The following is a 57,671-nucleotide window of genomic DNA, read 5'->3' as shown; positions in this document are numbered from 1 at the left end:
CCGAGAAGTACTCGAGGGTGAGGAAGCCGGGCTTCGTATAGAGGGGCGGCACGGTATGGACGATGCGTTCGTCCATGTGGAAGAAGATGTCGCCGGCATCCTCCAGCATGTGCGAGACAGGCCGCAGCACGCTGTGGATCGACTGGCCGCATGCGTGGCAGAACTCGCCCTGCAGCACGGCCTCGCAATTCGCGCACTGCAGCGCGGGCGACGGCTTGAGTTCGTTCATCCGTTCGTTTCCCCGGTCTTGGTCCCCTTCCCGGTGCGGATGATGGCACGGGCCCGGGTACAATGGGCGGCCCATACGTCTTGATTACCCGATGCCCCTCGACCGCGCCCGTGCGCGCCGCGAGATCGGGGCCACCACCCGGCTGGCCCTGCCGATCATCGCCGCGCAGCTTTCTTCCGTTGGCCCCAATGTGGTCGACGCCGTGCTGGCTGGCCACCAGGGCGCCCACACGCAGGCGTCGGTGGTCACCGGTGTGAACATCTGGGTGCTGGCCATCGTCACCGGCATCGGCACCATGATGTCGGTGCCGCCCACGGTCGCCCAGCTCGATGGCGCCAACCGGCGTGGCGAGGTGGGGCCGGTGTTCCACCAGGCCATGTACATCGCGCTGGTACTCGGCCTCGTCCTCGGCGTGGCTGTCTGGCACGCGTCGCCGCTCATGGCGGTGTTCAAGGTGGTGCCCACCATGCGCGCGGATGTCGAGGCGTTCCTGCACGCCATTGCCTTCGCCGCACCCGCGCTCACCGTGTATTTCACGCTGCGCGGCCTCTCCGATGGCCTCTCGCTGCCCAAGCCCGCGCTGTATTTCAGCCTGCTGGGCACGGCGCTGCTGGCGCCGCTGGGCTACGTGCTCATGTACGGCAAGCTGGGCTTCCCGGCCATGGGCGCGCGCGGCAGCGGCATCGCCACCGCCATCGTGCTCTGGGTCGAGATGCTGGGCTTCGCCACCTACGTGCTCACGCACCGTAACTACCGCGACCTCAACCTGCGCACGCGCATGGCGCCGCCCAACTGGGGGCAGATCCGCCAGCTGCTGCACGTGGGCCTGCCCATGGCGGTGACCCTGCTGATGGAAGCGGGCCTGTTCGTGGCCGTGGCGCTGCTCATCGGCCGCCTGGGCGAGACGGTATCCGCCGCCCACCATGTGGCGCTCAACGTGGCGCAGGTGGCCTTCATGGTGCCTCTCGGGGTCTCCATGGCCATCACGGTGCGCGTGGGCAACGCCGCGGGCCGCCGCGATGCCCTCGGCGTGCGTTACGCGGGGCTCTCGGGCCTGCTGCTGGTGCTTGTCACCCAGCTGTTCTCGTCCGGCATCATGATCCTGCTGCCCACGCCCATCGCGCAGCTTTATACGAACGATGCCGCCGTGGTGGCCACGGCGGCGCAGCTGATGTTGCTGGCGGGCGTGTTCCAGTTCGCCGATGGCATCCAGGTGGCGTCCAATGGCGCCTTGCGCGGCCTGAAGGATACCCGCGTGCCCATGGCGCTCACCCTTTTTGCCTACTGGGTGGTCGGCATGCCGGTGGGCTGGTACCTGGCCTTCCCGCATGGGCTGGGCGCCCGCGGCATGTGGATGGGCCTGGTGGCTGGCCTCAGCGTCGCGGCGGTGCTGCTGTTCGCCCGTTTCTGGCGCACCAGCGGCCGCGCCGACTGGCCCGCGGACGTCGGCAGCGCCCCCGTGCCATTCCACACGTGATGCCAACGGGCCGACGCGTTACCCTGCGCCCAAACCGGATGGAAACCCAACGATGACGGATTCGTTCAACAGCACGCCGCCGCCCCTGCCCGGACGCCCCTCGCCCGTGCCGGCGGTGCCGCCCCCCCGCCGCAACGGCTTCGGCCGGTTCATGCGCGGGCTGGGCCGTGGCCTGAACATCACCCGCCTGGTGATTATCAACGTGCTGTTCTTCGGCGTGCTGGCCCTCTTTTTCCTGGCGGTGTTCGTTGGCAGCCGCGGCAGCAAGATCGACGACAAGACCGTGCTGGTGATCGCGCCCGATGGCGCGCTGGTCGAGCAATACAGCGCCGACCCGCTGTCGCGTGCCGTGTCGCGCATGTCGGGCGATGGCGTGAAGCAGGTGCAGGTGCGTGACCTGGTCCGCGCCATCGATACCGCCGCGAAGGACGACCGCATCAGCCGCATCCTGCTGCGCACCGACAAGCTGCAGGCCGGTGGCTTTGCCGCGCTGCGCGAAGTGGGTTCGGCGCTCGATCGCTTCCGCGCCGCGGGCAAGCCGGTGATGGCATGGGGTGCGAACCTCGAGCAGGGCCAGTACTACCTGGCCGCGCACGCCGACAAGGTCTACATCGATCCGCAGGGCGGCGTCATTGCCACGGGCCTCGCCAATTACCGCCTCTTCTACAAGGATCTGCTCGACAAGCTCGGCGTGCAGGTGCACCTGTTCCGCGTGGGCCAGTTCAAGAGCGCCGCGGAGCCGTTCATCCTCGACCACGCCTCGCCCGAGTCGAAGGAAGCCGACGCCTACTGGCTCGGCGGCCTGTGGGGCACGTGGGTCAACGAGGTGGCCACGCTGCGCCATATCGACCCGGCCGCGCTGCGCGCCGATGTCGACGACCTCGCCGACCGCGTGCGCGACGCCAAGGGCAGCCTGGCCCAGCTGGCCGTCGACGAGAAACTGGTGGATGGCATCGCCACCGACCAGGACATCGTCCGCATGCTGCGCAAGGAGGGCGTGCCGGCGGGTGAAAAGAACAACGGCTTCCGCCACGTGGAGCTGGCCACCTATCTTTCCGATCGTGGCCTTGGCACCACCGACATGCTGCAGACCGGGCCGGGCGTCGCCGTGGTGGTGGCCGAAGGCGAGATCACCGGCGGCAAGCAGGCGCAGGGCACCATCGGCGGTGATTCCACCGCGGCGCTCATCCGCGCCGTGCGCCACGACCGCCGCACGCGCGCGCTGGTGCTGCGCGTGAACTCGCCCGGCGGCGAGGTGTACGCCGCCGAGCAGATCCGTCGCGAAGTGGAGCTGACGCGCGAAGCGGGCATCCCCGTCGTGGTGTCGATGGGTGACGTGGCCGCCAGCGGCGGCTACTGGATCTCGATGAACGCCAACCGCATCTACGCCGAGCCGAACACCATCACCGGCTCCATCGGCATCTTCGGCATGTTCTTCACCGTGCCCGACACGCTCTCGAAGATCGGCGTGACGAGCGATGGCGTGGGCACCAGCCCGCTTGCCGGCGCGTTCGACATGACCCGCCCGCTCGACCCGAAGGTGGGCGTGCTGATCCAGAGCATCATCGACAAGGGCTACCGCGATTTCGTCGGCGGCGTGGCGCGTGCCCGCGGCAAGGATTTCGCCGCCATCGACAGCATCGCCCAGGGCCGCGTGTGGACAGGCGAGCAGGCCATGCAGCGTGGCCTCGTCGATCGCCTCGGCAACTTGCAGGATGCCATCGCCGATGCCGCCCAACAGGCCAGCCTCGGCAAGGATTTCAACGTCCGTTACGCCGAGAAGCCGATGGGGGCGTTCGAGCGCTTCCTCACCAGCGTGGGCGATAGCAGCGAAGCCCGCGTCGCGCTGTCGTGGGGCATGCACCTGCCGTCGTGGGTGGCCGAGCTGCCGAAGCTGGCGCCGGAGTTCGCGCTGTTCCGCAGCGCGGAAGCCGGCAAGCCGCACGTGTACGCCTACTGCTTCTGCTCGCCCCGCTAAGGGGCTAGTGGTCCTGCGCGTCGACGGCCTTGCGCTGGTCGTCGGCCTGCTTGTCCACGGTCTTCTGAACGTCCTGTGCCTTCTTCTTCTGCGCTTCCATGTCGTCCCACGGCGTGGCGGCGCGGGCCTGGGGCGCGGGCGGCTGCTGGTCGGGCTGCGGCGGCTTCGAGCAGGCCGCGCAGGTGGCGATGAGGGCCAAGGGCAGGGCGTAGCGGATCATGGCGTGGGTTCCCCGGTGCATGGGCCCCGAGTCTCCCGCCATGGCGTGCTCAACGCAATCGTGCATCGTAGAAGCCGTCGACATGGGCCACCTCCATCTCCCAGTCGAACAGCGATGAAAGCCGGTCGCCGGCCAGCAGGCCGGCTTTCGGGCCTTCGGCATGCAGCGCGCCGTCGCGCAGCATCACGACATGGCCGATCTCGGGCACGATCTCCTCGACATGGTGGGTGACCAGCAGCAGGGTGGTGCCTTCGCGGGCGAGCTGGCGCAGCAGGTCGAGGAAGCGGCGCCGCGTGCCGGGGTCCAGGCCGGCGCAGGGCTCGTCGAGCAGCAGGGCGCGCGGCTGGTGCACCAGCGCACGGGCGATGAGCACGCGGCGCGCCTCGCCCGTCGATAGCGTGGAGACATCGCGCTCCGCGAGGTGCGCCGCGCCGACACGCGCCAGCGCCGCCACGGCACGGGTGCGCATGCCGCCATCCACCACGTGGTCGAGCCCCAGCGTCATCGACGCGAAGAACCCGGAGAGCACGGTGTCGATGGCGCGCTCGTGCGTGGCTTCGAATTCGCGCCGCAGGTCGGATGACACGACGCCGAGCAGCGAGCGCAGCTCCGCCACGTTCCAGCGCTCGCGGCCGAAGATGCGCACCACCGGTGTGCCATCGTCGTGCACCAGCGGATAGAGCCGCCGCTCCACCAGCTTCACCAGCGTGGACTTGCCCGAGCCGTTCGGGCCCAGGATGGCCGTGTGCTGGCCCTGGGCAATTTGCAGCGAGAGCTGGTCGAGTAACGCGCGGCCGTCGCGGAGGACGGTGGCGCGGTCGATGGCGAGGAGCGGGGTCGTGGCATCCATGCCCCCGAGCATACGGTACGATCGGCGGCATGGAGGATTACACGATGCATCCACGACTCGCCGCCTGGCGCCTCGACGGCCGTACCGCCCTCGTCACCGGCGCCAGCAAGGGCATCGGCTATGCCTGCGCCCGCGAGCTCGCCGCGCTCGGTGCCGACGTGCTCATGGTGGCGCGCGACGAGGCCGCCCTCGAAGCCGCCGCGCAGGAGCTGGCCGAGGAGTGCCCCGAGGTGGAGGTGCTGGCCATGGCGGCCGACCTCACCGACCACGAGGATCGCCAGGCCGTCTTCGACTGGGTCAACGACCTCGACATCGATCTTTCCATCCTCGTGAACAACGTGGGCGGCAACATCGTGAAAACGACGCTGGCCTACGAGCCGCACGAGCTGCGCGGCATCTTCGAGCTCAACGTGTTCTCGGCCTTCGAGATGTGCCGCCTCGCGTATCCGCACCTGGTGGAACACACGCATGCCGCCATCGTGAACGTCGGTTCCGTCTCCGGCATCATGCACGTACGCACCGGCTCGCCCTACGGCATGACCAAGGCCGCCATCCACCAGCTCACCCGCAACCTCGCCTGCGAATGGGGCGAGGACGGCATCCGCGTCAACGCCGTGGCGCCTTGGTACATCCGCACGCAGCGTACCGACCCGGCGCTGGCCGATGCCGAATACCTCGACGAGGTGCTCGACCACACGCCCATGGGACGCATCGGCGAGCCCGAGGAAGTGGCGGGCGCGGTGGCGTTCCTGTGCCTGCCGGCGTCCAGTTACGTCACCGGTGAAACGATCGGTGTCGACGGCGGGTTCCTGCGCTACGGGTTCTAGTTTCCTTCCAATCAACGATAAGGATTGTCATGCGAGCAACACGATGGGCCCTGACCCTGCTGGCCGGCTTCAGTGCCAACGCGGCACACGCGGCCTGCCCCGATAAGCCGACGCTTGATACCCTCACAAAGATGGGAAGTGTCTTCATCGGCGAAGAACACGGCACCAACGAAAGCCCGGCCTTCGTACGCTGCGTTGTCGAACACGACATCGCCAGCGGCATGCACCCCACGGTCGCGCTTGAGCAAAGTTCGACGTCGCGTGACCTCGCGTCCGATGATTGGCTCGGCACCGACGGCCGGCATTCGAAGGCCATGGCGGCGCTTGTCGTCTGGCTCCTGGCCCGGGAGAAGGCAGGGGCCGTGAAGCTGCATTGGCTGGACGACTACACGAAATCCGGTGATACGCGCGACCACGACATGGGCGAGAGCCTTGTGCCGCTGCTGGCCGAGGGGCCGGTCATCGCTTACGCGGGCAATGTCCACGCGCAGAAAAGCCAGCGCATGATGCAGGGGTATGACGTCAAGCCAGCCGGTGAGTACGCCGGCGCGGCCATGGTGCACGTGCTGCTGGCGCCGTCAGGGCCAGGCTCCGCGTGGAATTGCATAGGCACGTGCGGCGTCCATACCCAGAAGGGCGGTGTTTTCTCGGCAAAGCCAGGTACGCTGGTTCCGGCCGCCAGCCTGGGGCGTGACTTCTTGCTTGGCTATGACTACGTGTATTCCATCGCCTCGTTCACGGCATCCCCGCCGTCACGCCAGGCTACCCACACCCCTGCAACTGCCCCCGCAACGCCGCATCCTTAGCGTCGAGTGGCGCGCGTTCGCTCTTGAACGCGTTGCGGATGGCTTTTTCGTTGGCGCCCTGCTCGTCGCGAAGCGTCTGGCAGGTTTCGGCGGCTGACATGGGGCGGCACGTGTCGCGTACCCAGACGTAGTTGGCGTTGGCCACCGCCGCGGCGTTGCCTTTGCCGCGGTTGAGTTCAGGGAACGACGATACGGCGGCGTTGCGGCTGCCGTAGACGTTGGCGAGGCCGTTGTCGACCGCGCCCAGCACGCCGAGGGGCGCGGCATACGCGTCGGGGTGGCCGTTGCTACTCGTGTACGTCTTGCCGTCGGTTGCCCGCGTGCACAGGTACATCTGCGGCACCGGCCGCGGTGGCGTGGGCGCGGGTGGCTCCACGTCGGTGAACACACCATCGGGCGGGGGTGGCACCACGGGGCGGCTGGGCGCCGGTGCGGAATCATCCAACTGCAGCACCTCCTGGTGCTGCTGCTTCGCGCAGGGTGTCTGCTGATAGATGGTCTGGCCGTTGGCCGTGCACTTGTAAGCCTCGCCGGCCACCGCGCCGCCCAGGGGCAGCGTGGCGACCACCAAGGCCGCGAGGGCGCGACGCATCCTCAGAACTCGGCCACGTGCTCTTCGGAGGCGAAGCCCAGCGTCATCGCGCCTTCGCCCACGTTGACCATGCCGGTGATGCTCATGGGGGTCTCCAGCATTTCGACGCCCGCGTCGCCGCAGATGCGGGTGAGGGCGGTGTAGCCGGGCAGGTTGCGCATCTCGTCCAGCTCGCCGCCGTAGCTCAGCGACAGGCAGGGCACCAGCAGCCCGGCCTGCACGCGCTTGGCCGCGTATTCGAACAGCACCTGCGCGCCATGCTCGAAGCCGCGTACCTTGCCCACCGGGCCCGTTTCGCCGCGGTGGGCGCGGAGGATCGGCTTGATGTCGAGGGCGGTGCCGAGCATGGAGCTGAGGAAGCTGACGCTGCGGTCGCCCTTGCTACGGGCACGCGAGCGCAGGTAGTTCAGGTCGCGGGGCAGCATGTAGCCGTACGAGCAATCGGCGATGTGGGCGGCGCGCTCACGCACTTCCGCGGGCGACTTGCCGGCCTGGATCATGCGGACGGCCTCGGCCACGGCGGGCGCCGAGCCGGCGAAGATGTTGCGGGTATCCACCACGCGCATGAGGAACGGCCCGCTGATGCCCGCGGCCTCGCGGATGGGCCGGTAGTTCTTCAGGATGGCGAAGCTGGCCTTGATCACGTTGTCGTGGATGGGGCTGCGCGTGGCCATGATGGTGAGGCACACGACACAGTCGTAGTCCTTGACCATGCGGCCCAGGAAGAGGTTCTGCACGTCTTCCACGCTGGAGGGCTCCGTCTCGGCCGACTGGCTGCGGCTGCCCAGCTTCTGGTCGCGGAAGCGCAGGATCTCCGCCGGGTCGCGGTCGTCCTTGAACCGGTGGTTGTCCACCTTCACGGTGATAGGCATCACGGCGACGCCGTTCCGCTCCACGAAGTCTTGCGGTACATCCACCGCCGCATCAATCGCCACGCCAATCCGCATCGCACACCCCCGGTCCTGCCGGGGCCCAGGGCACCCATTGCGCCCTGCCCACCCCGCAGCGCCGGATGCTACACTTGCACGAATGAATTTGGCATCTTGCCGGCGTGGCGTCGCCGGTAACCGCCGCCGGCCAGGCCGTCGAGCCCCCTCCCCGGCGGCGCTTTCGCACCGGATTCCCGCATGAAAACCAAGAACGAGATCGTGTCCAACTGGCTGCCGCGCTACACCGGCACCCCACTGGACGGCTTTGGCGAGCACATCCTGCTCACCAATTTCGGGCATTACGTCGAGCGCTTCGCCGAGGAGAACGGCGTGGAAGTGCGCGGCCGCGACCGCCCCATGCCCAACGCCACGGCCGACGGCATCACCCTCATCAACTTCGGCATGGGCAGCCCCAACGCCGCGACGGTCATGGACCTGCTCAGCGGCATCGAGCCCAAGGCCGCCCTGTTCCTGGGCAAGTGCGGCGGCCTGAAGCGCAAGAACGCCATCGGCGACCTGATCCTGCCCATCGCGGCCATCCGCGGCGAGGGCACCTCGAACGACTACCTGCTGCCCGAGGTACCGGCCCTGCCGGCGTTCCAGCTCCAGCGCGCCGTGTCCACCATGATCCGCGACCTTGGCCACGACTACTGGACCGGCACGGTCTACACGACCAACCGCCGGGTTTGGGAACACGACGAGCAGTTCAAGGACTACCTGCGCCGCACGCGCAGCATGGCCATCGACATGGAGACGGCCACGATCTTCGCCGCCGGCTTTGCCAACCACATCCCCTGCGGCGCGCTGCTGTTGGTCTCCGACCAGCCGATGATTCCCGAGGGCGTGAAGACCGAAGCCAGCGATGCCACGGTCACGGCCAACTTCGTTGAGAAACATATCAAGGTCGGTGTCGAAGCCCTGAAGCTGGTCCGCCGCCATGGCCGTAGCGTGAAGCACCTCAGGTTCGAGGGCGAGAACGAGTAAGACTTTGCAGATTCGTTCCATTGGCGCCGCGGCCGTGGCGTCCTAACCAAGCATTACCGTGGAATGCGGCGTGGGTGCATCGGTTCATTCGCTAAGGCGAATGCATGTAACCAGCGGCTTGCGCCGCCCAAGGCTGGTGGCGTTTTGGCAGTCGGGGGCGGGCAGGCCCTTGGTGCCGCCAGTCGCGGACCTTCGGACCGGGCCGTAGCGCCTTTCTCGCAATAGCCGTTGCGCATGGCGGCCCTCCGCTCATGTCGGCCCCAAGGGCCTGCCCGCCCCCGAGGCCACGTGACCCGTGTCTTGGGGCACAAGCCGGTGCTCCGGTGCTGCTTGGCATCACGCTCGTATAGCCATGTAGCGCTGCAGTGGCGATCCAGCGGGGGTGAGGTAAGCGTAAGTAACGAGCCCCCGTGGCCGGCGTGCGTCACGGCACACCGCGCTGCGGCCATGCGTTGTCATCCCTTGCCAGGACGCAATCCTGGAACGTGCGCTGCAACAGCGGGAGATTGCGCCGTTGTATATGCAGCGCGCTGAGTCATACGCGACCGTGTGCGTTCAAAGACCCTCTCGTTTTGCCGCACGAAACCAGGCGCATGGACTCGGCGTCGGGTGGGCCCTTGGGGCCGACATGAGCGGAGGGCCGCGCAACGTGATGTCAAAGCGATAGCGGAGCTACGGCCCGGTCCGAAGGTCCGCGACTGGCGGCACCAAGGGCCTACCCGTCGCCGACTCGCGACATCGCACCAGCCTAAGGCGGCGCAAGCCGCTGGATTCACGCATTCGCATACGCGAATGAACCAAAAAAAGCCGCCCGTGGGAGCGGGCGGCGATCCGGGGAGATCTGCAAGGCGGCGCGGGTTGGGAGGGGTCCCGCGCGCCCTGTCTTCTTGTGGTGAACCGTTACAGCGAGAAGTCGTACTCGGCCGAGACCTGCACGTAACGCGGCGTCTGGAAGCTCGTCGGGATCTTGTACGTGCTGTCCGTCAGCGGCGCGCCGTTCGGGTCTTCGCCCACTTCGTTGATCGTCGTCGTGTGCTGCTTGTTGAACACGTTGAAGACGCTGGCCGAAAGCGTGACGCCCTTCGCCCACTGCGGCTTGTACGACGCGTTCAGGTCCATGTTCCAGTACGACGGCGTGCGGCCCACGGAGCCACGCTTCACGATCATGCCGCTGCAGTACAGGTAGGCACCCGAGCCATAGCCGCCGTTCACCTGGCTGTCGATCGGGTTCAGGCCGTAGCAGTTCTCCGGGCGGCCGGTCTGGAACACGCCATTGGCGCCCACCAGCCATTCGTCGTTGATCTGCCATGCGCCATAGATCTTGAACGTGTGCTTGCGATCGTTCGGCAGGTTGCCGTTCGAGCCGGCCATGATCTCCGGGTAATCGAACAGTTCCGTCGTGCCGGTATCGGCCTGGCCGTTGCTCGAGTCCACGCCGCCTTCCGAGTTGCCGCGCAGGTGCGACCACACGTACGACGCCTTGAGGTACCAGGTGTTGTCGAAGTTGCGCTCGGCCGTAAGCTGCAGGGCCTCGTAGGCGCGCTTGTACTTCGGCTCGCCCACGTCGGCGCCCGTCAGGTGGATGTTGTACAGCTGGCCCGTGGCGTCCACCGGGGTGGTGAGGGTCACGGCGCTGCCCGGGTTGAAGATGTAGCAGCCCGGCACGTTCGACGCTTCCGGCGTCAGGCTGGTGGTGTCGAGGTTCAGGCCGTACTGCGCGTTGGCCGCCTTGGCGATCGGGCGGAAATCGCACGAGTCGTCGATGCCGGTGAGGATTTTCCGGTAGATGGCCTTCACGCCCAGGGTCCAGTCGGCCACCTGCTGCTGCGCGCCGAGGATGAACTCACGCTGCTTGAATGGCTTGAGGTCCTTGGTCGCGACCGCCGACGGGTTCGGCACCTGGCCGGCCTCGCCGTTGGCATACGTGGTGCCGGTGCGCGCCGGGAACGCCGCCGCGTAGGCGTCGGGCAGGGCGCCAAGGCCCAGCGGTGCGCCGGTGAGCGGGTCGACGCCGGTGTAGCTGAAGTACTTGATCTGGTACAGCGACGCGGCGGCGCCGCGAAGTGCCACGTTGCCGTCGAGCGGCAGCGAGTAATCGCCCGCGCTGCCATAGATCTTCAGCGTGGAATCGCCGTGCACGTCCCACGAGAAGCCCAGGCGCGGCTGCCAGCTGTGCACCTGCTTCACGTACGTCTGGCCCAGGCTGTTCGTGTTCTCGAAGCCGTCGTTGCGCACGCCGATGCGGGCCATGAAGTTGTCGGTGACGTGCCAGTTATCCTGCAGGTAGTACGAGCGCTGCGTGATGCCGACGCGGGCACCCGTCGCGAAGATGGTCTGGCGGACCACGCTGTCGGCGGGGTCCAGGCCTGGGTCGTGGCCGAGGATCGATGCCGGGATGGAGCTGTACGTGTACAGCGCGCCACCCTCGTAGGCGGTGCCGGTATCGGTCTTGAAGTGGTCGCGTGCCCAGCCGCCCTTAATCTCGTGGTCACCGATGTGGTACTCGAGGTCGATGCGGCCGGCTTCGCGTTTGTCTTCACCATCCGGCGTGTTCAGCGAGCCGGCGAACGAGCAGTGCGGGTAACCGGCGGCGCCGTTCGTCACCGGCGTGCGCGAATCGGTGATGGAGGGGCAGCCCGGCGAATTGGCGGCGTCGAAGATGTTGCCATCGTAGGTCTCGACGATGCCGTTGGCGGCCGTGGCCGTGCTCACGCGCTTGTTGGTGCTCTTGCCGAACTGCGCGGTGAGGGTGAGGTCATCGGTGATGTAGTTGGTGTACTTCAGGATGTTGGTCATGCCGCCACCCTTGTTGTACACCTGGCCGAGGTAATCGTCGCGGTGCGGCTGGCCGTTGTCGTCGTACTCGTAGCCGTAGATGCTCTGCTGCTGCGTGGTGGTATCGCTGAACCCGGTGTACTCGAGGATATTGTTCTCGTTGATGTTCCAGTCGAGCTTCACCAGGTAGCGCGGATCCTTGATGGTGGTCTTGTTGTAGTCGCCGCCACCGGTGGTATCACCGTAGTGCTCATCCGCCGTGCGCGTGCCGCCGACGAGGGCGAACATGAACAGCTTGTCCTTGATCAGCGGGCCGCCCAGCCAGGCGTTCCAGCGCTGGCCGAAATCGTTGGCGTTGCCGGTGCCGTTGTTGCCGATCACGTAGTTGCTGTTGTGGCGGTTGTTCTGCAGCAGCGCGCCATTTTGCAGGTAGACGTTCGGCTGCTTGGCCTGCAGCTGGTAGGGGTTCCAGGTGAAGTCGACGCCACCCTGCCACGTGTTGGTGCCGCGCTTGGTGTTGACCGAGATCACGCCGCCGGTGGAGTTGCCGTACTCGGCGCCGTAGCCACCGTCCTGGATATCTTCCGAGTCGATCGCTTCGAAGGGCACCTGGGAGTACGTGAGGCTCTGGAAGAAGTTGGTAACGTTGAAGCCGTTCACGTAGTAGCTGTTCTCGGCCACCGACGCACCGCTGAACGATGCCAGGTTGCCGAAGGCGCTGTCGCCCTTGGTGGCGCCCGGCGCCAGCAGCGCCACGGCCGTCTGGTTGCGGGCCAGCGGCAGCTGCTTGATCTGCTCGGCGGTCATCACCGTGCTGGTCTGCGCGGATGCCACGTCGATGGGCGGCAGCGCGTTGGCGGTGACGGAGACAGCGGACAGATCCTCCGCGCTCTTGGCTTCACTGGCGGGCTGCGCCACGAGGTTCACGTTGAACCCCTGGCCGGCCACGACCTGCACATCGCGCGAGGTGCTGGTGCCGCCGCTCGTGGTCACTTTGTAGCTGCCCGGCAGCAGCGACACGATGTTGAACTTGCCATCGGCGCCCACCGTGGCCGAGCGGCTCACGCCGCTGCCCGCGTTGGTGGCGGTGACGGTGGTCCCCGGTTGCGCGGTACCAAAGATGCTACCGGCGGTGCTCTGGGCAAGAGCGGCGGTGCTGGCGAAGCCAAGACCGATCGCCACGGCAAGCGCAAGGGTGCGCCGGCGTGGCTGCCTGTTCGTGTGACGCGTGTTCATCAATTCTCCCCGGCCAAAGGCCAAACGATGCAAAACCGAATGGCATGTCGCATTAACGAAACTGCAACAAGCGGGGTGAAACTACGCTGCGCCGATAACCGTACTCAATGCGCGGTTCATGAACGCAAGGACGTAGACGGGTTGCGTGCGGCTGATTCGCAAGGGTCATGCATACGCGGTGCGACGTGGGGTCCAGTCGCACCGCGCTTCATCGTCGCGCGACGGGGAGAACTTGCGATTCTTGTTAGTCGTTAAATGAAACATGTTTCACGTGAGACGAATTCCTGCACCCGTGCCGTGGAAAGCTGCGTGGGAACCAGAGAGCCTGGCTAGGCATGCTTTTGTGTTCTTGTAAGGTAGTGATCATACGGACAAAACGATAGGCCTCTTGTCCGGCTCGCAACCGTCTCGTAGCGTCGTGGGATGGAACTGGTCATCACCGTGCTTGTCCTCCTTCTCGTCGTGGCGCTGTCGGGCGCGCTTGTCCGCATCCTGCCATTCCGGCCGCCGCTGCCCGTGGTGCAGATCGCGCTGGGCGCCTTGCTGGCAGGGACGATGGGGCTGCACGTGGAATTCGACCCCGAGATTTTCTTCCTGCTGTTTATTCCCCCCTTGCTCTTCGCCGATGGCTGGCGCTTTCCCCGTCGCGAAATGCTTTCGCTGCGCGGCCCGATCCTGGCGCTGGCCGTTGGCCTGGTGTTCTTCACGATCGTGGGCGTGGGTTACTTCGTGCACTGGATGATCCCCACCGTGCCGCTCGCAGTGGCGTTCGCACTCGCGGCGGTGCTCTCGCCCACCGATGCGGTGGCCACGTCGGCGGTTACCGGCGGTACGCGGATGCCGTCGCGCCTCATGCATATCCTTTCCGGCGAAGCCTTGCTCAACGATGCGTCGGGCCTCGTCGCGCTGCAGTTCGCCGTCGCGGCGGAACTGACGGGCAAGTTCTCGGTGCTGGGTGCCGCGCGCGATTTCATGGCCACGGCGCTAGGCGGCCTGGCCGCGGGCGCGCTGGTCGCGTATGCGTTTGGCATGCTGTTGCGCCGGCTGGTGCGCTGGGGCGGTGAAATGGAGCCTGCGACGCAGGTGGGCCTGCTGTTGCTTATCCCCTTCGCGGCCTACCTGCTCGCCGAGCACTTCCACGTTTCGGGCATCCTCGCCGCCGTGGCGGCCGGCATGATGATGAATACCGGTGGCGTGCTCCGCAACGGCTACGCCGCCACGCGTATGCAGAACTTCGCGGTGTGGTCCATGGTGGAGTTCACGTTCAACGGCCTGATCTTCCTCCTGCTCGGCATGCAGCTGCCGGGCATCCTCGACGGCGCGCGCACCGACCTGCAGCAGGCCGGCGGCGGCGAGCTGTGGTACCTCGCCGCCTACGTCGTCGCGATCACGCTGGCGCTGGTGCTGCTGCGTTTCGCGTGGGTATGGCTCTCGTGGCGTTTCATCCTGCTGCGTGCCGCACGCCGCGGTGCGCCTCGCCCGCCAATGGGGACTCGGCTGATCTGGACCACGGCGCTCGCTGGCGTGCGCGGCGCGGTGACCATGGCGGGCGTGCTGTCGATCCCGCTGGCGAAATCGGCCGGCGTGCCGTTCCCGGTGCGCGATTTGCTGATCTTCCTCGCCACAGGCGTCATCCTGTGCACGCTCCTCATTGGCGTGGTGGGCCTGCCGATGGCGGTGAAAGGCCTGAAGTTGCCCAGCGAAGACCCGGCGGTACGCGAGGAACGCATGGCGCGTTCACTTGCCGCGGAAGCGGCCTTGCGTGGCATCGCCGACGAACAGAAGCGCATGGAAGACGGCGGCGACGCGGAGTCGATCGCGCTGGCGTCGCGCGTCGCGGCGCGGGTCATGGCCGCGTACCAGCAACGCTTGCTCGCGGCGGGTGAAGAGGGCGACGGGGCGGGTGCCGCGCGCACCGAGGCGAAGCTGGAGCGTGACATGCGCCTTGCCGCGTTGCGCGCCGAGCGGCGCGAGCTGTTCGAGCTGCGCCGCAAGCACGCCATCAATGACGAGACCATGCGCACGGTGATGCGCGAGGTGGACCTCGCCGAAACCGCGATCACTGGCCTCGGCGCGGAGTGACGCTCAGGCGGCAGGAAGGCGGAAAAACGCCTCGGCGGTGAGCGTCGAGGCCTCGGTGACGGCCATGGGCAGCTCGCCCCGGTCGCGCGCCACTTCGTCGCGGATGTGGCCGAGGTACATGGGCTCGTTGCGGCGGTCCTTCGGCATCGGCCGCAGCGTGCGCGGCAAGAGGTAAGGCGCGTCGGTCTCGAGCATCAGCCGGTCGGCGGGGATGCGCTTCACCAGCTCGCGCAGGTGCGCGCCGCGGCGCTCGTCGCAGATCCACCCGGTGATGCCGATGTGGCAATCGAGGTCGAGGTAATCCTGCAGCGCCTCGCCGGTATCGGTGAAGCAGTGGACGACCGCCGCCGGCACGCGGTCGCGATAGCGGCGAAGCAGGGCGAGGAAGTCGTGGTGTGCGTCGCGCTGGTGCAGGAACAGCGGCATACCCAGGTCGGCCGCGATTTTGAGCTGACGCTCAAACACCTCGCGCTGGATCTCGCGCGGTGAGTAATTTCTGTTGTAGTCCAGGCCGGTTTCGCCGACGGCGCGCACTTCGGGCGCCTGGGCCAGGCGACGGAGCAGCGCATCGGTCTCGTCGTCGTAGTCCACGGCATGGTGCGGATGCACGCCCGCGGTCGCAAATAGCCGCCCACCACTGTTTTTTGCGAGCGCCAGCGCCTGCTCGCTGCCCTCGCGGGAGGCGCCCGTAACCACCATCCGGCCCACGCCATGGGCACTTGCCCGGGCAAGCACCTCATCGAGGTCGGCGCGGAAGGATTCGTGCGTGAGGTTGGCGCCGATGTCGATCAAGTCCATGATTTTTTTCGCTTTAGCGGAAAGTCTGAGGCGCGCGGTATTCGTGTGGTATTCCCGCGCAAAGCCATGAATTAGAACACGTATGGACGTCTGAACCCTACTTCCCGGGGGCGTGGCCGGCTAGGCCGTTCGGTCGAGGGCCTGTGTCGCGTCAACTTATTGACGTTCGCATTTTCCTACTGCTACGTTCCCGAGACACTTGGTGTTCAGGCGTCAAAAACATGACACCCAGTGCCGTACAGGGGACGCCTGGAAACGGTGTCAGAAGGGAATGGTGGCCCACCATGGGCTGCCTGCAAGCAGTACCACGGGCAAAGGGGTAGTGCAGATGGGAAATCGTATCGCCGCGGGCGCGCTTGTCGCCTCGCTCGCCCTGGCCGCCGTGCCAATGGCATTCGCCGCCGGCGCCACCGCGCCCACGGCCCGCTTCGATGTCAGCGCCTTGCGCGCGCCCGGCGGCTATGACCGCTTCATCGTGAAATACCGTGATGGCAGCCCCGAGCGCGCCAGCCGCGTGGCGGCCACGCAGGCCGTGGGCGTGGCGCTGTCGCGCGCCGCCGCCACCACCGCGTCGCTTCGCGCCGGCAAGGTGGCCGCGCCCGCGGCGGTCTATGGCCGCAAGCTGGGTACGGGCGCCGACCTGCTCCGCACGTCGCGCAAGCTCAGCAAGGCCGAGGCGGATGCACTCATCCGCCAGATCGCCACCAACCCCGCGGTCGTCCACGTCGAGGCCGACGTGATGATGCAGAAGGTGCGCGACATCGTGGCGCCATCGGCCCTCGCGGCCGCGCCCGCGCCGGTTGCCGTCGACGACCCGTACTACAGCTACCAGTGGCACCTGCGGCCCGCCGCGGGCCAGGCCGAGAAGATCGGCAGCGATGCCAGCAGCTACGCCAACAGGGGCGGCAGCAACGCGGCCACCGCGTGGAACCTTTCCGACGGCACGGGCATCACCGTGGCGGTGCTCGACACGGGCATCACCCAGCACCCGGATATCGACCTGTCGCTCGCCGACGCGGGTTACGATTTCATCTCCGACAAGTTCGTCTCCGGCCGCGGTACGGATGATCGTGCGCCGGGCGGCTGGGACCTGGGTGACTGGACCACCGAGCCCAAGTACCTCGTCGCCAACGGCGGCTGCATCGACCCGTCGAAGGGCGATGTGCAGGAGGATTCCAGCTGGCACGGCACGCATGTGTCGGGGAACATCGCCGAGCTGACCAACAACACCACCGGCATGGCTGGTATCGCTTACAAGGCGAAGGTGTTGCCCGTGCGCGTGCTCGGCCACTGCGGCGGTTACTCGTCCGATATCGCCGACGGCATCGTATGGGCCTCGGGCGGCCACGTCGAAGGCGTGCCCGATAACACGCACCCCGCGCAGGTCATCAACATGAGCCTGGGTGGCCCCGGCGCCTGCGCCGACGACACCACGACGGCGGATGCCATCACGGCGGCCATCGGCCGCGGCACCTCGGTGGTCGTCGCGGCCGGCAACGAAGACGACGACACCGCGAACTACTCGCCGTCGAGCTGCCCTGGCGTCATCGCCGTGGCGTCCAACGGCATCACCGGCAAGCGCGCCTTCTACTCGAACTACGGCAGCAAGGTGGCGTTGTCCGCGCCGGGCGGCGGTGTCTACGCCAACGACGCCGCCACGGGCACGCAAGTGCTGGCGGGCTTCTCGTGGTCGGCCATCAACGCCGGCACGCATGAGCCGACGACGCCTGATTACGGCGGCATGGCCGGCACCTCGCAGGCCACGCCGCATGTCACGGGCACCGTCGCGCTCATGCTGGCGGCCACCCGCGCAGCCAGCCTGCCCACGCCGACGCCCGCGCAGGTGCGCAGCATCCTCACGTCCACCGCCCATCGGTTCCCCTCGACGCCGGATGAACCGATCGGCGCCGGCATCGTCGATGCCTACGCCGCGGTGAACAAGGCGCTCGGCAACGACACCGATCCGGGCGAGCCGACCGTCACCACGCTTGCCAACGGCGTGCCGGTGAAGGCGTCGGGCGATGGCTCGGCGGTCGTCTACGCCATCGACGTGCCGTCGGGTGCACGCACGCTGGTGTTCACCACCGCGGGCGGCAAGGGCGACGTATCCATCGCGGTGAAGAACGGCACCGCCGGCAGCGAAAGCGTCTCCGCGAAGAAGGGCACCAACAACGAGACCGTGACGGTGGCACGTCCGGCGTCGGGCACCTGGTACATGACCGTGACCAGCCCGGCGGGCTACAGCGACGTGAGCGTGCAAGCGCGCTTCGTCTCGCCATGAGCACCACGGCCCGGGATTCGGGGGAACCCCGGGCCATGTGATTCCGCCTGCGAGGGGGTCTTCGCGGGCGTGGCGGTCGGGGAGGGGTCCCCGCCGCCGTATTAGGGAGGTATGGGCAATGTATTCACGCACACTGGCACAGGCCGTTGGCCTGGTGCTGACGGGAGCTTTCACCCTCGCGACGGCGGTACACGCCGCCGACGCCGCCAAGGCCGATGCGCCGCAAACCGTTGTGGTGCAAGGCGTACAGGTCGCCATCGACCCGTCGACGGGCCGCTTGCGCGAGCCGACGGCGGACGAGCGCGCCGCACTCGCCCGGGCGTTCGCCGCGCCGAACGTCACCGCGTCCAAGCTGGCCGTGGGCCAGCCGCGCACGGCGGCCGAAGCGAAGTCCACGTTCCGTAGCGTCTCGCTCGGCAATGGCGTCCGCGCCAAGGCCGTGCGCGTGCCGCAGGAGCTGATGAGCAGCGTGGTGGCCGAGCGCCTGCCGGACGGCAGCCTCAGCATCCACCACGACGACCACGGCGTGCAGGCATCGCCGGCCGCACCGGAGGTGGCGAAATGATCCGCCGCAGCCTTCTCTTCACCGCGCTTGCCGCCGCCGGCCTCTTCTGCGCCATGGGCGCCAGCGCCGCCGAGATCAAGATCGTCAACCAGGACGTGGGCACCGGCAAGGGCCTGGACGATCCGACGCCGGCTACGCCGGTGGGTGGCAACCCCGGCACCACCGTGGGCAAGCAGGCACTCAACGTTTACCAGTTCGCGGCTGATATCTGGGGCGCGGTGCTGCAGAGCAACGTCACCATCACCAACAACGCCACGTTCGAAAAGCTCTCGTGCGACGCCACGTCCGGCGTGCTCGGTTCGTCTGGCACCACCTACATCTTCTATTTCGATGACACCAGCACGCTGCCGCCGCGCGCGGTGCGCAACACCTGGTACCACTCGGCGCTGTTCGATGCCCTGAGCGGCGAAGACGGCGTGCCGGGCGAGGCCGATATCCAGAGCCAGTTCAACGGCGCGCTGGGTTCGACGGGCTGCCTCGAGGGCTCGAAGTGGTACTTCGGCCTCGACGGCAACACCCCGGCGGGCTCCATCAACTTCCTCAACGTGGTGCTCCACGAGATGGCGCACGGCCTGGGCTTCTCGGGTTTCAACAGCCTGACCTCGGGTTCGCCGTACGTCGGTGACGACGGCGTGGCGCGGCCGGACATTTACTCCACATTCGTCTTCAACGACACGAAGATGAAGAAGTGGTACGACCTGACCAACGCCGAGCGCATCACCGCGGCGCTCGACGACGGCAACCTCGTCTTCACGGGCGCCACGGTGAAGGCCGAGGCCCCGATCGCGCTGGGCAAGCCCGATGTGTTCCGCGTCACGGCCCCGGCCGCCGCCGCGGGTGATTACACCTATTCGCAGGGTGCGATCGGCCCCATCGCCACGCCCGCCAACTTCGCTGGCGCCGTGGTGCAGGCGGCCCCCGCCGATGCGTGCACGGCGATCACGAATGGCTCGGCGCTCAGCGGCAAGATCGCGCTCATCGACCGCGGCACCTGCAACTTCACCGACAAGGTGGCGTTCGCGCAGGCGGTCGGGGCCAAGGCCGTGCTCATCGCCAACAACCAGGCCGGCGCCATCACCCCGGGCGGCACGCCCACCACGCCGATCACGGTCCCCGTCATCGCGGTGACCCAGGTCGACGGCAACAAGCTGAAGGCCAACCTCGCCGGCCTCACCGGCTCGGTGGGCAAGGGCAACGGCCTGGCCGGCGCCGATGCGCAGGGCAACGTGCAGCTCTACGCACCCACGACGCTGGCGCAGGGTTCGTCGTTCTCGCACTACGACACCCGCCTGACGCCGAACGCGATCATGGAGTACGCCATCAACCAGGACCTCATGGGCCAGGTGGATGTTGACCTGACGCCGGCGCTGTTCAAGGACGAAGGCTGGGGCCTCAACACCACGGGCCAGAAGCTGCTCACCTGCGACACCACCATCCCGACCCTCGTGCCGGGTGGCGTCATCGTCGGTGCGAACGTCGTGTCGAACGCGAAGATCATCGCCGGTGACGCGGCCACGCTGGCGGCCTACCGCACCAGCGTGCGTGCTTACGCCTCGACGCTGGGTGGCTCGGGCCTCATCACGTCGGCGCAGGCCACCGCGCTGAACGCGTGCCTGAGCGATGCCGAGACGCAGAAGCAGTACACCGCGTGGCATGCCGCGTTCCCGGACGCGATCAGCCTGGGCAACAACGTGGGGCTCAGCAACCAGGCCGGCGCCGTGGGCAGCAAGAAGGTGTACTCGCTTGCGATCCCGGCGGGCGCGAAGGCACTGACGTTCCGCACCGCAGGTGGCTCGGGCGATGTCTCCATCGCCGTGCAGGCACCGGGTGCCACGACGTTCACCGCCGTGGCCAACCGCGCGGGCAATGCCGAGGTCTACACCAAGGCGAGCCCGGCGCAGGGCACCTGGTACTTCCAGGTCACCGGCGTGAAGGCCTACAGCGGAGTCACCGTGCAGGCGGTTTACCAGTAAGTGCGCAACCACCCGGGCCGCCTCGCGCGGCCCGGGTCCTATCAGACGGCAGGCACTGGAGGCAGCGCGCCGCGCGCCCCGTCGCCCGCCGCCATCGGCGGCACCCACGGGAGGAAGTTACGTGAACACGATCTACAGCAAGGTATGGAACAAGTCGCTCGGCATGCTCGTCGTCGCCTCGGAGCACGCACGGGCGAACGGCAAGGGCGGCGCCTCCCGACGCCTGCGCGCGGCCATGGCGGCCTTGCCGCTGGTGGCAGGCGCCGCGCTCGCGCTGGCGAGCCCGTCGGCACAAGCCGGCAACGTATGCAGCGGCTTCTCGTCGGGCCTCGCGCCCGTCGCCAAGGGCGCCGACGCCTTCGCTTGCGGCGCCAACGCCAAGGCCAATGGCGATAACAGCGTGGCGCTCGGCGCCGCCGCCATTTCCAAGGGCGCTTACAGCACCGCGGTGGGCCAGGATGCGCAGGCCAGCGGCGCATTTGCTTCCGCGTTCGGGCAAGGCACTCGCGCGACCGCCACCGACAGCGTCGCCGTGGGCCAGGGTGCCAACGCCGCCAACACCGGCAGCACGGCGATCGGCCGCGGTGCCCGCGCCATCGCCAACAACGCCGTGGCCATCGGCTCGGATTCGACGGCCACCCGAGCGAACACGGTCTCGGTCGGGCGCAGCGGCAGCGAACGCCAGGTGGTCAACGTCGCCGATGGCACGCAAGCCACCGACGCGGTGAACAAGCGCCAGCTCGACAAGGTCGATAGCCGCGTCACCACGGTGAACAACCGCGTGACGACGGTGGCCAACCGCGTCGATGCCCTGGATACCGCCACGGCTGACGCGCAGCACTATTTCAAGGCGAATGGCGCGGGCGATGGCAGCGACAACGCCACGGCCGCCGGGCAGTTCTCCACCGCGGCGGGCTCGGGTGCTTTCGCGGGTGGCACGGGCGATACGGCCGTCGGCAGTGGAGCGTTCGCTTCCGGTGGCCATGCGACGGCGACTGGCTACGGCGCGGTGGCCTCGGGACAGAACAGCGCCGCTTACGGTGCAGGTTCGCAGGCCAACGGCCCGGGCAGCATCGCCGTGGGCGGCGTCGCCGTCGATGAAAACGGTAATCCACTCATCACCAACGGTGGCGTGCCCGTCGACTTCGGTGCCACGAGTGCCGACGTGGGTGGCACCGCGGTCGGTGCGAGCGCGCAGGCATCGGGCTTCGCCGCGTCGTCGTTCGGCGTCGGTGCCTTCGCGGGCGGCGCGCAGTCCGTTGCCGTCGGCGCTGTCGCCAACGCCATCGGTGACTACTCCACCGCCATCGGCACCCAGAGTGCCGCGCTGGGCGTGAACAGCGTGGCCCTTGGTGCGGGTTCCATCGCCGACCGCGATAACAGCGTCTCCGTCGGCGATGTCGGCTTCGAGCGCCAGGTGACCAACGTGGCGGCGGGCACCGAAGACACTGACGCCGCGAATGTCGGCCAGGTGAACAGCGCGGTAAACAACGCCACGCGCTACTTCAAGGCCAACGGCGCGAACGATGGTTCCGACGACGCGGCCGCCATTGGCGATTTCGCCACGGCATCGGGCTCGGGCGCGTTCGCGGGCGCGACAGGGGCGACGGCGACCGGTAGCGTCGCGTTCGCGTCGGGCGTGAACAGCACGGCCACCGGCTATGGTGCCACGGCCACGGGCCAGAACAGCGCGGCCTACGGCGCCGGCTCGCAGGCCAACGGCCCGGGCAGCGTCGCGGTAGGCGGCGTCGCGGTGGATGAAGACGGCAACCCACTCATCACCAACGGCGGCGTGCCGGTCGACACCGGTGCCACCAGCGCGGATGTGGGCGGCACGGCGGTCGGTGCCAGCGCCAGTGCCAGCGGCTTCGCCGCATCGGCGGTGGGTGTCGGTGCCTACGCGAGCGGCGCGCAGTCGTCCGCCTTCGGCGCCGTCGCCAATGCGACGGGCGATTACGCCACCGCCGTGGGCACGCAGAGCGCAGCGAGCGGCGTGAGCAGCGTCGCCGTCGGTGAAAGCGCGACGGCCAGTGGCGACGAAAGCGTGGCGGTCGGCGGCAGTGCCGTCGGCCTGTTCGTGGCGCAGGCCACGGGCTATGCCGCCACCGCGCTCGGTGCCGGTGCATGGGCCACGGCGGATTACGCCACGGCCATCGGCTGGAATTCGTATGCCGCCGCCGATAGCAGCACGGCCCTCGGTGAGAGCGCCTCGGCGCAGGACCTGGGCGCCAGCGCCCTCGGCGCGGAAGCCATCGCGGTTGGCACGCAATCCACCGCGGTCGGCGCCATTTCCACCACCAACGGCGACTTCGCGTCGGCGATCGGCAGCGGTTCGTACGCGGGCGACACGAATGCCACCGCCGTGGGCGCACTGGCAAATGCCGAGGCGGCCGATAGCACCGCCGTCGGCCAGAACAGCGAGGCATCGGGCTTGCGTTCCACCGCGACGGGCGCATCGAGCGCCGCGTTCGGCGACGACAGCACGGCCAACGGCTACGGCAGCATCGCGGACGGCAGCGGCGCGACCAGCGTGGGTGCCAGCAGCGTCGCCGACAGCGACAACGCCACCGCGGTGGGCAGTGGCGCGAGCGCCCACGGCGTGGGCGCATCGGCGTTGAGTTCGGCCTCGAACGCCAGCGGCGACTCGGCCATCGCCTCGGGCTATGGCGCGACGGCGGCGGGCAAGAATGCATCCGCCTATGGTGGCGGCGCGCAGGCGACGGCGAACAGCGCCACGGCCATCGGCGGCCAGGCCGTCGATGAAAACGGTGACCCGCTGATCACCTACAACGCCACGGGTGAAGCGGTGGGGCCCGCCTCGGCATCGGGGCTCGCCGCGACGGCGGTGGGTGCCAGCGCACAGGCCGAGGGCCAGTTCGCCACGGCGCTGGGTACCGCGGCGTTCGCGCAGGGCGAGCAGTCCCTGGCAGGCGGCTTCCTCGCCGAGGCCTCTGGCAGCGGCGCGACCGCGCTGGGTGGCCAGGCCTATGCGGCGGGTGAGCTGGCGACGGCGACCGGCTACGGTGCGACGGCCTATAGCGATGGCGCGACCGCCATCGGCGGCGGAGCCAGCGCGGCGGGCGCAGGCAGTGTCGCGATCGGCAACTATGCGGAGACGGGCTTCGCGCTGTTCGGCATCGAAGCTTCCAACGCGGTGGCGCTCGGCGCGAACAGCTGGGTGCTTGGCAACGACGGTACCGCGCTGGGTGGCGGCGCATGGGCGATCGCCGACAACAGCGTTGCGCTGGGTGCGAACTCCTATGCCGGCCGCGCCAACACCGTGTCGGTCGGCGACGTGGGCGCGGAACGGCAGGTGACCAACGTGGCCGCAGGCACGCAGGCCACGGATGCGGTGAATAAATCGCAGCTCGATGCCCTGGCTGGCAGCGTCAGCGACGCCAGCCATTACTTCAAGGCGACCGGTGCGGGTGATGGTACGGACGACGCCACGGCCGTCGGTAACTTCGCCACCGCCGCGGGCTCGGGTGCGCTTGCCGCCGCCGACGGTGCATCGGCTTATGGCAGCGGCGCCTTCGCGACCGGTGCGCAGAGCACGGCCACCGGCAGTGGCGCCACGGCCACTGGTCAATACAGCGCGGCGTACGGTGCCGGCTCGCAGGCGAATGGCCCGGGCAGCATCGCCGTGGGTGGCGTCGCTGTCGATGAAAACGGCGATGCGCTCATCACCAACGGCGGCGTGCCGGTCGATACGGGCGCCACCAGCGCGGATGTCGGTGGCACGGCCGTCGGCGCAAGCGCGCAGGCGGCAGGCTTCGCCGCCTCGTCGTTCGGCGTCGGTGCCTTCGCGGGGGGTGCGCAGTCCACGGCGGTGGGCGCGGTCGCCAACGCGATCGGCGATTTCTCCACCGCCATCGGCACGCAGAGCGCGGCGCTGGGCGTGAACAGCGTGGCGCTGGGCGCGGGTTCGGTCGCGGAGCGTGACAACACGGTATCGGTGGGCGATGTTGGTGCCGAGCGCCAGGTCACGAACGTGGCCGCCGGTACGCAGGCTACCGATGCCGCGAACGTGGGCCAGGTGGATGCGAAGGTGGAAAACGCCACGCGCTACTTCAAGGCCAATGGCTTGAACGACGGCTCCGACGACGCGAGCGCGGTGGGGGATTTCGCTACCGCATCGGGTTCGGGTGCCTTCGCGGGCGCCAACGGCGCAACCGCGACGGGTAGCGTCGCCTCCGCGACGGGCGTGAACAGCACGGCCACCGGTTACGGTGCGTTTGCCTCGGGCCAGAACAGCGCGGCCTATGGCGCCGGTGCGCAGGCCAACGGCCCGGGCAGCGTCGCCGTCGGTGGCGTCGCGGTCGATGCCGATGGCAACCCGCTCATCACCAACGGCGGCGTGCCGGTCGATACCGGTGCCACCAGCGCCGATGTGGGCGGTACGGCCCTGGGTGCGAGCGCGAACGCCAGTGGCTTCGCGGCGTCTGCCATGGGCGTGGGTGCCTATGCCAGCGGCGCGCAGTCGACGGCCCTGGGCGCGGTCGCCAACGCGGTGGGCGATTACGCCACTGCGGTGGGCACGCAGAGCGCAGCCAATGGCACGAGCAGCGTTGCCGTCGGCGAAAGCGCCACGGCCAGCGGGGAGGAGAGCACCGCCGTGGGTGGTAGCGTGCTCGGCCTCATCGCGGCACGCGCCACGGGCACGGGCGCATCCGCGTTCGGCGCGGGTGCCTGGGCGACGGCCGATTTCGCCACCGCCATGGGCTGGAACAGCTACGCCTCCGCCGCGAATGCGACGGCCATCGGTACCAATGCGTTCGCCACCGCTGCCAACAGCGTCGCGCTGGGTGCCGATTCCAGCGCCACGCGGGCCAACACGGTGTCGGTGGGTGCTACGGGCGCGGAGCGCCAGGTGACCAACGTCGCGGCGGGTACGCAGGCGACCGACGCGGTGAACAAGGGCCAGCTCGATGCGGTGGCCTCCGATGCGAGCAGCGCCACGCGTTACTTCAAGGCCACCGGCGGTACCGATGACGATGCATCGGCTGTCGGCGCGAACGCGACGGCGGCGGGCTCCGGTGCCGCCGCGCTTGGCGATGGTTCCACGGCCCTGGGCACGGTCTCGTTCGCCAGTGGCGCGAACGCGGTCGCCGTCGGCAATGGCGCGTCGGCCACGGGGCAAAACAGCGCCGCGTTCGGTGCATCGGCCAACGCCGATGGCCCGGGTAGCGTCGCCGTCGGTGGCACGGCGGTGGACGCGGACGGTAACCCGCTGATCGGCGACGCCGATGGCAACCCTGTCACGGTGGGTGCCACCAGCGCGGGTGTCGCGGCAACGGCCGTGGGCGCAAGCGCGAGCGCAGGCGGCTTCGCCTCGTCGGCTTACGGTGTCGGCGCAAGCGCATCCGGTGCGCAGGCGACGGCATTGGGTGCGGTGGCGAGTGCCTCGGGTGATAACGCCACCGCGATCGGCATGGGCGCCGCGGCCACGCGCAGCGGCGCCGTGGCGGTGGGTGGCCCGGCGACGCTGGATGGCGACCTCACCGTCTACACCGGCGCCACGGGCGATAGCGCCGTGGCGCTCGGCGCCGGTGCGCAGGCGACGAAGGACTACGCCACGGCACTGGGCGGCGTGACGGGGGCCGAGGGCGTGGGCAGCACGGCGGTCGGCTACTTCGCCTACGCGCCGGGGGCCAATGCCACGGCGCTGGGCATCAACACCTGGGCCTCGGGCGCGAGCAGCGTGGCGGTCGGTGATTACTCCACCGCGCGCGGCGAGAACGCCATCGCCGTGGGCGCACAGTCGGAAGCCAGCAAGGCCAACAGTGTCGCCGTGGGCCCGGGCGCCACGGCCAGTGGTGATCTTTCGACCGCGGTGGGCGCCTTCGCCACGGCGAGCAAGGAATCCGGCACGGCCCTCGGTGCCTCGGCCAGCGCCACGGGTGCGAGCGCCACCGCCATCGGCGATAGCGCGCGTGCCACGGCGAAGAACGCCGTGGCCCTGGGTGCGAACTCGACCGCCACCCGTGCCAACACGGTGTCGGTCGGGTCGGCCGGCAACACGCGCCAGGTCACGAACGTGGCCGACGGCACGCAGGCCACCGACGCGGTGAACCTGCGCCAGCTCAATAACGTGATGTCGAACTCGCTGGCTGCCGGCAGCTCCGCGATGGGCAATACGCTGGCCATGGCCCTGGGGGGTGGCGCGTCCATGGGGGCGAGCGGCTTCATCGGCCCGGTCTATAGCGTGCAGGGTTCGTCCTACGGCACCGTCGGCGACGCGGTCGGCGCCCTCGATGGCGCACTCACGGCGCTCAACAGCCGCGTGGGCTCGCTTGAGGCGCGCGGCACGGGTACCGGCACCGGCACGGGCCCGGGGCGGCCGCGCGTCAATGCGGCCGTCGCACCCGCCAGCGTCGCGACGACGCAGGCGGCCGTCGAACCGGCCGCGGCCGCGCCGGCCGCCACCGCCCAGGCCATCGTCGAGGGCACGGGCAACGGCACGGCCATCGGTACGGGCAGCTACGCGAAGGATCCGACCGACCTGGCCATCGGCAACAACGCCACGATCGGCGCGGCGGACAGCACCGCGGTGGGCACGGGGGCGACGGTGACCGCCGCCGCCACCAACAGCGTGGCGCTGGGTGCCAATTCCGTGGCCGACCAGCCGAACACGGTGTCGGTGGGCTCGGCTGGCGCGGAGCGTCGCGTGACCAACGTGGCGGCGGGCACGGCGCCCACGGACGCGGCCAACACGGCCCAGGTGGACCAGGCCCTCACGACCGCCAAGGCCTACGCTGACACGGGCGACGCCGCGACGCTCAGCCAGTCCAAGGCCTACACCGACCAGAAATTCGGTGACGTGGTCAGCGGCGGTGCGTTCGATGACTACAAGCGCCAGGTCGACCATCGCTTCAACAACCTCAACGACCGCCTGAACAAGGTGGGCGCCATGGGCGCGGCGATGTCGCAGATGGCCTTCAGCACCCAGGGCGTCAACGGCGAAAACCGCCTTGGCGTGGGTGCCGGCGGCTACAAGGGCCAGGGTGCCCTGTCGGTGGGTTACTCGCGCGCGCTCTCGTCGAACGCGGCCCTGACCTTCGGTGCCGCGGTCAGCGGCGGTGAGGCATCGGGCGGTGTCGGTGTAGGCATCGGCTGGTAATTGCCTAGGCGGCCGCCTACACGGGGCCGCCAAAACCTTACGAGGCCGGCGGTTACGCCGGCCTTTCTTTGTTGCAGCGCGTCGCAGGACGCGCGTCGCGAGGTCGCCGCGGACGCATGGTCTGTGCTACCAATAACGGCCCAAGGCCCCAGGATAGGGGCCACGTATACCTCGACGAACGGAGCGTGAGTGAGCATGTCTGCAATGACCGAGCATAGGGACATGCTGACCGGCGAACCGGGCGAAGCCCAGGTCTGTGCGCACCTCGTTGCCCACGGCCGCCTGAAGGACACCGACCTGGCCCGGGCCCGCCGCCTCCACGACGAAACGCCCGAGGGCACGCTCACCGCGCTCATGGCGCGGCTGGGCCTGGTCTCCGAGCGCGACCTTGCCGATGCCTGGGCCGCCCTGCTGGGCCTGCCCCTGCTGGCCGCCAAGGATGCCCCCGACATGCCGCCCGCGGATGTCGAGCTTTCCCACCGGTTCCTCAAGCAGTATCACGTCGTACCGGTACGCGAGGGCGAGGATGGCGTCGCCCTCCTGGTGGCCGACCCGGCCGACCCCTACCCCCTGCAGGCGGTGCGCCTGGCGACGGGCCGCGACGTGCAGCTGCGCGTGGGCCTGCGTTCCGAAATCGATGACCTGGTCGAGCGCTACTACGGCCAGGGCCGGTCGGCCATGGGCAGCATCGTCGAGAGCCTGGATGGCAGCGCAGCGGTGGAAGACGACGTCGAGCACCTGCGCGACCTGGCGTCCGAGGCACCGGTCATCCGCCTCGTCAACCTGATCCTGCAGCGCGCCGTGGAGCAGCGGGCATCCGACGTGCACATCGAACCGTTCGAGAACCGCCTGAAGGTGCGCTACCGCATCGACGGCGTGCTGCACGAAGTGGAAGCGCCGCCCTCCAGCTCCACCGCCGCGGTCATCTCGCGCGTGAAGATCATGGCCCGCCTGAACATCGCCGAGCGCCGCCTGCCGCAGGATGGCCGCATCCAACTGCGCGTGCAGGGCAAGGAGCTCGACCTGCGCGTCTCCACGGTGCCCACCAGCTTCGGCGAGTCGGTGGTGATGCGTATCCTTGACCGTGAATCGGTGGTGTTCGATTTCGAATCGCTGGGCTTCACCGACAGCTTCCGCGATCGTTTCGTCGAGGTGCTCGACCGCCCCCACGGTATCCTGCTGGTCACCGGCCCCACGGGTTCGGGCAAGACCACCACGCTTTATACGGCGTTGTCGCAGATCAACACGCCCGACGTGAAGATCATCACCGTGGAAGACCCGGTCGAATACCAGATCGAGGGCATCAACCAGATCCAGGTGAAGCCGCAGATCGGCCTCGATTTCGCGGGTGCCTTGCGTTCCATCGTGCGCCAGGACCCGGACGTCATCATGATCGGCGAAATGCGCGACCTGGAAACCTGCCGCATCGCCATCCAGTCGGCGCTCACGGGCCATCTCGTGTTGTCGACGCTGCATACCAACAGCGCATCCGGCGGTGTCACCCGCCTGCTCGACATGGGCGTGGAGGATTACCTCCTCGGCTCCACCGTCAACGGCATCCTGGCGCAGCGCCTGGTGCGCCGCCTCGACCCTGAAACCGCCGTCGCCTACGAGGCGATGCCCGAGGTCATCGAGCAGTTCCAGCTCGACAGGTATACCGATGAACGGCCCATCCGCCTGTGGAAGCCGGGCTCCAGCGCGGCCAACCCCACGGGCTACCGCGGCCGGCGCGCCATCATGGAGTTCCTGGTGATGAGCGACCCCATCCGCCGCCTCGTCATGCAGAAGGCCGACGCCGGCGAGATCGAGCGCCAGGCCCGCGCCGAAGGCATGCGCACCATGTACGAGGACGGCCTGGCCAAGGCCGTGGCGGGCGTCACCACCATCGAGGAAGTGCTGCGCGTGACGCAGGAATCCTGAGCATGGGCCAGTTCCGCTACCGCGCCATCAGCGCCGCCGGCGAAACCCTGGCCGGCCGCATGGAAGCCTCGTCCGTCGAAGACGTGGTGGCGCGCCTGCAGGACCAGGGCCATGTGCCGCTCGAGGCGGCGCCGGCCGATGGGCAGGCCTCGGGTGGTGGCCTCGGCGCGCTGTTCCGCAAGGGGCCGTTCACCGGCGATCAGCTGGCGCAGTTCACCCACCAGCTCGCCACGCTGCTCGGCGCGGGGCAGCCGCTCGACCGTGCGCTGGGCATCCTCCTCGACCTGCCCGAGGGCGAGCGGGCGAAGAACATGGTGGAGCGCATCCGCGACCGCGTGCGCGGCGGCACCACGCTCTCCACCGCGCTCGACGAAGAAAACGGCGTGTTCCCCCGGCTTTACATCAGCCTGGTGCGCGCGGGCGAGGCCGGCGGTTCGCTGGATGAAACCCTGCGCCGCCTCGCCGACTACCTCGAGCGGGCGCAGGCGTTGCGTGGCAGCATCATCAACGCGCTGATCTACCCGGCCTTCCTCATGGTGGGCGTGCTGGGTTCGCTCGTGCTGCTGCTGGCCTACGTCGTGCCGCAATTCGTGCCCATCTTCGCCGACATGCAGGTGCCCATCCCGCTCATCACCCAGGTAGTGCTGGCCCTGGGCACCGTCATTGGCGACTGGTGGTGGGCGATCGGCCTGGTGCTCGTCGTCCTCGTCGTCTTCCTCAACCTGCGCCTGCGCGACCCCGACGCGAAGCTGCGCTTCCACGCGCGCCTGCTGACGATGCGCGTGGCCGGCCCGCTGTTGCTCAAGGTGGAGACGGCGCGCATCGCCCGCACGCTGGGCACCCTGCTGAAAAACGGCGTGCCCCTGCTGGGCGCGCTCGCCATCGCCCGCCAGGTCACCGGCAACCGCGCGTTGGATCTTGCGCTCGAACAGGCTGCCGACCGGGTGAAAGGCGGAACGGGGCTGGGTAGCGCGTTGTCACAGACCGAGAGGTTCCCGCGGCTAGCCCTGCAGATGATCCAGGTGGGCGAGGAGGCCGGTGCCCTCGACACCATGCTGCTGAAGGTGGCCGATACGTTCGACGTGGAAGCCAAGCGCGCCATCGATCGCCTGCTGGCGGCGCTGGTGCCCACGCTGACCATCGTCATGACGGTGATGGTGGCCTTCATCATGGCGGCGATCCTGCTGCCGCTGCTCAGCCTCACCAGCAACATCAACTGACCGATCCGTTCCACAGGAGTTCTGCCCATGCGTTCGACCCGTACCCTCCGGCACAGCCACGCCCGCGGCTTCACGCTGCTGGAAATGCTCGCGGTGATCGTGCTGATCGGCATCATCGGTGCCATCGTCGTCACCCAGGTCGGCAAGAACGTCGACAAGGGCAAGTATGGCGCCGGCAAGGCCCAGCTCACCACGCTCACGCAGAAGATCGATAATTACTCGCTCGACAACGGCTCCCCGCCGGCCTCGCTCGATGCCCTGGTCAACAAGCCCGCCGACGCCCAGAACTGGCAGGGCCCGTATGCCAAGCCGTCCGACCTGAAGGATCCCTGGGGCCATGAGTTCGGCTACCGGTTCCCGGGCGAGCATGGCCAGTACGACCTGGTGTTCTTCGGCCAGGACGGCAAGGCGGGTGGCGACGGCTACTCCGCCGACGTCGGTAACTGGCAGTAAGGCGCGCCGTCCGGCAGGGCCATGGCCATGCGCGATCGCGGCTTCACGCTGTTCGAGATGCTGGCCGTGATCCTGCTGATCGGCCTCGCGGCGGCGGCGGTATCCATCCCCGTCACGCAGGGCCTGGCCAGTGCGCGCGTCAACGCGGCCAGCGGTGAGCTGGCCGCCGCCCTGCGCTATACGCGCACGCAAGCCATCGTCAAAGGCGAAAGCCAGGCGCTCGAGGTGGATACCGCCAGCGCCACCTATCGCCCGCCCGGCAAGGGCAGCGTGCACCTGCCGCGCGACATGCGCGTGGCGATCACCAGCGCGCGCGAAGACCAGGCCAACGCCACCACGGGCCGCATCCGCTTCTTCCCCGATGGCAGTTCCACCGGCGGCCGCATCACGCTGAAGCGTGGCCAGCGCGAGTGGCACGTCAACGTGGGCTGGCTCACCGGCGGCGTCAGCGTGGTGGCGCCGCGATGAGGCGCACCGGCCCCCTGCACCGGCGGCGCGCGGGTGGTTTCAGCCTGCTCGAGGTCATCGCCGCCATCGCCGTGCTGGCCATCGCGTTCGCCGCGTTGATGCAGGTGGCGGGCAGCGCCATGAGCCTCACCGCGCGCGCCAACGAACGCACGCAGGCCGCGTTGCGTGCGCGCAGCTTGCTCGATGGCGCGTTCATCATGGACCCGATCCAGGAAGGCAGCAGCGAAGGTCGCTTCGACGACACCTACCGCTGGCGCATGACCGTGGCGCCCTTCGCCACCGGCAACGTGCCGCAGGATGGTGCGCCCGCCAGCCGCATGTACCGCCTGGACCTCGACGTGCTGTGGGGCGATGACGGCCACGAGCGCCGCGCGCACTTTTCCACGCTGCGCCTCATGGGCTCGCAGGATGGCCCCCAGTGAGGCGCGCGCACGGGTTCAGCCTGATGGAAGTGCTCGCGGCGCTGGCGCTGCTCTCCATCGTGTTGCTCGGCGTGTATTCGGGCATCAGCACCGCGGGCCGCATCGTGCGCAGTGGTGACCGCGCCATCGAGCGCATGGATGAGATCCGTTCGGCGCAGGCCTATTTGCGCAGCGAGCTTGCGCAGGCGCTGGTCATGCCGTTCGGCGAAACCGATGATGGCGATCCGATCGTGTTCACCGGTGCCGCGAACAAGCTGAGTTTCGTCGCGCCCATGCCGGGCTATCTGTCGCGGCTTGGCCCGCAGCTGCAGACCGTGGCGCTGGTGGAGGATGGCCGCGACGCCTACCGACTCGAGGTCAGCCTGTTCCTGCTGCCACCCGACGGCACGGAGCCCAAGCTGATCGGCGAACCACAGGTGCTGCTGCGCGGCATCCGCAAGGGCGCTTTCAGCTATCGCGGCACCGACGACCAGAACAAGCCCACCGACTGGCAGGGCACGTGGCCCGATGCGCGGCGCACGCCATCGCTGGTGCGCATCGCGCTGGATGTCGACGGCGGCACGGTATTCCCCACGCTGGTGGCGCCCTTGCGCATCGACCCCTCCGCATCCCGCAACGGCTTCAACATGTTGCGCGGCAACCGCGCCCAGGGGCTGCGATGAAACGCCCGGCCGTGCAACGCGGCGTCGCCCTGCTCATCGTCCTGTGGGGCTGCACGCTGCTGGCCATCATGCTGGGTGGCTTCGCCGCGCTGGCACGCACCGAAGGCCTGCAGGCGCGTTACCAGTTCGCGCAGACACGCGCGCACTACGCGGCGGAGGCGGGCATCATGCGCGCCATCGATGGCTTGCAAACGCCCGACCCACAGCAACGCTGGATCGCGGATGGCCGCACGTACCAGTTCACCTTCGACGACGCGAAGATCAACATCACCATCGTCGATGAGGATGGCAAAGTCGATCTCAACGCGGCATCCGCCGATGTGCTGGCCGGCCTGTTCAAGGCCGCGGGCGCCAATGATGACCAGGCCGGCAAGTTGTCCGCGGCCGTGCAGGACTGGCGCCGGCCCGGCGACGAGGCGCTGCCCAACGGCGCCAAGCGGCCGCAGTACGAAGCGGCCGGCCTCGACTACGGCCCGCGCAACGGGCCTTTCGCGACGGTGGAAGAGGCCCGCATGGTGCTCGGCATGAACGAAACACTGTGGGCCGCCGTGGCGCCGGCGCTCACCATCTGGTCAGGCCGCGAACGCCCCAATACCGAACATGCGCAGCCGCTCGCGCTCGCCGCCATCCCGGGCCTGGGCGCGGGCGGCGCGGATGCCATCCTGGCGGCGCGCGCACAAGGCGGCGGCCTGGCGGCGGGCAGCAACGGTGTCACCCACACGATCCACGCCGAGGCGATCCTTGACGACGGAACGAGAAGTTCCCTTACATCAACGATCCGGCTCCGTGGGATAAGATCCGGCAATCAGCCCTACGCGATCCTGCGTTGGCGCGAAGGAGATACCGAATGACGGCCCTGCAGGACGCCTCCCAGCTCCAGCTCGACAAGCTGCGCCGCGCGTGGCGCGGCAGCGCGCTACCGGGTTTCCTGCGCTGGTGGGGTGGCGAGCTCGCCGGTTTCGTGCCGCCGCGCTGGCGGCATGCGTTCGCCGGCGGCCAGCGCTGGTACATCATCGAGCGCCGCGATGGCGCGTGGGTGCTGCGCCGTGCCGGCGAAACCCTCGCGCTGGCCACGGCCTCCGACGCCGATGCCATCGACCATCGCAGCGGGCAGTTCGCGCGGGTGCTGGCCGAAGCCGACCCCGCCGACCGCCGCGTCGCGCTTGTGCTGCCCACGGCGAATGTACTTCGGCGCCGCCTCGTGCTCCCCGTCGCGGCGCGCGACAACCTCCGCCAGGTGGTGGGTTTCGATCTCGACAGGCAGACGCCGTTCCGCGCCGACGATGTGCACTTCGGTGTCCGCGATCTCGGCGAGCCGGTGGGCGAAGGCCGCTTCGCCGCCGAGCTGGCCGCCACGCCGCGCGCCATGCTTGATCCGCTGCTCGATGAACTCGCCGGCCTGGGTATCACGCCCGATCGCGTCGACGTGGCGCAGGGCAACGCACTGGCGGGCGTCGACCTGCTGCCGCCGCAGCGCGCGCCGCGCCGCATCGATCGCCAGCGCCGGCTCAACCTCGGCCTGGCCATCTGCATCCTGGTGCTGCTCATCGCCGCCATGGCCACCTGGCTGCATAACCGTGCCGCCGCGCTCGACGCCATGCGCAGCGAGGTCGACGCCATGCAGGGCGATGCGAAGCGTGTCTCGGCGCTTCGGCAGCGCCTCACCGAAAGCGCTGGTGCGTCGGGCTTCCTCGCAAAGCGCAAGGCGGAATCACCGGCCATCCTGCCCGTCATGCAAGAGCTCACGGCGCGCCTGCCCGACGACACCTGGCTCGAGCGTTTCACGCTCAATGCCTCCGGCCAGATCGGTTTCCAGGGCCAGAGCCCGCAGGCGGCGCGCCTTATCGATGCATTGAAGGGCGCTAAGACCATCGCCGAGCCGAGCTTCCAGGGCACCATCCAGGCCGACCCCACCTCAGGCAAGGAGCGCTTCTACATGCAGGCCAAGGCCATCACGCCAAAGCCCGTCGCCGCGGCCCGGCCCGCGACGGCACCGGCACGCGCGGCATCCGCGAAGGGGGCCGCGCCATGATCACCGTCACGAAGATGAAGCCTGGCGAATCACGCATCGCCGCGCTGCTCCTGCTCCTCGTCGTGCTTGTCGTGGGCTATTTCCTTTTCATCCACTGGTGGTTCGTCGCGCCGCAGCTGGCCATGGGCGACGAGATGGACGACCTGCGCGATACGCAACGCCGCTACGCCGCGGCCATCGCCGAGCGGCCGCAGCTTGAGAAGCGCCTGACCTCGGTGGAGCAGGGCCAGACACGCAGCGACGCGTTCCTCGCCGGCGATGACACCAATGCCGCCGCCGCGGGCCTCATGCAGCGCATCGTCGACGTGGCCGCCGCGCACAAGGAGGATGGCGCCTGCGACGTGGTGCAGAAGATGCCCGTCCCAGCACAGGAGAAAGCCGGCGATCCGTACCGCAAGGTGACGGTGAACATCAGCCTGCGGTGCCAGATGCAACCCATGGCCGCCGTGCTCCACGATATCGAGGACGAGGCGCCCTACCTCTTCGTCGAGGATTTCAGCATCTACCGCAACCCGGTGGCCGCACGTAACGGCGGTAATGCGCCGCTCGAAGTGCAGTTCACCGTGTCGGGCTACATCCATGCCGCGCGCTCGGCAAAGGCGGCTTCGTGAACGCCGCCGGCCAGCGCCGCCTGACTCCCATCCTCGCCGGTATCGCCATCGCGCTCGCCTGCACCACCGCGGCGTTCGCCATGGGCGTCGGCCGCGGCGTGCATTGGGACGAGCCCGCCGCACCGGAGCCGCTGCCGCCCATGCGCGCGGCGGCCATGCCGACGCCGACGCCGCTGGCCTCGTTCGCCGAGACATGGCAACGCCCGTTGTTCATGGCCGACCGCAAGCCCGTGGCGAACGCGGGCGGCGATGATGATTCAAGCAACATCGGCGACCTCGAGCTCACCGGCATCATCGTCACGGATGGCCTGCGCATGGCGCTGCTGCGCGATCGCAGCAAGGACACCACCGTGCGCGTGAAGCAGGGTGCCGCGCTACAGGATGGCCACTGGACCCTCGCGGAGCTCTCGCCGCGCAGCGCCGTGTTCGACAACGGCGGCCAGCGCCGCGAACTCACGCTGAAAGTGGCCGCGCCCGACCCCCTCGCGAACCAGAAGCCGGGGGCGCCCGGTACGCAGCCGCCGCCCGGCCAGCCACCTCGCCCCGCGCAGGCATCGGCGGACGATGGTGTCCGCGTCATCCAGCAGCAGGGCAGTGGCATGACGGGCCCCGCGCTACCGCACCCGCCCGCGTCGGGCAGTGCGCGCAACGCGCCGCCACGGCAGGATGACGCCGACTTGCAGCGCGCCCGCATCGAGGCACTGAAGCAGGCCGTGCAGCGGCGCCGCATGGAGCAACAGCAGCAACAGAGGCAACAGGACACCCGCTAACCCCGCGCCAAGGGCGCACCCTCACGGATAGAGGCATCGTAGATGAAAACCACACCCCTCGGCATGGCCGCGCTCGCGGCCATCCTGGCCACCGCTTGCGCGCAGGCCCCTTCGCGTTTGGCTGGCAACCTGGAGCGCGAGGCGCTGGACGATCTCGCCCGTCCCGTGCCGGCTCCCCTCCCCATGGCACCCGACGCGGCCGCCGCCGTGCCCGCCGCCGCGCCATCCCCCATCCTCGCCGGAACGGGCCAGTTCATCCGCCCCGGCTCGTCGGCCGCGCCGCGAAGCCCTGCGCAGGGCCCCGGCGCGCTCACGTTCAATTTCGAAGACCAGCCCATCGAATCGGTGGTCCGCGCGATCCTGGCCGACGTCCTCGACGCGAATTACAGCGTGATGCCTGGCGTGGGTGGCACGGTGTCGTTCTCGACGGCGAAGCCGGTGGCGCGCGAGGATGCGTTGCCCATCCTGGAAACGCTGCTGGCGTGGACCGGTAATGCGCTGATCAAGCGGCAGGGCCGCTACGACGTGGTGCCGCGGCGCGACGCGGTGGCGGGCCAGCTCGTGCCCCGGCTGGCCGCGGCCGCGCCGCGCGCCGGGCATGCCGCGCGCCTGTTCCCGCTACGCTTCGTGGCGGCGAAGGAGATGGAAAAGCTGTTGGGGCCGTTCATGGCCGCCGATGCGCTCTTGCTCGTCGATCCCACGCGCAACCTGCTGGTGATGGCGGGCACCCCGGGCGAGCTGGACAATTACGCCGCCAGCATCGAGACCTTCGACGTCGACTGGGTGGCGGGCATGTCCGTGGGCGTGTTCCCGCTCACGAACGCGACCACGAAAGAGTTGTTGCCGGGGCTGGAGTCGGTCTTTGGTACGGACGGCAAGGCATCGGCACCGGGCCCCGTGCGCTTGTTGCCGGTGGAGCGCAGCAATGCCATCGTCGTCATCGCGACGCAGCCCGCCTTGCTGGCCCGCGTGGGCGAGTGGATCGAGCGCATGGACCGCGGTAGCGGCAACGAACCGCGGCTTTACGTCCACGATATACGCAACCTGCCTGCCGGGGATGTCGCCCGCCATCTCGGCCAGATCTACGGCGGCTACGTGGGCGGCGGCCAGGTGGGTGGTGGCGCGGTGGGGCCTGGGCTTGGCGCCAGCACGCTCACCGGTGATGGCGATGACGATGCGCGCGACGAGGCGCAGGTGGCCGGCGATGCAGGCATGGGCGACGCCGGCTTCTACGAGCCACCCGCCCCGGCCTACGGCATCCGCATCGCCGCGGTCGAGGCGAACAACCAGGTGATGGTGCATGCGCGGCCGTCGGAATGGTCCGCCATCCGCGCCGCCATCGACCGCCTTGATGCGATACCGCTACAGGTGCAGATCGAGACACGCATCCTCGAGGTGGCCTTGCAGGATAACTTCCGCTTTGGCGTGCAGTGGTACCTCGAAGGGCTGGCAGGCAGCGGCGGCAGTGGCACGCCGACGCAGCCGGGCAACAAGCAGGCGTGGGGCATGGGCCGAAACCCGCCGAAAACAGGCGGAAGCGATACGTTCTTCTATTCCTTCGTCAACAAGGATATCCAGTCGCTGGTGCGTGCGATGGAAGAGGATACCCATGCGCGCACGCTGTCGGCGCCCTCGCTTGTCGTGGTGAACAACCGCAAGGCGGAGATCCGCGTCGGCGACGAAATCCCCGTGGTGCAGACCTATGTAAACGCGCAGGCGGGCAACGGCAACGAGGTGGGCCAGGTGACCTACAAGAAGACCGGCGTGGTGCTGCGCGTGCGTCCGCGCGTGAACCCCGGCGGCCTGGTCTACCTCGATGTGAAGCAGGAGGTCAGCAAGGTAGGCGATGTGCCGGGTGCCTCGGGCAATGCATCGATCGAGAAGCGCACGCTTGATACCGAGGTGGCCGTGCAGAGTGGCCAGACCGTGCTGCTGGGTGGCCTTATCCGGGAAATGGGGGCGCACGGCCGCAGCGGCGTGCCCTGGTTATCGCGCGTGCCCGTGCTGGGGCGCCTGTTCGGCAACCAGTGGGACAACAACCAGCGCACCGAGACGATCGTGTTGATCACCCCGAAAGTGATCACGAACGCGGAGGATGCACGGCGGGTGGCCGACGATTACCGGCAGCGCTTTCGTTCGCTCGCGCCGTTCTCGGATAAGGAGCGCGCCGCGCCTGGCGCCGTACCTGGGGAGGAGGGGACATGATGACGGGAGCTTGCGTACCATACGTAGGGCATGACTCCCGTCTTCCCCATTACACCGCTGTTACCGGATATCGTCGCGTCGCTCGCCGAGCGGCCGCGGCTTGTCCTCGAGGCGCCACCCGGCGCGGGCAAGACCACCCAGGTGCCACTGGCGTTGCTCGACGCCCCCTGGCTGGGCGGCCAGCGGATACTGATGCTGGAGCCGCGTCGCATCGCGGCGCGTGCCGCCGCCGGCTTCATGGCGCGCCAGCTGGGGGAAGAGGTCGGCGCCACGGTGGGTTACCGCATCCGCTTTGAATCACGCGTGGGGCCACGCACGCGCATCGAGGTGGTCACGGAGGGCATCCTCGGCCGCATGATCCAGGACGACCCTTCGCTGGAGGGCGTGGGCGCCATCGTGTTCGACGAATTCCACGAGCGCCACCTCGCGGGCGACCTTGGCGCGGCCCTTGCGCTCGACGTGCAGGCCAGCTTGCGGCCCGAGCTGCGCCTGCTGGTGATGTCGGCCACGCTGGATGGCGAACGCATCGCGCAGTGGCTCGACGCACCACGGCTGGCCAGTCCGGGGCGAAGCTTCCCGGTCGAGGTGGTGTACCCGCCCGCACGCGCGCAGGAAACCATGGAGCAGCACCTGGCGCGCACCGTGCTGTTGGCCTTGCGCGAAAACGCGGGCGACGTGCTCGCGTTCCTGCCTGGCCGCCGCGAGATCGAGCGCGTGCGCGGCATGCTCGAGCGCATGGATGACACGACCGAGGTGGTCGCCCTGCACGGCGAGTTATCCCTGGCCGATCAACAGCTGGCGCTGGCGCCGGCCGACCCGGGCGCGCGCCGCGTCGTGCTGGCCACGAACGTCGCGGAATCCAGCGTCACCTTGCCGGGCATCCGTGCCGTCGTCGACAGTGGCCAGGCACGCGAGCCGCGCTTCGATCCGGCCTCCGGGTTCTCGCGGCTGGAGACCGTGTTTATCTCGCAGGCATCCGCCGACCAGCGCGCCGGTCGCGCCGGCCGCGTGGCCGAGGGGCGTGCTTACCGGCTGTGGCCGCAGGGCCGCCGCCTTGAGCCGTCGCGCACGGCCGAGATCGAGCAGGCGGAACTCTCCGGGCTGGCGCTCGAGCTGGCGGGGTGGGGCAGCGAAGCACTCCCCTGGCTCGATGCGCCGCCCGCCGGTGCGATGGGCCAGGCACGCGACCTGCTCCGTCGCCTCGGCGCGTTGGACGAGGCTTCCGCCATCACCGCGCTTGGCCGCGAGATGCTCACGCTCGGTGCCACGCCACGCCTCGGCGCCGCGGCCATGCGCGCGCATGCCGACCAACGCGCCCTGGTCGCGGATTTGCTCGCGCTCGCCGAGGCGCGCTCGCCCCTGCGCGGGGAGGCGTCGCGCAACGACGATTTCCGCCAGCGCGTGCATGCACTGCACTTGTGGCGCGACGGCGGTGCGCGTGGTGCGCGCATCGGGTCCGCCGATGCCGGGGCGCTGGCGGCCATCGACAAGGCCGCGGCGGGGTGGCGGCGTCGGCTGGGTGCACGGACGGCACCCAGCGGCGTACCCGATGCCCACGCGGTGGGTGACCTGCTGGCACACGCGTTCCCCGACCGCGTGGCGAAGCGCGACGATGCGCAGCCATCGCGCTATCAATTAGCGAACGGCCGCGGCGCGCGCCTGCACGAGAACAGCGCGCTGGTGGGTGAGCCCTGGCTCGTCGTCATCGACCTGCGCCTCGACGCGCGCGACAGCCTCATCCACGCCGCGGCGCCGCTCGACCCTGGCATCCTCGAGCAGGCGCATGCCGACCGTTTCACCACCGCGCGCGTGCTGCGTTGGGATGACGAGCGCCACATCGCCGATGCATTCGAGGAGCGGCGCTTCGACGCGCTCGTGGTGTCGCGCAAGCCGGTGCCGGTCAGCGGCGACGACGCGATGCCCGCCATGCTCGCCGCCATCCGTTCACGCGGCGTCGGCAGCCTGCCGTGGACGGAGAACGCCCGTCGCTTGCGCGCACGCATCGGCGCCCTGCGCGCATGGCGCCCTGAGCTCGAGCTGCCCGATGTCGGCGACATGGCGCTGGCGCGGACACTCGAGGCGTGGCTGGGGCCGTTTCTCTCCGGCAAACGGCGGCTCGAAGCGATCCAGCCCGCCGAGCTCTCCGACGCCCTCGCGGCGATGCTCGATTACGACCAGCGCCGGGCACTGGATGCGCACGCGCCCGACGAGATGGTGGTGCCCAGCGGCATGGCGCGCCGCCTCGAGTACGGCGCCCGGGACGATGACCCCGGCGCACCGCCCGTGCTCGCCGTCAAACTGCAGGAGTTGTTCGGCCTGGCCGATACGCCCCGCGTGGGCGATGGCCGCATCGCGGTGATGCTGCACCTGTTGTCGCCCGCGGGGCGCCCCATCCAGGTCACGCAGGATCTTTCCGGCTTCTGGGACCGCACCTACCCCGAAGTGAAGAAGGAGCTGAAGGGGCGCTACCCGAAGCACCCGTGGCCGGACGACCCATGGACCGCCACCGCCACCCACCGCGCCAAGCCACGCGGCACCTGAGCGGGCCGCTCAGCAGCCGCCTGTCGCCTCGTCGTCGGTGTCACGGGGCGGCGAGCTCGACGGTGATGAGCCCTCGGTCACGCGCCGCGGCCGCGGTGGGGCCAGGCGGAACGTGCGCATGGGCGAGTGCGCGCCACGCGACGCGCGCTGGATGGCCGCGGGGCTCAAGGCCTGGCGCACCTGGGCATCGCGTGCCACGTCCAGGGCATCGAACGCACCGAGCGGCATGCCGCTGTCGGCATGCACGAGGCGAAAGGCTTTCATCCGGCCCCGGCCCGCCTGTATCTCGGCCCGGGTGACGTCCGCGGGGACGAAGGGCACCATTTCAGTGAACGACACCTCCAGGTCGTACGCCGCCGCCATGCGCTCGATGGGGCGCCTGCAAGTGGCGCACACCACCGAACTGAGCCAGGCCTGCACCTTGCCGCCACGTGGCACCTTGCCATCGAGGATGTCGTCTTCAAGCGCGCGCAGGGCCTTCTGCTCCGGGTCAAGCGCGTGGTAGCTGCCCTGGTGCCAGTACGGCTTCATCACGGTGCGGTCGCTGGGCCGGAACGCCGCGCGAACGTCGGTATCGTCGGGCGCCGCGTAATGCGGTGCGTCGGCCGCCTCCGCCGCGACCAGTTCGTCGTCACTCACGCGTTCCGCGGGTGGCGTGTCGTCGTCTTCCGACCACGTCGGCGAAAGGGGTGGCGAGCCGGCGGACGAGGGGGTGCCTGGTGGCGTGGGCCCGCCAAGCGCGAGCGCGGCGATGCGCGAGAGCGGTTCCCCACCCATCGCGTGGTAGGTGCGGAAGGCGGTGCTCCGGCCCAGCGGGTATTCGTACCGCACGCGCGCGATGGGCGTGCGCCGCGCGTGGTTCTCGATGATCTCCCAGCGGCGTGCGCTATAACCCCCGGGATAGCTGGCCTTGATGATGGAGCGCATGGCGTCGACATGGCGCTGGCTGCTTGCCTCCAGCAGGGCCACCACCGCGCCATCGTCGAGGTCGATGCGCGTGGTGGTGAAGCGGCCCGCCGATGCGGTGGCGACGTAACCGGCCAGCAACGCGGCGACAAGGGCTGTGCGGCGGGCGCGGTTCATTCCGGGATCCGGCATGTGAGGCGCGCCGCCCGTTCGGACGCGGCTTCGGCGTCGGCGCGGGACGCAGCCTCGACCGAAACCAGGTCGTCGGCCACCGCGGCATCGATGACCTCCGCGATGGCGAACATGTCGAGCAGGGGCAGCAGGGCGGCCACCAGCGCGCCGAGGCGCGCCATGGCGCCGTGGGCAGGCGTGGCCGCCGGGGCGGGCTCCCGCAACGCGTCGACATACCAGCTGTGCACGGCACGGTCATGGGCGGCGACCAGGCAGGGCGTGCGTGTGTCACCCGGGCCGAGCGTGCCCGCGAAGCGTGGGTCGGGCGTCGCATCCGGCCGGCACGGCGAGCCTCCGAGGTAACCCCGCGCATCGCGGAACGCCGCGGCGATGCGCGCGATGCGCCACACCGTGGGCAGGCCCGTCCCACGCAGTGGGTGCAACAGGCGGTGCTGCACCAGGGTGTCGAGGTAGCGCAGGTCGTGGTCACTCATCTCGTCGGCATGGCGCGCCCCCATCACCCTGTGGAACACGCCGGTGTCGATGCCGAGGGCGGCGTGGCGCGCAGGCTCGACGGCGAGCGCCTGCTCGCGCAGCAACTGCATGCCCAGCGCCTGCGTTGCGAAGCGGATGGCGTGGGCGTGGCCGTGGATGTCCAGCATGCGCCAGAAAATGTCGGCATCGAGGCCCGCCCGGGTGGCGTGCGCGGACACGAACGGATCACGGAAACCGGGTGCGGGCGTGACATCGACGCCCGGGCGTGCGCGGCCCAGCCCGAGTTCCGTTCGAAGTCGCGATAGCACGACAGGCTCAGGGCTGCCCATGTCGCTGACGACCTGCGCCCAGTACACCTCGTTCGTAAAAGCAGGCATGGCGATCGGGTCGCTGTAAGGCGACGCGGGATCGGGCAGCAGCTGTGCGACATAGTGCGCGCTGGTGGGCGTGGCGGCCCCCGGCAGCTGCGCGGCGTGGGCGGCCTGCAGGCGACCCAGCACGGAGCCTGCCGCCGTGGGCGGGGCCGCGGTGACCACCGCCAGTAGCCATGTGAGGCGCCTCATCATGGGCAGGCTTCGGAAAGGCCCAGGCTGCCCGCCTCGGCGGCCGCGATGCGCTCGAGGGTGGCGTCGTCCGACCATGCCACCTCGCTCCAGGCGGCAGCGCGCGCGTCGCTGGCGGCGAGCACCGACGGATCCAGTAGCGCCTCCGCCGTTTGCCTGCGTACGCTCCGCAGCAGCACCGAGCTTGCCTTGCTGGCGATGTCGATGTCGTCGCTCACGGTGTCGATGAGCGCCGCCTGGCTTGGCTTGGCCGTGGTGTCGAGGTAGTAGATCGTGATGTCGATGTTCTTGTATGCGCTGGCGAACTTTTCAAAGGCAGCCATGCACGAATGGCAGACCTCCTGGCTGACGTAGCCGGTGAGCGTGCCGCCCGCCTCGCTCAGCGAAGGATTCCGTTCAAACTCGTGCTCGAGCTGGCGAAGCGTCTTCAGCTCGGCGTCGGTGCCGTGGATGACCCGCGAGACATCGGCCGGGCCCGCCTCGGGTGAGGGTTCGACCACCCAGGCGTCCTTCTTCTGCAAGTTGGTGGCACGGATGTCGGCGGATGGCGGATAGAAGCGGGCATCGCCGGCATCCGCCAGCACCTCGTTGTCGCTGACCCGCCCGCCGGCCTCGGACGCCGAGCCGCTGGTATCGCCGGGTGTCTGGTGCCGCACGATGTCGGCCAGCGTGGCGTCCAGCGATTTCCCGCTGCGCGCGTGGATGCGTAGCGGTGTGGCCCGGCCGCTGTTCGGGATGTAATCGAACGTGGAGACCGTGGCGCTGTAGACCTTGCGTTGCAGGGCCGTCATGAATTTCCTGCTCTTGCGGAGGGCGACCGGGCTGCCGTTGAAGGGTACGACCTTGTCCGACAGAAGCACCGCTTTGCGAAACGCCTCCGCGTGGACGTTGGCATCGTGGGCCAGGCGCGCCATGGCGTGGCCGCCACCGGGTAGCAGCACGGGGGGCGACGCCCATGCCGGCGGCGCCGCCATGGCCATGGCCAGGGAAAGGGTGCGAGCCATGCGGGTATTCATCGTGCGTGGATCCTGCAGGCCAGGCTCGCGGCACGCGATGCGGCGGCATCGCTTTCGGTATCGGACATGACGGACGCCTCGGCCAGCTCGCGCGCGGCGGATGCCTCGGCCGCCTCGACGAACGCGGCCAGGTCCATCAGGGGCATGAGCAGGCTGGCGATGAGCAGCGTGCGGGCGGCGGTGCCGTGGCTGTTCTCGTGGATGCGCAGGCCGCGATGCTCCAGGCGTGCCTCGTGGTGGAACCAGCGCAGCACGTCGCGATCGGTAGCGGCGACGAAGCAGAGCGGCTGGTTGTCGTCGAGCGCAGTGGGGCCACGTGGGCGGCTGGGGTGCACGTCGCCCCCCGCGCAGCAGGGGCGGGTGCTGTAGTAGCCGACCCTGTCCTTGAGCGCGGCCGCGGCACGCGCGACGCGAAACGCCGTGGGTAGTTGCGGCGCGCCGTTGGCATCCAGCGCGATGCCGCGCGTGCTGATGCCGGTGGCGACAAGCGACGCCAGGTAGCGGGTATCGTCTTCGCGTAGCTCGGCGGCGTGGCTCGCCGCCATGTAGCGCCGGTAGCTCGCATCGTCGATACCATAGGCCACCCAGAGCGCCCGCGGCACGCGGGCCATGTCGTCGCGAAGCATTTGCAGGGCGACCGCGTCGTGGGCCGCCTCGATGACCCGTGGCGCATGCATGTCGAGCACCTTGGTGAAGATATCGGCGTCGATGCCCGCCTTGCGGGCGCTCGCCGCCACCTCGAGGCCACGGAAGGCCTCGGCCGCGCCCGGCGCGAGGACGATGTCGATGCCGGGCCGCGCCCGGGTCAGGCCGAGTTGGCGCTGCAGGCCGTGGAGCACGGCATCCTCGCCAATGCCGCGCTCGAAGGTGGCGATGAAGTCCGGCCACCAAAGCTCGTTGGTGAAGGTGGGGCTGGCCGCCAGGGGGCTGTAGAACTCGCCCGGGCGCACCAGGAGTTGCGCCAGCAGGTGGCGCGTGCGGCCACCCGGCGCGCCATCGGTGGTCGCGTCGAAACTATCCGCGTGGGCCATGGCGCGCACCAGCGCGCGATGGATATCGTCGTGGAGCGTGAGTGGGCGGGCGGCCTGCGCCGTGAGGGGGAGCGCGCACGCGGCGAGCGCGAGGCGGCGTAGTGACGTCATGTCGTGGGTAACTCCTGTGCATGCTGGGCTTGGTCAAGCCTCGCCTAGCATGCGGCAGGAGTACGGGAAGATATGTCGGCGAAGCACGCGCTGATGCTTCCGATCTCGCTCGGCTGAGTGTAGGTCTGCGCCTACACGAGAGGCTGGCCTACCAGCGCGTGCGGTTTGGCAGCAGGCCCTTCAGCTCGGCCTCGGTGAGGTTGCGCCACTGGCCAGGCTTCAGGTGGCCGAGTTTCACGTTGATGATGCGCACGCGGCGCAGCTGGGTGACCCGGTAGCCGAACGCCGCCGCCATGAGGCGGATCTGCCGGTTGAGGCCTTGCGTAAGCGTGATGCCGAAGCCGAATTTGGCGATCTTGCGGACCTTGCACGGCTTGGTCATCTGGTTGTGGATGCGCACGCCGCGCGCCATGCCGGCGAGGAACTCATCCGTCACCGCCTTGTTCACGCCGACGAGGTATTCCTTCTCGTGGTGGTTCTCGGCGCGGAGGATCTCGTTGACGATGTCGCCATTGCTGGTGAGCAGGATCAGCCCTTCGGAATCCTTGTCGAGGCGGCCGATGGGGAAGATGCGCTGCGGATGGTCGACGAAGTCGACGATATTGCCGTCCACCGTGGTATCCGTGGTGCAGGTGATGCCCACCGGCTTGTTCAGGGCGATGTACACGCCACGGTTCTTTGCCGACTCAGGTGCGACGGTGCGGGCCACCACCACCTCGCCATCGACCTTCACCACGTCGCCATCGAGCGCCTTGGCGCCCATGCCGACGACCTCGTCGTTGATCATGACGCGCCCGGCCTGCAGCAGCTCGTCGGCCTCGCGGCGCGAGCACAGGCCGGACTCGGCGATGTACTTGTTTACGCGCACTACGAGCGCAGGCCCACGCCGCGGCTGAGCAGGCGAAGCGCCACGGCGCTGAGGCCCACCACGAACACGCCCATGACGACGAACGCGGTGACGATGGGCACGTCGCTGACGCCCAGCACGCCGAAGCGGAAGGCATTCACCATGTAAAGGATGGGGTTCACCAGCGAAATGCTGTGCCAGGGCTCGCTCAGCAGGTCGACCGAGTAGAACACGCCGCCCAGGTAGGTAAGTGGGGTGAGCACGAAGGTGGGCACCAGTGCGATGTCATCGAACTTCTTGGCAAACACCGCGTTGACGAAACCCGCCAGCGAAAACACCGTGGCGCCGAGCAGCACCGAGAAGAACGTGGTGAACGGGTGCGCCACGTGCAGGTCGGTGAAGAACAGGGCGATGGTGAGCACCAGTGCGCCGACGATGACGCCACGCGTGACGGCACCGGTGACATAGCCCAGCAGGATGACCCAGTTCGGCATGGGCGACACCAGCATCTCTTCCACGAAGCGGCCGAACTTGGCGCCGAAGAACGAGGACGAGATGTTGCCGTAGCTGTTGGTGATGATACTCATCATGACCAGGCCCGGCACGATGTACTGCATGTAGGTGAAACCATGCATGGTGCCGATGCGGCTGCCGATGAGCTTGCCGAAGATGACGAAGTAGAGCGTCATCGTGATGGCCGGCGGTATCAGCGTCTGCGTCCAGATGCGCAGGATGCGGACGATCTCGCGGCGTACGATGGTACCCAGGGCGATCAGGTGGTTGCTCATGCGGCGTTCTCCCGGCCGTGTTCGACCAGGCGCACGAAGAGTTCCTCGAGGCGGTTGGCTTTGTTGCGCATCGACGTGACGGTGATGCCGTGCGCCGACAGGGCGGCGAACAGCGAGTTGAGATCGTGGGCGCGCGACATCTCGGCTTCCAGCGTGTGGTCGTCGATGACGCGCAGCGTGACACCGGGCAGCGCGGGCAGCTCGCCGCCGCTGCGGTTCACGTCCAGCACGAAGGTTTCCACGTCGAGCGTGGAGAGCAGGCTCTTCATCGTGGTGTTCTTCACGATGCGGCCCTGGTCGATGATGGCGATGTTGCGGCAGAGCTGCTCCGCTTCCTCAAGGTAATGCGTGGTGAGGATGACGGTGGTGCCCGCGGCGTTGATGCCACTGACGAACTGCCACATGGAGCGGCGGATCTCGATGTCGACGCCCGCGGTGGGCTCGTCGAGGATGAGCAGCTTCGGCTCGTTCATCATGGCGCGGGCGATCATGAGGCGGCGCTTCATGCCGCCGGAGAGCGTGCGTGCCTGCTCGTGCGCCTTGTCCCAAAGCCGCAGCTCGCGCAGGTACTTCTCCGCCCGGGCCGAGGCCTCGGCGCGGCCAATGCCGTAGAAGCCGGCCTGGTTCACGCAGATGTCGAACGGCTTCTCGAACTGGTTGAAGTTGATCTCCTGGGGCACCAGGCCGATCAGGCGCATCGCTTCGCTGCGCTGCTTGTGGATCGATACCCCGAACACCTCGGCATCGCCCGAGGTGGCGTTCACCAGGGACGACAGGATGCCGATGAGGGTGGACTTGCCGGCGCCGTTGGGGCCAAGCAGGGCGAAGAAATCGCCCGGCTCGACGGTGAGCGAGACCCCTTTCAGGGCCTCGACGCCGTTGCCGTAGGTTTTGCGTAAATCTTTGACGTGTAAGGCAGGAGTGGTCATGGGCTGCGCCGGGATGACAAGCCGCCTATTATACCGGGCTTTGCCGGGCGACCCTGTTCCCCAGCGTCAACAGAGACTTTCCATGGCCGAACAATTCCAGCTCCGCCTCGCCGACAGCTTCATGCTCGCCCCCTCGGTGCGGCACCTGGCCTTCGAGCGGGTGGACGGCCAGCCGCTGGCCTTCGTGCCGGGCCAGTTCCTCCAGGTGCACTTCCATTACGACGACGGCAAGGCCACCAAGCGCAGCTACTCGGTGGGTACCGTGGGCGATGGCACCGGCCCGGTCCAGCGCATCGAGATCGCCGTGAGCTATGTCGAGGGCGGGGCCGCCACGAAGCTCCTGGGCGGCCTGGATGCCGGCGGCACCATCGACGCCAGCGGCCCCTACGGCCGGTTTTGCCTCATGGATGGTGACCAGAACACACGCTACATCCTCATCGCCACGGGCACGGGCGTCACCCCATACAGGGCCATGCTGCCCCAGATCGAGGCCCTCATGGCCTCGCGCGGCTGCCGTTTCGTCCTGCTTTACGGGGCCCGGAACGAGGGCGAACTGCTCTATGGCGAGGAATTCGATGCCTTCGCACGCAAGCACGAGGGCTTCAGCTTCCACCCCTGCTTCAGCCGTGGCGCCCGCCCCAACCCCCGCCCGCACGACCGCTTGGGTTATGTCCAGGACGTGCTGGCCGAGCTGGAGCCCACGGCCGACGAGGATATCGCCTACCTGTGCGGCAACCCGAACATGGTGGATGCGGCGTTTTCGGCACTGAAGGAGCACGGGTTGGCGGTCCAGCACATTCGTCGAGAGAAATATATTTCGTCGCGTTGAGACGCGACTCAAATCGCGCGTTTACCCCCGCGTCGGGGGCAAGCGCGCTCCCACAGGGCCTCATATACTCCGCGCATGCACGCCAAGGCTGAAACCCCGCCGCTTTCCCCGGAAATGCGCCGCTACGCGGACCTCGACCAGCGCCTCCTGGGCGCCGTCCGCAACATCCGCATCCTGCCCACGGTGTCGTGGCCGGCCTCGGTGGAAGAGCGGCTGATCGAGGAATTCAGCGCCGGGCGCCTGTCGGTGCCGGAGATTCGCTACAACCCGCCCGACCTTTCGGAAACCCGCGCCGAGCTCGAGGTCATCGAGGCCGAGGCGAGCGAAGACCACCCGATCGCCGATTACCTGCGCCGCACGGCCGAGTCATGGCGGGTGGCCACCCGCATGCTCGAGGCCGCGGGCACCGACGGGGTCACCGAGGCCTCGGTGCTGCTCTACGGCCGCCCGGGCGACGCGATACCGGGCAGCAGCCGCAGCAACCTCGATGCCGCGGCGTACTTCGTGAACCTGGCCGATGAGCTGGGCGCCGACCTCGAGACCGAGGACGCCGCCGGCCACATCAGCGCCGACGAGCTGCGCCGCGACATGACGGCCAGGCTGGATGCCTTTTTCGCCCCCGGCACCATCGCCGTGGAAGTGGACCCCGAGCTCACCGCCAAGGCCGCGGCCGGTGCCACGCGCATCCGCCTGCGCGGCGGTGCGCGCTTCACCGAGTACGACCGCCACCAGTTGCTGGCGCACGAAGCCTTCGTGCATTCGCTCACGGCGCTTAACGGGCGCGAGCAGCCAGTGCTGGCCTCGCTGGCGCGTACCTCGCCGCGCGTCACGGCTACGCAGGAAGGCCTGGCGGTGTTCGCCGAGCTGATGTCCGGCGCCATCGACATCTCGCGGCTGAAGCGCATCAGCCTGCGCATCCTCGCCATCGACATGGCGATGAACGGCGCGGACTTCGTCGAGGTGTTCCGCTACTTCCGCGTCTGCGGCCAGAGCGTGCCCGATAGCTTCCATTCGGCGCAGCGCGTGTTCCGCGGCGTGCCGCTCACGGGTGGGTCGGCGTTCGCCAAGGACAACGTCTACCTCACCGGCCTGCTAGCCGTGCACACGTTCTTCCGTTGGGCGCTGCGCCAGCGCCGCCTCGACCTGCTGCGCAACCTGTTCGCCGGCAAGCTCGCGCTCCACGACGTGATGTCGCTGGAGGCGCACTTTGAAAACGGCGACATCGCCGCCCCGCGCTACCTGCCGCCGTGGATGCAGCACGTGCATGGCCTGGCCGGCAAGCTGGCGTTCTCGCTGTTCGTCAACCACATCCACATGGCAGGCGTGGAAGCCGAGGAAATCTCGCTCGGCCTGTGAGCCGCTAGCGGATACGGAATGGCGTGGGTGACTCCGCGAAGAACGGGCGCCAGTCGCAGGCGAGGCGCAGGCGCGCGTCGTCACTGGTGATGCCCGCGGGCAGGGTGATCCGGGCGGCCCCCGTGTTGGCTACGTCACGCGCCAGCATGCGCCACGACACGCCTCCGTCCGTGGATAGCGTGGCATCGAGGAAATGGCACGCGATGGGTGGTTCGGGTGTGCCGGCAGGGTCCCAGTGGATGTCGATGGGCCCACCGGCGTGCGCATCGCCGGTGCTTGCCAGGGCGAACGGGCGCCCGGTATCGACGACGCGCACGTGTACATCACTACTGGCCACCGTGGCCGCGGCGCCGCCGTGGTCGCGCACCGTGAGGCGGAAGGCCATGTCGCGCGATGTGCTGGGCAAGGGTGCGGTGAACGCGCGCCGCGGCTGGGCTTGTGGCGCCGTGGCATCGAACCAGGGCTGCGCGTCGATCGCGTCCCACGCGTAGGAAAGCCACCGGCCGGGCATCGACGGCACCACGAGGGCGTCGAGCCAGAACGGCGTGCGTGCCGGGATGACGATGGGCTCGTCGGGGGGTGGGGGCTCGATCCATGGTGCCGCGGCATCGACCACGTGCTTGCGGGCGCAGCGGCCGCCGCGCGACCCAAGCCATGCACGCACCTGCGCGATCTGCAAGCCGTGGAAGGCGAGGCAACCCGTGCAAAGGTTCGCCACGGGCTGCGCGCCGAGTTGGGCGCCGAGGCCGGCGACAAACGCCGCGAACGCGTGTTCGGTGGTGGCGCCGCTGCTCCATGCCGCGGCCTTGTGCGCGGCATGGTAAAGCCCAGCGAGCGAATCGCTGCACGACGTACGGGGCTGCCCGCCCCGGCCGCGCCCGGCCACGAACGCATGGCCGATATCGTAGGCCCGTGCGCCAAGCCGCCGTTCGATGAGCGTGACCGCCGCCGCCATGGGCTCGCCGTGGCGCAGCGCATCGCCTTCGGTATCGGTGAGCACGAGCCGCTCGGCATGGGCGGCCAGCACCATGCTCACGCCGAGATCGGTTTCCAGTACCTCGTTGGCCCGGTTGACCAGGTGGGCGATGGCACCGAGCGCGGCATCCCGGCTGCCGCCGTTGGCGGCGACGAAGTGGCTGTCGGCCGCCACCGCCAGGCGGAAGGTGTAATGCAGGTTGCCGTGGGCGGCCATGGCCGCCGCCCGGGTGGTGGGCCGCGCAACCGCGCGCGCCATGGCGGGTTGCAGATGGGCGTGGCCCGGGGATGCCGCGCCCGGGGCGGGCAGCGGCGAAACCGCCGACAGCCAGCGCCCATCGGCCTCCCGTACCGCGAGCCGGGCCGTGCCACGGGCGAAATCCAGCCGGGCGGCGCGGCCGGTGGCGTCGTTGCCGCGGAAGCTGCGCAGCGCGGGGAACCGGCGGCGCAGGTCGGCGGGCAGGGTGCCCGAATCGACCATGCGGAAGCGCGCGGTGGTGGCCCCGTCGACGGGCAGCACGACCTCGGCCGACGCGACGCCACCGGGCGCCAGGGCAAACAGCGGCGCGCGTGCGTCGGCGAGGTGGTCGGGACCCGCCACCGCCCGGGTGGCCAGCGCCCACGCCCCGCAAGCCAGGAAACGACACAGCAATGGGCGCATGGTGACCTCGGGTGGTGGCGGGAGGTCAAAGCGTACGCATCCGCATGGATTCGCAATGCAGGTATGCGCCTACAGAATGCGTAGGCGCTGGCTATCACTGCTTGTCGGAAAGCCACTCACCGCAAGGGCGGGCGCGTGTCGGCGCGGTGTTAACATCGGGGTTTCCGACCAGCTTCTCCCACAGGATCCCATGGCCATCTCCGAGGAACTGAGGCAAGCCGCCCTCGAGTACCACCGCCTTCCCCGCCCGGGCAAGATCAAGGTCACGCCGACCACGTCACTGCTGACCCAGCGCGATCTCTCGCTCGCGTATTCGCCCGGCGTCGCCGCGGCATGCGACGCCATCGTGGCCGACCCGCAGGAAGCCGCCGAACTCACCGCGCGCGCCAACCTCGTCGCGGTCATCTCCAACGGCACCGCGGTGCTCGGCCTCGGCAACATCGGCGCGCTGGCGAGCAAGCCGGTGATGGAAGGCAAGGGCGTCCTGTTCCAGAAGTTCGCCGGTGTCGACGTCTTCGACATCGAGATCAACGAGACCGACCCCGACAAGCTGGTCGACATCATCGCCAGCCTCGAGCCCACCTTCGGTGGCATCAACCTCGAGGACATCAAGGCACCGGAGTGTTTCGTCGTCGAGCGCAAGCTCCGCGAGCGCATGAAGATCCCGGTATTCCATGATGACCAGCACGGCACCGCCATCATCGTCGGCGCCGCGGTGCTCAACGCGCTGCTGGTAACCGGCAAGAAGATCGAGGACGTGAAGCTCGCCACCACCGGCATGGGCGCGGCGGGCATCTCCTGTGTCGATATGCTCGTTACCCTGGGCATGAAGAAGGAAAACATCCTCGCGTTCGATCGCGACGGCGTGCTGCACACCGGCCGCACCGACCTCGACCCGGACAAGGCGCGCTACGCGCGCGATACCGACAAGCGCACGCTGGCCGAGATCGTCGAGGGCGCGGATATCTTCCTTGGCCTTTCGGCCGGCGGCATCCTGAAGCCGGAGATGGTCGCGACGATGGCGGAACGCCCCATCATCTTCGCGCTGGCCAACCCGAACCCCGAGATCCTGCCGGAAGACGCCAAGGCCGTCCGCCCCGATTGCATCATGGCCACGGGCCGTTCGGATTACCCGAACCAGGTAAACAACGCGCTGTGCTTCCCCTACCTGTTCCGCGGCGCGCTGGACGTCGGCGCCACGGTGATCAACGAGGCCATGAAGGTGGCCTGCGTCAAGGCCATCGCGGAGCTGGCCCGGCGTGAATCGTCCGATGTCAGCGCGCGCGCCTACGGCGGCAAGCCGCCCAGCTTCGGTCCGGAATACCTCATCCCGCAGCCGTTCGATCCGCGCCTGCTGATCCAGCTGCCGCCGGCCATCGCCCGTGCGGCCATGGATTCCGGCGTGGCCCAGCGGCCGATGGAAGACTTCCCGGCCTACATCGAGAAGCTCACCAGCTTCGTGTTCCGCACCGGCCTGCTCATGAAGCCGGTGTTCGACCGCGCCAAGGCCGACCCCAAGCGCGTGGTGTACGCCGAGGGCGAGGAAGAAACCGTGCTGCGCGCCGTGCAGACGGTGGTGGACGAAGGCCTGGCCCGGCCCATCCTGGTCGGCCGCCCCGATGTCATCGAGAAGCGCATCGCCCGCGCGGGCCTGCGCCTGAAGCCGGGCGTCGATTTCGAGATGTGCAACATCCACTCGGATCCGCGCTTTGAAGACTATTGGAAGCTTTACCACTCGATCATGGAGCGCCGTGGCGTCACGCCGGCGTCGGCCAAGGCGGTGGTGCGTTCGCGGCCCACGGTCATCGCGGCGCTGATGGTCGAGCGCGGCGAAGCCGACGCGATGATCTGCGGCCTGGTGGGCACCTACCAGAGCAAGCTCGACTACATCCGCGACATCATCGGCCTGGATGAGAGCGTCTGCGAGGCTTCGGCCATGGCGGCCGTGGCCACCGAGAAGGGTACGTTCTTCTTCCTCGACACCTACGTGCAGGAAGACCCGACCCCCGAGCAGATCGCCGAAGCCACGCTGCAGGCCTCCATCCGCCTGAAGCTGTTCGGCATCCAGCCGAAGATCGCGCTGCTGTCGAACTCCAATTTCGGCAGCCGCGAGACGCGCAACTCGCGGAAGATGCGCGATGCGCTGAAGCTGATCCGCGAACGCGTGCCCAAGCTGGAGGTGGAAGGCGAGATGCAGGCCGACGTGGCGCTCGAGCCCGAGCTGCGCGAGCGCATCTTCCCGAACTCGCGCCTGGAAGGTAAGGCCAACGTCTTCGTGTTCCCGACCCTGGATGCGGCCAACACCGCCTACAACATGGTCCGCGTGCTGTGCGACGGCGTGGTGATCGGCCCCATCCTCATGGGCGTGGCCAAGCCGGCGCACATCCTCACCCCGCAGGCGACGGTCCGCCGGGTGGTGAACATGACCTCGGTGGCCTGCGTGGAAGCGCAGATCCGTGCTGGTGTGAAGCCGCGCGGATCGTAAGCCATTGATTGTAGGAGCCCACTCCGTGGGCGACGCCTTTCGCGACAACGCCGGCTAGCGTGGGGCGCACCGCGAATAGCTGTCGCCCACGGGGTGGGCTCCTACAAGGTTTGGATCGATTCAACCGCCCCGTACCGCCGCGTATGCCGGGACGATGCGGTATTATCAACAGGTTTTCCCGCCCCCCAGCGGATCTCTTCAGTCCCCACGTGCGCGCCCAGGCGCAGCCGGAGCTTCCATGGACCAGATCGACGACACGCTCAACCAGGACCTCGACCCTACCGAAACCCGGGAATGGGTCGAATCGCTTAACGCGGTCATCAACCACGATGGCACGGAACGCGCCCACTACCTCCTGGAGCGCATGGTCGATTCCACGCGTCGCGCCGGTGGTTACCTGCCGTTCGACCCGACCACGGAATACGTCAACACCATCCCGCCGCACATGGAAGCGCGCAGCCCGGGCGACGCCGCCCTCGAGTGGCGCATCCGCTCGCTTATCCGCTGGAACGCGCTGGCCACCGTCGTGCGCGCCAACCGCAAGCCGGGCGACCTGGGCGGCCACATCTCCAGCTTCGCCTCGTCGGCCACGCTGTACGACGTGGGCTTCAACCATTTCTGGCGCGCCCCCAGCGCCGAGCACCCGGGCGACCTGGTGTTCCACCAGGGCCACTCGGCCCCTGGCGTGTACGCGCGCTCGTTCCTCGAGGGCCGCCTCACCGAAGACCAGCTCGATCTCTTCCGCATGGAAGTGGCCGGCAAGGGCCGCGGCCTGTCCTCGTACCCGCACCCCTGGCTCATGCCGGATTACTGGCAGGTGCCCACGGTGTCCATGGGCCTCGGCCCCATCCAGGCCATCTACCAGGCGCAGTTCTGGAAGTACCTCGAGCACCGCGGCCTCATGCCCAAGTCCGATCGCAAGATCTGGTGCTTCATGGGCGACGGTGAATCGGACGAGCCGGAATCGCTGGGCGCCATCGCCCTCGCCGGCCGCGAAGGCCTCGATAACCTCATCTTCGTCATCAACTGCAACCTGCAGCGCCTCGATGGCCCGGTGCGCGGCAACGGCAAGATCATCCAGGAACTGGAAGGCGTCTTCCGCGGCGCCGGCTGGAACGCCATCAAGGTGGTGTGGGGCAGCTACTGGGATCCGCTCCTCGCCCGCGATACCTCGGGCAAGCTGCGCCAGCTCATGATGGAAACGGTCGACGGCGAGTACCAGGCATGCAAGGCCTTCGGCGGCGCGTACACGCGCGAGAAGTTCTTCGGCAAGTACCCGGAAACCGCCGCGCTGGTCGCCAACATGTCCGACGACGACATCTGGCGCCTCAACCGTGGTGGCCACGACCCGCACAAGGTGTACGCGGCGTACCACGCGGCGATGAACACCAAGGGCATGCCCACCGTGATCCTCGCCAAGACGGTGAAGGGCTACGGCATGGGCGCCGCGGGCGAATCGCAGAACCCGGCGCACAACCAGAAGAAGATGGACACGGACGCCATCCGCGCCTTCCGCGACCGCTTCAATATCCCGGTGCCCGACGACAAGCTCGACGAGGTGCCGTACTTCCACCCGGGCAAGGACTCGGACGAAGTGCAGTACATGCTCGAGCGCCGCCGCGCGCTCGGCGGTTCGCTGCCGCAGCGCCGCCGCAAGGCCGACCAGTCGTTCAAGGCCCCGGGCCTCGAGGCGTTCGAGCAGATCACCAAGGGCACCGGCGATCGCGAGATCTCCACCACCATGGCGCTCGTCCGTGGCATGAACCTCATGCTGCGCGACAAGGAGCTTGGCCCGCGCATCGTGCCCATCGTGGCCGACGAGGCCCGCACCTTCGGCATGGAGGGCATGTTCCGCCAGATCGGCATCTACGCGCCGTTCGGCCAGAAGTACCGCCCGCAGGACGCCGACCAGCTGCTTTACTACCGTGAAGACCAGAAGGGCCAGGTGCTGCAGGAAGGCATCAGCGAAGCCGGCGGCATGAGCGCCTGGCTCGCCGCCGCCACCAGCTACAGCATCAGCAATACCCCGATGCTGCCGTTCTTCATCTACTACTCGATGTTCGGCTTCCAGCGCATCGGCGACCTTTGCTGGGCCGCCGGCGACATGCGCGCGCGTGGCTTCCTCATCGGCGGCACTTCGGGCCGCACCACGCTGAACGGCGAAGGCCTGCAGCACGAGGATGGCCACTCGCACCTGCTGTCGGGCGCCATCCCCAACGTCGTGTCGTACGACCCCACCTTCTCGTACGAGCTGGCGGTGGTGCTGCAGGACGGCACGCGCCGCATGATGCAGGAGCAGGAGGATGTGTACTACTACATCACCGTGATGAACGAGAACTACGCCCACCCCGACATGCCCAAGGGCAGCGAGGAAGGCATCATCAAGGGCATGTACCTGTTCAAGGACGCCGGCAAGCCGAAGAAGAACGAGCCGCGCGTGCAGCTGCTGGGTTCGGGCACCATCCTGCGCGAAGTCATTGCCGCCGCCGAGCTGCTCGAGAAGGATTTCGGCGTCACCGCCGATATCTGGTCCGTGCCGAGCTTCACCGAGGTGCGCCGCGAAGGTTTCGACGCCGAGCGCTGGAACCGCCTGCACCCGGAGGCACCGCAGCGCGTGCCGTACATCACCGGCCTGCTCGCCGATCGCCAGGGCCCGGCCATCGCCGCCACCGACTATGTCCGCGAGTTCTCCGACCAGGTGCGCGCGTTCATGCCCGATGGCATGCGCTACACCACGCTGGGCACCGACGGTTACGGCCGTAGCGATACCCGCGCCAACCTGCGTTCGCACTTCGAAGTGGACCGCTACTGGATCGCCCACGCTGCGCTCGCCGCCCTCGCGAAGGACGGCAAGGTCAACGCGAAGGACGTCAGCCGCGCCATCAAGGAATACAAGCTGGACGTGGACAAGCCGAACCCGATGACCGTCTAAAGCGGGGAAAGCGGATACAACTGTGTGGGAGCCTGCAAGCGGGCTCCCACAGTCATTTCTGGCCCTGCCATCGAATTGCCCTTTTTCCGTCACGCCTTGTCGATGGTGCGCGGCGGCGCAAGCTGGTATTCCTGTGGGCAAGCTCCACAACGGAAACCGCGCCATGCGCAACGCACTCATCGCCCTGCCACTCCTTGCGCTTGCGGCCTGCGCCACGACCGGCGGGCACCACGGCTCGCGCGAGCGCCTCGTTTACATCGCCGCCGAGAAGGTCCCCTGCAGCGCCGGCGCGATGCAGACCGAATGCCTGCAATACCGCGAGCAGCCCAGCCAGCCCTGGCAGCTCAACTACGCACCCATCGAAAACTTCGACTGGAAGCCGGGCAACGAGTACCTGGTGAAGGTCACCGAACTCGAAGTGAAAAACCCGCCGGCCGATGCCTCGCGCGTGCACTGGCGCGTGGAGAAGATCGTCGAGCAGCACCCGGTGGACAAGCCGCCCACGCCGTGAGCGTGGGCGGGCCATAAAAAAAGGTTCTTCGCGGATTAC

At 68.7% G+C, this 57,671-nt stretch carries 42 protein-coding genes (1 of these 42 running past the window's edge); 27 read left to right on the top strand and 15 right to left on the bottom strand.

Annotated elements, in window-relative coordinates:
• Window positions 1–229 carry the start of a DUF3667 domain-containing protein gene (locus VI08_RS07870; protein ID WP_045829017.1) on the bottom strand. The gene continues 935 nt to the left of window position 1, outside the view, so only the first 229 of its 1,164 coding nucleotides appear in the window; it begins with the start codon at window positions 227–229; the stop codon falls past the left edge of the window.
• Between the two features lie 91 nt (window positions 230–320).
• Between VI08_RS07870 and VI08_RS07865 the strand changes: the two genes are divergently transcribed.
• Both VI08_RS07865 and sppA read left to right on the top strand, forming a co-directional pair.
• Window positions 321–1,706: an MATE family efflux transporter gene (locus tag VI08_RS07865; RefSeq protein ID WP_045829016.1), complete on the top strand. Its 1,386-nt coding sequence runs from the start codon at window positions 321–323 to the stop codon at window positions 1,704–1,706.
• A gap of 151 nt (window positions 1,707–1,857) precedes the next feature.
• On the top strand, window positions 1,858–3,684 hold the full coding sequence (gene sppA, locus VI08_RS07860) for a signal peptide peptidase SppA (RefSeq protein WP_045829056.1): 1,827 nt from the start codon (window positions 1,858–1,860) through the stop codon (window positions 3,682–3,684).
• 4 nt (window positions 3,685–3,688) lie between these two features.
• Here sppA and VI08_RS07855 read toward each other — a convergent pair whose 3' ends face one another.
• Both VI08_RS07855 and VI08_RS07850 read right to left on the bottom strand, forming a co-directional pair.
• Window positions 3,689–3,904: a hypothetical protein gene (locus VI08_RS07855; RefSeq protein WP_045829015.1), complete on the bottom strand. Its 216-nt coding sequence runs from the start codon at window positions 3,902–3,904 to the stop codon at window positions 3,689–3,691.
• Between the two features lie 49 nt (window positions 3,905–3,953).
• Window positions 3,954–4,754 carry an ABC transporter ATP-binding protein gene (locus VI08_RS07850; protein ID WP_157006463.1) on the bottom strand — a complete coding sequence of 267 codons (801 nt, stop codon included), beginning with the start codon at window positions 4,752–4,754 and terminating at the stop codon, window positions 3,954–3,956.
• 44 nt (window positions 4,755–4,798) lie between these two features.
• On the opposite strand from VI08_RS07850, the gene VI08_RS07845 reads away from it, so the two are divergent.
• Both VI08_RS07845 and VI08_RS07840 read left to right on the top strand, forming a co-directional pair.
• Entirely contained in the window at window positions 4,799–5,581 is a 783-nt protein-coding gene (locus VI08_RS07845) for an SDR family oxidoreductase (RefSeq protein WP_045829055.1), read from the top strand.
• A gap of 29 nt (window positions 5,582–5,610) precedes the next feature.
• Window positions 5,611–6,387: a hypothetical protein gene (locus tag VI08_RS07840; protein WP_045829013.1), complete on the top strand. Its 777-nt coding sequence runs from the start codon at window positions 5,611–5,613 to the stop codon at window positions 6,385–6,387.
• Here VI08_RS07840 and VI08_RS07835 read toward each other — a convergent pair.
• Entirely contained in the window at window positions 6,344–6,979 is a 636-nt protein-coding gene (locus VI08_RS07835; protein WP_045829012.1) for a DUF4124 domain-containing protein, read from the bottom strand. The two genes, VI08_RS07840 and VI08_RS07835, sit on opposite strands and share 44 nt — an antisense overlap.
• A 2-nt stretch (window positions 6,980–6,981) precedes the next feature.
• Complete coding sequence (locus VI08_RS07830) at window positions 6,982–7,926, bottom strand: DegV family protein (RefSeq protein WP_045829011.1); 945 nt, start codon at window positions 7,924–7,926, stop codon at window positions 6,982–6,984.
• Window positions 7,927–8,106: 180 nt separating this feature from the next.
• Here VI08_RS07830 and VI08_RS07825 point away from each other — a divergent pair, with 180 nt between their 5' ends.
• Window positions 8,107–8,892: an AMP nucleosidase gene (locus VI08_RS07825; RefSeq protein WP_045829010.1), complete on the top strand. Its 786-nt coding sequence runs from the start codon at window positions 8,107–8,109 to the stop codon at window positions 8,890–8,892.
• Window positions 8,893–9,792: 900 nt separating this feature from the next.
• On the opposite strand, the gene VI08_RS07820 is transcribed toward VI08_RS07825, so the two are convergent.
• A complete protein-coding gene (locus tag VI08_RS07820; RefSeq protein WP_084621368.1) occupies window positions 9,793–12,903 on the bottom strand; it encodes a TonB-dependent receptor in 3,111 nt (1,036 codons plus the stop codon).
• Window positions 12,904–13,326: 423 nt separating this feature from the next.
• Between VI08_RS07820 and VI08_RS07815 the strand changes: the two genes are divergently transcribed.
• A complete protein-coding gene (locus tag VI08_RS07815; RefSeq protein ID WP_045829008.1) occupies window positions 13,327–14,985 on the top strand; it encodes a Na+/H+ antiporter in 1,659 nt (552 codons plus the stop codon).
• A 3-nt stretch (window positions 14,986–14,988) separates the two neighbouring features.
• On the opposite strand, the gene VI08_RS07810 is transcribed toward VI08_RS07815, so the two are convergent.
• A complete protein-coding gene (locus VI08_RS07810; protein WP_045829007.1) occupies window positions 14,989–15,783 on the bottom strand; it encodes a TatD family hydrolase in 795 nt (264 codons plus the stop codon).
• Between the two features lie 328 nt (window positions 15,784–16,111).
• Between VI08_RS07810 and VI08_RS07805 the strand changes: the two genes are divergently transcribed.
• The 16 genes from VI08_RS07805 to hrpB all read left to right on the top strand — a co-directional run bounded on the left by VI08_RS07805 (window position 16,112) and on the right by hrpB (window position 41,026).
• Complete coding sequence (locus VI08_RS07805) at window positions 16,112–18,064, top strand: S8 family serine peptidase (RefSeq protein ID WP_045829006.1); 1,953 nt, start codon at window positions 16,112–16,114, stop codon at window positions 18,062–18,064.
• A 118-nt stretch (window positions 18,065–18,182) separates the two neighbouring features.
• Window positions 18,183–18,629 carry a post-PEP-CTERM-1 domain-containing protein gene (locus VI08_RS07800; protein WP_052697769.1) on the top strand — a complete coding sequence of 149 codons (447 nt, stop codon included), beginning with the start codon at window positions 18,183–18,185 and terminating at the stop codon, window positions 18,627–18,629.
• Window positions 18,626–20,602 carry a PA domain-containing protein gene (locus VI08_RS07795; RefSeq protein ID WP_052697768.1) on the top strand — a complete coding sequence of 659 codons (1,977 nt, stop codon included), beginning with the start codon at window positions 18,626–18,628 and terminating at the stop codon, window positions 20,600–20,602. Before VI08_RS07800 ends, VI08_RS07795 begins: the two co-directional genes overlap by 4 nt.
• A gap of 121 nt (window positions 20,603–20,723) precedes the next feature.
• On the top strand, window positions 20,724–27,722 hold the full coding sequence (locus VI08_RS07790) for an ESPR-type extended signal peptide-containing protein (protein WP_045829005.1): 6,999 nt from the start codon (window positions 20,724–20,726) through the stop codon (window positions 27,720–27,722).
• A gap of 204 nt (window positions 27,723–27,926) precedes the next feature.
• Window positions 27,927–29,642: a type II secretion system ATPase GspE gene (gene gspE / locus VI08_RS07785; RefSeq protein WP_232309491.1), complete on the top strand. Its 1,716-nt coding sequence runs from the start codon at window positions 27,927–27,929 to the stop codon at window positions 29,640–29,642.
• Window positions 29,643–29,644: 2 nt separating this feature from the next.
• The gene (gene gspF / locus VI08_RS07780) at window positions 29,645–30,862 is read left to right on the top strand and encodes a type II secretion system inner membrane protein GspF (RefSeq protein ID WP_045829003.1); all 1,218 of its coding nucleotides are present in this window, start codon (window positions 29,645–29,647) and stop codon (window positions 30,860–30,862) included.
• A gap of 27 nt (window positions 30,863–30,889) precedes the next feature.
• Window positions 30,890–31,315 (top strand): type II secretion system major pseudopilin GspG, encoded by a 426-nt coding sequence (gene gspG, locus VI08_RS07775; RefSeq protein ID WP_084621367.1) that lies wholly within the window; start codon window positions 30,890–30,892, stop codon window positions 31,313–31,315.
• A gap of 21 nt (window positions 31,316–31,336) precedes the next feature.
• Entirely contained in the window at window positions 31,337–31,783 is a 447-nt protein-coding gene (locus VI08_RS07770) for a GspH/FimT family pseudopilin (RefSeq protein WP_045829002.1), read from the top strand.
• Complete coding sequence (locus tag VI08_RS07765) at window positions 31,780–32,205, top strand: prepilin-type N-terminal cleavage/methylation domain-containing protein (RefSeq protein WP_045829001.1); 426 nt, start codon at window positions 31,780–31,782, stop codon at window positions 32,203–32,205. Before VI08_RS07770 ends, VI08_RS07765 begins: the two co-directional genes overlap by 4 nt.
• Window positions 32,202–32,867, top strand: coding sequence for a prepilin-type N-terminal cleavage/methylation domain-containing protein (locus tag VI08_RS07760; protein ID WP_045829000.1), 666 nt, complete (start codon window positions 32,202–32,204; stop codon window positions 32,865–32,867). Before VI08_RS07765 ends, VI08_RS07760 begins: the two co-directional genes overlap by 4 nt.
• Complete coding sequence (locus VI08_RS07755) at window positions 32,864–33,718, top strand: general secretion pathway protein GspK (RefSeq protein ID WP_045828999.1); 855 nt, start codon at window positions 32,864–32,866, stop codon at window positions 33,716–33,718. The genes VI08_RS07760 and VI08_RS07755 overlap by 4 nt, the downstream gene beginning before the upstream one ends.
• On the top strand, window positions 33,715–34,899 hold the full coding sequence (locus VI08_RS07750; protein WP_045828998.1) for a type II secretion system protein GspL: 1,185 nt from the start codon (window positions 33,715–33,717) through the stop codon (window positions 34,897–34,899). Before VI08_RS07755 ends, VI08_RS07750 begins: the two co-directional genes overlap by 4 nt.
• Entirely contained in the window at window positions 34,896–35,510 is a 615-nt protein-coding gene (gene gspM, locus VI08_RS07745; RefSeq protein WP_045828997.1) for a type II secretion system protein GspM, read from the top strand. Before VI08_RS07750 ends, gspM begins: the two co-directional genes overlap by 4 nt.
• Window positions 35,507–36,280, top strand: coding sequence for a hypothetical protein (locus tag VI08_RS20800; protein WP_052697767.1), 774 nt, complete (start codon window positions 35,507–35,509; stop codon window positions 36,278–36,280). Before gspM ends, VI08_RS20800 begins: the two co-directional genes overlap by 4 nt.
• A gap of 42 nt (window positions 36,281–36,322) precedes the next feature.
• Window positions 36,323–38,485 (top strand): type II secretion system secretin GspD, encoded by a 2,163-nt coding sequence (gene gspD / locus VI08_RS07735; protein ID WP_052697766.1) that lies wholly within the window; start codon window positions 36,323–36,325, stop codon window positions 38,483–38,485.
• Window positions 38,486–38,515: 30 nt separating this feature from the next.
• Complete coding sequence (gene hrpB, locus VI08_RS07730) at window positions 38,516–41,026, top strand: ATP-dependent helicase HrpB (RefSeq protein ID WP_045828996.1); 2,511 nt, start codon at window positions 38,516–38,518, stop codon at window positions 41,024–41,026.
• Between the two features lie 9 nt (window positions 41,027–41,035).
• Here hrpB and VI08_RS07725 read toward each other — a convergent pair whose 3' ends face one another.
• The 7 genes from VI08_RS07725 to VI08_RS07695 form a co-directional block, all read right to left on the bottom strand.
• Entirely contained in the window at window positions 41,036–42,109 is a 1,074-nt protein-coding gene (locus VI08_RS07725; protein WP_045828995.1) for a hypothetical protein, read from the bottom strand.
• Complete coding sequence (locus VI08_RS07720; protein ID WP_157006460.1) at window positions 42,106–43,164, bottom strand: hypothetical protein; 1,059 nt, start codon at window positions 43,162–43,164, stop codon at window positions 42,106–42,108. The genes VI08_RS07725 and VI08_RS07720 overlap by 4 nt, the downstream gene beginning before the upstream one ends.
• Window positions 43,161–44,165 carry a hypothetical protein gene (locus VI08_RS07715; protein WP_157006457.1) on the bottom strand — a complete coding sequence of 335 codons (1,005 nt, stop codon included), beginning with the start codon at window positions 44,163–44,165 and terminating at the stop codon, window positions 43,161–43,163. Before VI08_RS07715 ends, VI08_RS07720 begins: the two co-directional genes overlap by 4 nt.
• Window positions 44,166–44,173: 8 nt before the next feature.
• Window positions 44,174–45,319, bottom strand: a complete 1,146-nt coding sequence (locus VI08_RS07710; RefSeq protein WP_045828992.1) for a hypothetical protein — start codon at window positions 45,317–45,319, stop codon at window positions 44,174–44,176.
• 148 nt (window positions 45,320–45,467) lie between these two features.
• A complete protein-coding gene (locus tag VI08_RS07705) occupies window positions 45,468–46,187 on the bottom strand; it encodes a pseudouridine synthase (RefSeq protein WP_045828991.1) in 720 nt (239 codons plus the stop codon).
• Window positions 46,187–46,954: an ABC transporter permease gene (locus VI08_RS07700; RefSeq protein WP_045828990.1), complete on the bottom strand. Its 768-nt coding sequence runs from the start codon at window positions 46,952–46,954 to the stop codon at window positions 46,187–46,189. The genes VI08_RS07705 and VI08_RS07700 overlap by 1 nt, the downstream gene beginning before the upstream one ends.
• Window positions 46,951–47,883, bottom strand: a complete 933-nt coding sequence (locus VI08_RS07695; protein WP_045828989.1) for an ABC transporter ATP-binding protein — start codon at window positions 47,881–47,883, stop codon at window positions 46,951–46,953. Before VI08_RS07695 ends, VI08_RS07700 begins: the two co-directional genes overlap by 4 nt.
• Window positions 47,884–47,965: 82 nt before the next feature.
• Between VI08_RS07695 and VI08_RS07690 the strand changes: the two genes are divergently transcribed.
• Both VI08_RS07690 and VI08_RS07685 read left to right on the top strand, forming a co-directional pair.
• Entirely contained in the window at window positions 47,966–48,712 is a 747-nt protein-coding gene (locus VI08_RS07690) for a ferredoxin--NADP reductase (protein WP_045828988.1), read from the top strand.
• 75 nt (window positions 48,713–48,787) lie between these two features.
• Window positions 48,788–50,068, top strand: coding sequence for a flavohemoglobin expression-modulating QEGLA motif protein (locus tag VI08_RS07685; protein ID WP_045828987.1), 1,281 nt, complete (start codon window positions 48,788–48,790; stop codon window positions 50,066–50,068).
• Window positions 50,069–50,072: 4 nt separating this feature from the next.
• Here the strand turns inward: VI08_RS07685 and VI08_RS07680 are convergent, their stop codons facing one another.
• Complete coding sequence (locus VI08_RS07680) at window positions 50,073–51,704, bottom strand: reprolysin-like metallopeptidase (RefSeq protein WP_084621366.1); 1,632 nt, start codon at window positions 51,702–51,704, stop codon at window positions 50,073–50,075.
• A 190-nt stretch (window positions 51,705–51,894) separates the two neighbouring features.
• On the opposite strand from VI08_RS07680, the gene VI08_RS07675 reads away from it, so the two are divergent.
• From VI08_RS07675 to VI08_RS07665, 3 genes are all read left to right on the top strand, one after another.
• The gene (locus VI08_RS07675) at window positions 51,895–54,189 is read left to right on the top strand and encodes an NADP-dependent malic enzyme (protein WP_045828985.1); all 2,295 of its coding nucleotides are present in this window, start codon (window positions 51,895–51,897) and stop codon (window positions 54,187–54,189) included.
• 238 nt (window positions 54,190–54,427) lie between these two features.
• Window positions 54,428–57,121 (top strand): pyruvate dehydrogenase (acetyl-transferring), homodimeric type, encoded by a 2,694-nt coding sequence (gene aceE, locus VI08_RS07670; RefSeq protein WP_045828984.1) that lies wholly within the window; start codon window positions 54,428–54,430, stop codon window positions 57,119–57,121.
• Between the two features lie 163 nt (window positions 57,122–57,284).
• Window positions 57,285–57,632 carry a DUF4377 domain-containing protein gene (locus VI08_RS07665; protein ID WP_052697765.1) on the top strand — a complete coding sequence of 116 codons (348 nt, stop codon included), beginning with the start codon at window positions 57,285–57,287 and terminating at the stop codon, window positions 57,630–57,632.
• Window positions 57,633–57,671: the final 39 nt, after the last annotated feature.

The organism is Luteibacter yeojuensis (assembly GCF_000964085.1).
In the GTDB taxonomy this organism is placed as follows: domain Bacteria; phylum Pseudomonadota; class Gammaproteobacteria; order Xanthomonadales; family Rhodanobacteraceae; genus Luteibacter; species Luteibacter yeojuensis_A.
Note: the sequence above shows the minus strand (reverse complement) of the source record. Positions and strands in the feature narration are given on the sequence as shown.

Bases quoted from the DNA above. Each gene is read 5' to 3' on its own strand.
- VI08_RS07865 (WP_045829016.1), top strand. From the start codon at position 321: ATGCCCCTCGACCGCGCCCGTGCGCGCCGCGAGATCGGGGCCACCACC.
- sppA (WP_045829056.1), top strand. From the start codon at position 1,858: ATGCGCGGGCTGGGCCGTGGCCTGAACATCACCCGCCTGGTGATTATC.
- VI08_RS07855 (WP_045829015.1), bottom strand. From the start codon at position 3,904: ATGATCCGCTACGCCCTGCCCTTGGCCCTCATCGCCACCTGCGCGGCC.
- VI08_RS07850 (WP_157006463.1), bottom strand. From the start codon at position 4,754: ATGGATGCCACGACCCCGCTCCTCGCCATCGACCGCGCCACCGTCCTC.
- VI08_RS07845 (WP_045829055.1), top strand. From the start codon at position 4,799: ATGCATCCACGACTCGCCGCCTGGCGCCTCGACGGCCGTACCGCCCTC.
- VI08_RS07840 (WP_045829013.1), top strand. From the start codon at position 5,611: ATGCGAGCAACACGATGGGCCCTGACCCTGCTGGCCGGCTTCAGTGCC.
- VI08_RS07835 (WP_045829012.1), bottom strand. From the start codon at position 6,979: ATGCGTCGCGCCCTCGCGGCCTTGGTGGTCGCCACGCTGCCCCTGGGC.
- VI08_RS07830 (WP_045829011.1), bottom strand. From the start codon at position 7,926: ATGCGGATTGGCGTGGCGATTGATGCGGCGGTGGATGTACCGCAAGAC.
- VI08_RS07825 (WP_045829010.1), top strand. From the start codon at position 8,107: ATGAAAACCAAGAACGAGATCGTGTCCAACTGGCTGCCGCGCTACACC.
- VI08_RS07820 (WP_084621368.1), bottom strand. From the start codon at position 12,903: ATGAACACGCGTCACACGAACAGGCAGCCACGCCGGCGCACCCTTGCG.
- VI08_RS07815 (WP_045829008.1), top strand. From the start codon at position 13,327: ATGGAACTGGTCATCACCGTGCTTGTCCTCCTTCTCGTCGTGGCGCTG.
- VI08_RS07810 (WP_045829007.1), bottom strand. From the start codon at position 15,783: ATGGACTTGATCGACATCGGCGCCAACCTCACGCACGAATCCTTCCGC.
- VI08_RS07805 (WP_045829006.1), top strand. From the start codon at position 16,112: ATGGGAAATCGTATCGCCGCGGGCGCGCTTGTCGCCTCGCTCGCCCTG.
- VI08_RS07800 (WP_052697769.1), top strand. From the start codon at position 18,183: ATGTATTCACGCACACTGGCACAGGCCGTTGGCCTGGTGCTGACGGGA.
- VI08_RS07795 (WP_052697768.1), top strand. From the start codon at position 18,626: ATGATCCGCCGCAGCCTTCTCTTCACCGCGCTTGCCGCCGCCGGCCTC.
- gspE (WP_232309491.1), top strand. From the start codon at position 27,927: ATGACCGAGCATAGGGACATGCTGACCGGCGAACCGGGCGAAGCCCAG.
- gspF (WP_045829003.1), top strand. From the start codon at position 29,645: ATGGGCCAGTTCCGCTACCGCGCCATCAGCGCCGCCGGCGAAACCCTG.
- gspG (WP_084621367.1), top strand. From the start codon at position 30,890: ATGCGTTCGACCCGTACCCTCCGGCACAGCCACGCCCGCGGCTTCACG.
- VI08_RS07770 (WP_045829002.1), top strand. From the start codon at position 31,337: ATGGCCATGCGCGATCGCGGCTTCACGCTGTTCGAGATGCTGGCCGTG.
- VI08_RS07765 (WP_045829001.1), top strand. From the start codon at position 31,780: ATGAGGCGCACCGGCCCCCTGCACCGGCGGCGCGCGGGTGGTTTCAGC.
- VI08_RS07755 (WP_045828999.1), top strand. From the start codon at position 32,864: ATGAAACGCCCGGCCGTGCAACGCGGCGTCGCCCTGCTCATCGTCCTG.
- VI08_RS07750 (WP_045828998.1), top strand. From the start codon at position 33,715: ATGACGGCCCTGCAGGACGCCTCCCAGCTCCAGCTCGACAAGCTGCGC.
- gspM (WP_045828997.1), top strand. From the start codon at position 34,896: ATGATCACCGTCACGAAGATGAAGCCTGGCGAATCACGCATCGCCGCG.
- gspD (WP_052697766.1), top strand. From the start codon at position 36,323: ATGAAAACCACACCCCTCGGCATGGCCGCGCTCGCGGCCATCCTGGCC.
- hrpB (WP_045828996.1), top strand. From the start codon at position 38,516: ATGACTCCCGTCTTCCCCATTACACCGCTGTTACCGGATATCGTCGCG.
- VI08_RS07725 (WP_045828995.1), bottom strand. From the start codon at position 42,109: ATGAACCGCGCCCGCCGCACAGCCCTTGTCGCCGCGTTGCTGGCCGGT.
- VI08_RS07720 (WP_157006460.1), bottom strand. From the start codon at position 43,164: ATGATGAGGCGCCTCACATGGCTACTGGCGGTGGTCACCGCGGCCCCG.
- VI08_RS07715 (WP_157006457.1), bottom strand. From the start codon at position 44,165: ATGGCTCGCACCCTTTCCCTGGCCATGGCCATGGCGGCGCCGCCGGCA.
- VI08_RS07710 (WP_045828992.1), bottom strand. From the start codon at position 45,319: ATGACGTCACTACGCCGCCTCGCGCTCGCCGCGTGCGCGCTCCCCCTC.
- VI08_RS07700 (WP_045828990.1), bottom strand. From the start codon at position 46,954: ATGAGCAACCACCTGATCGCCCTGGGTACCATCGTACGCCGCGAGATC.
- VI08_RS07695 (WP_045828989.1), bottom strand. From the start codon at position 47,883: ATGACCACTCCTGCCTTACACGTCAAAGATTTACGCAAAACCTACGGC.
- VI08_RS07690 (WP_045828988.1), top strand. From the start codon at position 47,966: ATGGCCGAACAATTCCAGCTCCGCCTCGCCGACAGCTTCATGCTCGCC.
- VI08_RS07685 (WP_045828987.1), top strand. From the start codon at position 48,788: ATGCACGCCAAGGCTGAAACCCCGCCGCTTTCCCCGGAAATGCGCCGC.
- VI08_RS07680 (WP_084621366.1), bottom strand. From the start codon at position 51,704: ATGCGCCCATTGCTGTGTCGTTTCCTGGCTTGCGGGGCGTGGGCGCTG.
- VI08_RS07675 (WP_045828985.1), top strand. From the start codon at position 51,895: ATGGCCATCTCCGAGGAACTGAGGCAAGCCGCCCTCGAGTACCACCGC.
- aceE (WP_045828984.1), top strand. From the start codon at position 54,428: ATGGACCAGATCGACGACACGCTCAACCAGGACCTCGACCCTACCGAA.
- VI08_RS07665 (WP_052697765.1), top strand. From the start codon at position 57,285: ATGCGCAACGCACTCATCGCCCTGCCACTCCTTGCGCTTGCGGCCTGC.